Origin of the sequence: Sphingomonas sp. TDK1, from assembly GCF_001650735.1 — a bacterium.
Lineage (GTDB): Bacteria > Pseudomonadota > Alphaproteobacteria > Sphingomonadales > Sphingomonadaceae > Sphingomonas.
In genome coordinates this window covers 1-57,671 of sequence record NZ_LXVY01000018.1, presented here as the reverse complement: position 1 = coordinate 57,671, position 57,671 = coordinate 1, and the positions used below count along the sequence as shown (strand labels likewise).

Genomic DNA, 57,671 nt, shown 5'->3' with positions numbered 1-57,671 from the left:
GGACAAGCACAGCGCCTTTCGGAACAACCGCGCGACTGCCGACAGCGACGGCATGTCGCACCTGGGCCGCGCGCTCGACAAGCTCGGCGTGGAGATCATCTGCGCCAACTCGCCCCAGGCCAAGGGGCGAGTCGAGCGGGCGAACAGCACGCTCCAGAACCGCCTCGTCAAAGCGATGCGGCTCGAAGGCGTCTCCTCCATCGAAGAGGCCAACACCTTCCTCCCCTCTTACCTCTTGCGCCACAATGCTCAGTTCGCCTGCCCACCTGCGGATCCTCGTGACGCCCATCGGCCGCTTGCCCCGCACGAGAATGTGGGGGCCGAGATGGTCTGGCGCGTTGAGCGCTCCGTCACCGGCGCTCTGGCGCTCCACTACAACAAGGCGATGTTCATCCTGGAGCCGACGCCGCTGACGCGGACGCTCGCCCGCAAGCGCGTCCACGTTTGCGAATTTCCCGATGGGCGCATCGAGGTGCGGCACGGCGAGGTCGTCCTGCCCTTCCGGGTCTACGACAAGATGCAGCGGGTCAACCAGGCCGAGATCGTCGAGAACAAGCGGCTTGGCGCGGCCCTTGCTATGGCGCAGGCCTTGCAGAGCGCCAACCCGCACCACCGGCAGCGGAACAACAATGCGCCAGCTCGCAGCTCACAGTCGGTGGGCGTTTTCGCTACGCCGCGCGTGGCTCTGGATGACGGTCGATTGGGGAACGAGCCCCCAAAGCGACGGGGAAGACCGCCCCTCCCCCGCGTTAAGCGTCAGCTGGACACCGCCGCCGGGGAAAAGCAGACTGTCCGCTGATGATGGAAAAACTGCCGGTCCGCTTCCGCCCAATCCAATTCGTTCAGCGTCGCATTTGCTGAACTCGACACCTGCCGTTTGTTCACCTTCGACGGCGAAACCTGGAATGACGATGCATGGGACGAAGTGGTCGTCCCGAAACGGCTTACTAAACGACGATCTCTGGCGGGCAGCCTTGTTCTCACACCCGAAACCCGTCGCGGAATTCCTCTGCCAGATGATCAACGAAGCTCCTGACCTTCAGCGTGACATATCGACTGGTGGGGTAGACGGCATGGATCGCCAGATCTGCGGTCTCGCTGCCCGGCAGTAGCGATACCAACCTGCCGAAGGCGAGATCTTCGTCGAAGACGAAGCTAGGCCCGTAGGTGATGCCGAGGCCGGCGCGTGCGGCGGCGAGCAGCATCTTCATGTTGTTCGCCCGCATTCGAACGGGTCCGTCGATCCGGTGTCGCCCCCCATCGGAGGAAGCGATGGTCCAGTCGTCCCGGGACACCGCGTCGCTGAACACCAGCCGGGGCGCACGCCGCACCGCCTCGATGGTTGGTAGAAGCGCGTGCCGCTCGATACAGTCTGGTGACGCGCAGAAGACCATCTTACACGGTGCGAGACGACGCGCGACCAGATCGGAGTCGCGGAGCTGACCGATCCGGATCGCGACATCGATGCCTTCCGCCAGCAGATCGGCATACCGATCGTCTAGCATCACCTCGATCGACAGCTCGGGGTGCAGGGCCATATAGCGTCCGACGGCCCCGCTCAGGTGCATCTCGCCGAAGGTGACCGGCGCAGCGACACGGAGCACGCCGCGGACCGTCTCCCTCGCGTCCGAGGCTTCGCGTCGCGCATCTTCGTACGCTTCCAGTATCCGCTTGCTCCGATCGTAATAGGCGCGCCCGGCCTCGGTCAGCGCCAAGCTTCGGGTGGTTCGCTGCAGGAGGCGCACGCCAAGGTCGGCCTCGAGGGCCGCAATGTGCTTGCCTGCCATCGAGGCGGACAGTCCAAGGCGCCGCGCTGCAGCGATCAGGCTGCCCTCCTCCGCAGCGGCGACGAATACGCCCATGCTGGCAAGCCGATCCATCAGGCAACGATCCTATCCAATTGTTATTAGCTGATGATAGAAATTGATGGATTATAGAAGATTCAGATAGGCCATACATCGCTGAGGGCGGCAAGGCGCCGCAGCAACAAGATGAAGGCACATCCATGAAGGTCGCATCCAACGGCATCCACATCAACGTCGAGGTTCAGGGCGACGGCGAGCCGGCGCTGGTCTTTCTTCATTATTGGGGCGGCTCGGCTCGGACGTGGCGCCACGTCGCGGCAAAGCTCGCCCCCGCCTACCGCATCGTGGCGACAGACCATCGCGGATGGGGAGACTCCGATGCACCGCAAAGCCGATATGCGCTGGCAGATCTCGCCGCGGACGCGCTGGGCGTGATCCACGCCCTTGGCCTCAAGCGCTATGTCCTCATCGGACACTCGATGGGCGGCAAGGTGGCCCAGTGGATCGCGGCGCAGCGCCCGGACGCGCTGATCGGCCTCGTCCTCGTCGCACCCGCGCCGCCGACGCCGATCGTCTTGCCCGATCTCGCCCGAGAGATGATGGCGAGCGCCTATGATTCCCGCAGCAGCGTGGAGGCAACGATCGATCAGGTCCTCGCCGGAACCCCGCTTTCTCCGGTAGATCGCGCCCAGGTGATTGCCGACAGCCTGCGCGGTGCGCCGCAGGCGAAGAAGGCTTGGCCTGGCGCGACGAGCCTGGAAGACATCACGGCGTTGGTACACCGGATCGACGTGCCGACCCTAGTTATCAGCGGTGCGCTTGATCGCATCGACACACCCGCGACGCTGGAGGCCGAATTGCTGCCGCGCATCCCACATGCGACGCTTCATATCTTGCCGAATGCGGGGCATCTGTCCCCGCTGGAAGCACCCGCGGCTCTCGCGACGCTGATTGCGGGCTTCGTCGATCACTTGCGTTGAGGCCCAGAGATTTGCCTCTGCGCTAACGGTAAGCGCCCGGTGGCGGCCGTCGGTCAAAAAATTGAGCGTCGGTTTCCGCCCAATCCACGTCGTTCAGCGTCGCATTTGTGGAAACCGAAACCTGCCGTTTGTTCATCTCCGGCGACGAAGCTTGGAATGGCGAGGCCTGGGACTTACCTGCCGTTCCCAAGTGATATGCGGAACGGCAGCTTCGTTCAGGAGCCGTCGTTCCAACGTCCGCCCGATCCGTATCGTAAACGACGCCGTAAGCCCAATCCATTAGAGTCGCTTTGATGCAAACAAGGTGGGAGGCAAATCGACTTTACGTACCGGACTGTTGCTTTGAGGTAGCCCATCGCGAGGGGAGCTCAGCCCTGACGCGGCGATTTGCATACTGCCCCCGACAGCAAGTGCTTCGCCCACCAGAATGAGAGTCGGCTGATCGTTGGAAAAGGCCGATATTGCGATATGGAGCAGATCAAGGCGAGTGTGCAGGAGCCGCTCGCTGGCAAGGCTCACATCGCATGCAACCAGCACCGGCGTGGCACCCGAAAGCCCCGCGGCCGTGAGATTGCGGCTGATCTCTGCAGCAGCACTACGCCCCATGTAGAACACGGTCGTGCAATGCGGGTCCGCCAGCGCTACCCAGTCCAGATCGAGGGGCGCATCGCCGAGCTTGTGCGCGGTGGCGAACTGCACGCGCCGTGCCAGTCCCCGCAGCGAGAGCGAGACGCCCGCCGAGGCCGCCGCCGCGCTGGCGGCGGTGATGCCGGGGCAAATTCGCACCGGCACGCCGGCCTGAACGAGGGTCGAACACTCCTCCATCGAACGGCCAAAGATTGAGGGATCGCCGCCCTTCAGCCGGACCACCCGTTCGCCCGCCTGGGCCGCGGCGACGAGAAGCTCGTTGATCGTCCCCTGCGCCTTGGAATGCCGGCCGGCGCGCTTGCCCACCGGCACCCGCCGCACCGATGCCGGGATCAGCGCCAGAACATCCTCGCCCACCAGCGCGTCGTAGAACACGATTGTCGCGGTGCGCAGCAGCCGCTCGGCCTTGCGGGTCAGCAGGTCGGGATCGCCGGGGCCCGCGCCGACCAGCCAGACGCTGCCTGCGGGAAATTCGTCAGCCATGCACGGCCTCCATTGGCGTGGCGGTAAGAATGCGGGCGAGCGCCGGGCGGCACGATCCGCAATTGGTGCCGGCCCCCAGCGCAGCGCCGATCGCAGCGACGTCCTGCAGCCGCTGATCGCGGATGGCCGCAGTGATGGTGTGCAGGCCGACGTCGAAACAGGCGCACACGACGGGCCCGCGATCACTCCGCCGCCCCGGCGCGCGGCCGGCGAGGACCTGCGGCCCTTGGGGCTGGTCGAGCTGCGCGATCAGCCAGTCGCGGCTCGGCAGTTCGCCAAAGCGGGTGGCGAATAGCACCGCAGCCAGTTTGCCCTCCCGCAATACCGCCACGCGCAGGGTACCGCGCGCAGGATCGCGCGCCTCGATCCGCTCACCCGGGGGCAGAGCTCGCTCGAGCGCGTCCGCGTCGCCGGTTCCGGCGAGTTCGTAGAGCGCGCCGCCCGGCACCGTCACGCGTGTCGCCCAGAGACAGTCCGGCGCCTGCATCTCGCCGCGCACGATCAGAAAGCCGCGCCAGTCGACCGCCACCGGCAGGATCCGCGCGGGCGAGAGCTTGAACCCCGGTTGGCCCGAATGCGGATCGGCGAGATCGCGGGCGAGCAGTCCGGTGCGGCCGCCACGCGCCTGCTGGTCCGTCCAGTGGATCGGCGTAAACAGCTCGCCCCGGCGCTGGCCCGGCTGATGGGCGACACGGAACAGGCTCTCGCCCTGCGGCGTCGCCACCCGTGCGAGCGCGCCATCGGCGAGCCCCAGGGCGGCGGCGTCTTCCGGGTGGATTTCGACCAGCGGCTCCTCCCGATGCCGGGCGAGCTTGGGCGACAGGCCTGTCCGTGTCATCGTATGCCACTGGTCGCGGTAGCGGCCGGTGTTCAACGTCATCGGCCAGTCGCGCAGCGGCGGCTCGAGCGGGCGCTGCGCCACCGGGACGAGCCGGGCGCGGGCGCTCGGCGTGGGATAATGCCCCTCGGCGAACGGCGCGGCATTCCACTGGAACGGCGCCATCGCATCATAGGCATGATTGCCGATTGCGGCCTGCGCCTTCAGGTCGAGCATCCGTGCGCCATCGTTGCGATAGGCGGTCAGCCGGGCGTGCTCGCGCCAGATCTCGGCAGGACGATCATAGGCGAAGGCGGTGCGGAACCCCATCCGCCGGGCGACGTGGGTGACGATCCACCAGTCGGGCTTTGCCTCGCCGGGCAGCGGCAGGAAGCCGCGCTGGCGGCTGATCGTGCGTTCGGAGTTGGTGACGGTGCCATCCTTCTCCCCCCAGGCGGCGGCGGGCAGGCGGACATGGGCGTGGATGCTGGTATCGGTTTCGGCGATCACATCGGACACGACGACGAAGGGACAGCCGGCCAGTGCCTCGCGCACGCGACCGGCATCGGGCATCGACACCGCCGGGTTGGTCGCCATGATCCACAAGGCCTTGATCCGGCCTTCGCCCACAGCGCGGAACAGGTCGACGGCTTTCAGGCCGGGCTTGGTCGCCATGCGCGGAGCAGCCCAGAAACGGCCGACATCGGCAATGTCCTCCGCCCCGAAGCCGCGATGCGCCGCCAGCGTCGAGGCCAGCCCGCCCACCTCGCGCCCGCCCATCGCATTGGGCTGACCGGTGATCGAAAAGGGCGCCGCGCCGGGCGTGCCGATCCGACCGGTGGCAAGGTGCAGGTTGAGGATCGCATTCACCTGATCGGTGCCGCGGATCGACTGGTTGATGCCCTGGCTGAACAGCGTGACGGTGCGCGGGTGCGCCGCGAAAAGCTGGTAGAAACGCTGGAGATCTGCAGGCGCCAGATCGCAGGTCTGGGCGGTGGACCAGAGATCGTGCCCCTCGCCCAGCGCCTCCCAAAACCCCTCCGGCACGTCGAGGTTCGCGGCGTCAGCCAAGCCCTCGGCGCGGCAATGCGCGAGCAGGCCGTTGAACAGCGCCACGTCGCTGCCGGGGCGCAGCGCCAGATGCAGGTCCGCTTCCTCGACCGTTTCGGTGCGGCGCGGGTCGATGACGACCAGCCTGGTTCCGCGCTCGGCCCGCGCCGCCATGATACGCTGATAGACCACCGGATGGCACCAGGCGGTGTTCGATCCCACCAGCACGATCAGATCGGCGGCTTCGAGATCGGCATAGCTGCCGGCAACCACATCCTCGCCGAAGGCGCGCATATGCCCCGCCACCGCGCTCGACATGCAGAGCCGCGAGTTGGTGTCGATGTTGGCCGAGCCGATGAAGCCCTTCATCAGCTTGTTGGCGACATAATAATCCTCGGTCAGCAGCTGGCCCGAGACGTAGAAGGCGACGCTGTCCGGGCCGTGTTCGGCAATCGCCTCGCGGAAGCGGCGAGCAACGAGGTCGAGCGCCTTGTCCCAGCTGGCGCGGCGATCGCCGATCATCGGGTGGAGCAGGCGCCCCTCCAGCCCTACGGTTTCCCCGAGATGCGTGCCCTTGGAGCAGAGCCTGCCGCGATTGGCCGGGTGGTCGGGATCGCCCTCGATGTGGACCGTCCGCTCGGCGGTGACGGTCGCGCGGATGCCGCAGCCGACGCCGCAATAGGCGCAGGTGGTGCGGGTGGCCGCGCTCACGCCGCCGCCCGCACCGGGCTGGCGAGAAGGATCCGCTCGCCCTCCATTCGTACCGGCACCACCGGCGTGCAGCCGGCATCCTGTTCCAAAGCGGTGCCGGTCGCGAGGGAGATTCGCAGATTGTGCAGCGGGCAGGCCACCGCATGGCCATGGACGATGCCTGCGCTCAGCGGTCCGCCCTTGTGGGGGCAGCGGTCGATCAGCGCGAAGACCTGGTCGTCATGGGTGCGGAACACCGCCACCGGTTCCCCGGCAAGGGTAAGCGTGCGGCTGCCCCGCAGCGGCAGGTCGGCGAGCGTGCCGATATCGGTCCAGACGGTCATCCGGCTTACTCCGCGGCGGCGAGAAGGGGCTGGTGCAGGCCGGCATCGGCGCCCGCCACGCGCTCGGCCCAGGGGTCGTCCTGGCTGAAGGACTGGGAATGCCAGAAGCGCTGGGCTAGCGCGTCGCGGCCGGCTTCGTCCTCGACGACGCGCGCCTTCAGATAGGCGAGCCCAACCCGCTCGATCCACGGCGCGGTGCGCTCGAGATAGCGCGCCTCCTCGCGGTAGAGCTGCACGAAGGCGGCGGCATAAAGCATCGCCTCGTCCTCGGTCGTTACCTTCGCCAGCAGGTCGGTGGCGCGGACATGGATGCCGCCATTGCCGCCGACGTGCAGCTCGTAGCCGGAGTCCACGCAGATCACACCGAAGTCCTTGATCGTCGCTTCGGCGCAGTTCCGCGGGCAGCCGGAGACCGCCATCTTGAACTTGTGCGGCATCCAGCTGCCCCAGAAACCGCGCTCCAGCTTGATGCCTAGCCCGGTCGAGTCCTGCGTGCCGAAGCGGCACCATTCGGAGCCGACACAGGTCTTCACCGTGCGCAGCGCCTTGGCATAGGCATGGCCGGAGACCATCCCCGCCGCGTTCAGATCTGCCCACACCGCCGGCAGATCCTCCTTGCGGATGCCGAAGATATCCAGCCGCTGGCCGCCGGTGACCTTCACCATCGGCGCGTTGAATTTCTCCACCACATCGGCAATCGCCCGCAGCTCCTGCGGCGTGGTCACCCCACCCCACATGCGCGGCACTACCGAATAGGTGCCGTCCTTCTGAATGTTGGCATGCAGCCGTTCGTTGACGAAGCGGCTCTGCTGGTCGTCGATATATTCGCCCGGGAGCGCGCAGAGCAGGTAATAGTTGAGCGCCGGCCTGCAGGAAGAACAGCCGTCGGGCGTCGTCCAGTGCAACCGCTGCATCACCTCGGGGATGGCGCGCATGCCCTCCTCGACGATCGCGCGGCGCACTTCGTCATGGCCATAGCTGGTACATTTGCACATCGTCTTCGGCCCGGCCTGCACGCCCTCCTCGCCCAGCGTCAGCGCGAGCAGATGCCCGACGATGCCGGTGCACGATCCGCAGCTGGCCGAGGCCTTGCAGGTCGCGCGGACGGCATCGAGGCTGCACGCGCCGCCCGCGATGCTCGCGACCACCTGCCCCTTGGAAACGCCGTTGCAGCCGCAGATCTCGGCATCGTCCGAGAGCGCCGCAACGGCCGCCTTAGGGTCCGCCAGCCCCCCTCCCGAGGCGAACGCCTGGCCATAGATCAGCACGTCGCGGATGGGCGCGACGCCCTCGCCCTTCTTGAGCAGGTCGAAATACCAGCCGCCATCGCCGGTATCGCCGAACAACACCGCGCCAATGATGCGATCATCCTTGAGCACCACCCGCTTGTAGATGCCGCGCGCCGCGTCGCGCAGCACGATGTCCTCGCAACCTTCGCCGCCGGAGAAATCGCCCGCCGAGAATACGTCGAGCCCGGCGACCTTCAGCTTGGTTGAGGTCACCGATCCGCGATAGGGATTGGCGCGCGCGACCAGCCCGTCGGCAAGGCTGCGGCACATGTCCCACAGGGGTGCCACCAGGCCGTAGCACTGCCCGTCATGTTCGACGCATTCGCCTACCGCGAGCACGTTCGCGTCGCTGGTCACCATGTGATCGTCGACCTGGATGCCGCGGCCCGCCGCCAGCCCCGCCTCGCGGGCCAGCTTCACCGAGGGGCGGATGCCGACCGCCATCACCACCAGCTTGGCCGGGAGCACGCGCCCATCCTTCAGCTGCACGCCCTCGACCTTACCATCGCCGAGGATCGCAGCGGTATCGGCGCCGGTGAGGATGGTCTGACCCCGCGCCTCGAGCGCGGACTTGAGCAGCCACCCGGCCGCCTCGTCGAGCTGGCGTTCCATCAGCGTCGGCATCAGGTGAAGCACGGTGACCTTCATTCCGCGCAGCGTGAGGCCGTGCGCCGCCTCCAGCCCGAGCAGGCCGCCGCCGATCACCACCGCTTCGCCGCCGCCGCACGCTGCCGCCAGCATCGCGTCGACATCGGCCATGTCGCGGAAGCTGATGACGCCGGGCAGGTCGTGCCCCGGCACCGGAATGATGAACGGATCCGAGCCGGTGGCAATCAGCAGCTTGTCATAGCCAGTGACGCGGCCAGACTTCGCCGTGACGGTCCGCGCGGCCCTGTCGATCGCCACCACCGGATCGCCGACAACCAGCTCGATGCCGTGCTGCGCATACCAGGCATGATCGTTGATCACGATCTCCTGGAACGTCTTCTCGCCGGCGAGCACCGGCGACAGCATGATGCGGTTGTAGTTCACATGCGGCTCGGCACCGAAGATGGTCACGCGGAAGCGCGTGCCGTCGCGCGCTAGTAATTCCTCCACCGCGCGGCAGCCCGCCATGCCATTGCCAATGACGACCAGATGCTCGCGCGCCTCCGGCGGCGGGACGGTCCCGACGGGACCGTCGTCGGCGAGGATTGCCGTGCGTTCGAGAAACTCCATCCGCTTCGCTCCAAAACGAAAAAAGCCGCCATCCGGCGCCCGGTCTATTGAACCGAGTGCTGGATGGCGGCTTTGCCATCAACAGGACCACGTTGCGCCCATCCTCGGGCTGGCGTGGCTATGTGCGAAGGACAGCCTTGTCCTTCGCGTTGCAACATAAACCGATTCGCGGAATCGCTCAAGCGATTCCGCTCAATAGCTCCAATCCAGCTGCAGCCAGAACTTGCTGGTATCGGTAGCCAGGTGATCGGCGTCATACCGAGCATAGCGCGCCGACAGCAGCGTCTTCTTTATCTTCACCGTGGCGAGCAGGTCGATCTCGTCGCCATAATGCCGTTCCAGCCGGTCGCTTTCGAACCGATGCCATGTCGCCTGCAACGTCAGTGCATCGACCCTGCCCAGCTTCTTCCAGCCATAGCCGCCCCCGGCATAGAGGTCCCGCACGCCGTCCGGCGGCGTGGTCAGGAACTTGTCGGCCCAGCCCTGGAACTTGAAGTTGGTGCCGAGCGGCGTCTGGAAACTGGTTAGCGCTGCGCCTTTGTCCGCGCCTAGGACTTCATAGCCGCCGTTGAGCTTCCAGCCACGCACGTCCAGCGTCGCGTCCGCCAGCCAATAGTCGGCGGTGTAGCGATTGGGGTTGCGGTGATAGTCCGACTGCGTCGCCCAGCTGAGCTGGTAGCTCAGCTTCACCTTCGGCCCCAAGGTGCGGCTGCCCGCCAGCCGACCGCCATAGGTCTGGCTGGCGAGACGATAGCCCTGCACTTCGGGCTCATCCTGGTCGACCAGATAGGCGAAACCGGTCAGCGTGCCGATCGGGGTTGCTGCCGCGAGATTGGCGAACACATTGTCGCCGCCCACGCCCCGCTGCCGCGCCCCGCGCCCGTCGGTGCCCCAGATGGTTCGCACGCCCCAGGCATAGGCGAGGTCGAGCTTCACGCCCTTCAGCGGCACCAGCTCCGCGCGCACTGCATCGAAGGTCTGGGCATTGTTGCGGAAGCCGACATTGCCGACGAAGCGCTCGTCATCCAGCGTGATCCGCTGGCGTCCGGCGGTCACGGTAAGCGGCGCGGTGCGGTATTGCAGTTGCGCGCGGTAGATCGCGACGTCCTGCGGATCGGCGACCAGCGGCCGGGTCGCGGCCCCATGCAGCCCGTCATAATAGTCGTTCACCGCCGCGAGATTGCCCTGCGCCTCGCCCAGTGCGGCCCAGGGGCCGCTGCGTAGCTCGGCACCGGCGCGTACGCGCAACGTCCACGCATCCGCCGCCTGGTCGAGCCCGTCCTGATCAACATGCTCGTATCGGCTGCGCGCCTCGATCAGCGGCTTTATCGCGATCTCCTGGGCACAAGCCGGCCCTGCGACGGCCAGCGCGGCCGCCGTGATGACGATCGTTCGCATGAAAGTCCCCCAAAAATGGGGCGGCGCAATTCGTGTCGCGCCGCCCTCCTCTCCGATCAGATGCGCGCGCCGCTCGTCCAGCGGGCGCGCCACGAAGCCTTGACCAGCATCAGCCCCAGCAGCGCGATGAGCGCCAAGCCGGCGAAGATCAGAAAGCCCGGCGCGAAGCTGCCCGCCAGCTGCTTGGCGAGGCCGAGCGAGGAAGCGAGGTAGAAGCCGCCAACGCCGCCGGCCATGCCGACCAGCCCGGTCATCACGCCGATCTCGGCCTGGAAGCGCTGCGGCACCAGCTGGAACACCGATCCGTTTCCGGTGCCCAGCGCGAGCATTGCGACGACGAAGCAGCCGAGCGCCACCGGAAGCGTGGGCGCGACGCTCACGCCCGCCAGCGCGGCGGCGGCAACCACGAACACACCCGTCAGCGCCTTCACGCCGCCGATCTTGTCCGCCAGTGCGCCGCCTAGCGGCCGTACCAGCGAACCAGCGAAGACGCAGGCTGCCGTGCAATATCCGGCAACGATCGTGGTGAGCTTGAACTGGTCGGTGAAATAGATCGGCAGCGATGCTGCGAGCCCGACGAACCCGCCGAAGGTGACCGCGTAAAAGCCCATCAGCCACCAGGCGTCCGCCGACTTCAGTGGGTGGAGATACTCGACCAGCGTCTTCGGCGCAGGCGCGTTCGGCGCATCCTTGGCCATCGCCAGGTAGAGCAGGAAGACGATGCCGAGCGGGATGCAGGCCAGCCCCAGCACGGCGTTCCAGCCGAACAGCTTGGCGAGCGTTGGCGCGAACAGCGCGGCGAGCACGGTGCCCGAATTGCCCATGCCGGCCAGCCCCATCGCCTTGCCCTGATGCTCGGCGGGATACCAGCGGCTGGCGAGCGGCAGGGCGATCGCGAAGCTCGCCCCCGCAAAGCCCAGGATAACGCCTAGCGCCAGTGTGCCGCCGAAGCTGTTCACGCCCAGCAGGTACGCGCACAGCAGGCCTGCAATGACGATGATCTGGCTGATCGCGCCCGAGCGCTTGGGTCCGATGCGATCGACCAGCAGCCCGTTGAGAACGCGCAGAAAAGCGCCGGCGAGCGTCGGCGTGGCTACCATCAGACCCTTTTGCGCGGCGGTGAGGTGCAGCGTCTTGGCGATGTCCGGTGCCAGTGGCCCGAGCAGCACCCATACCATGAAGGCGAGGTCGAAATAGAGAAATGCTGCGACCAGCGTCGGCCAGTGCCCGCTTAGCCAGAAGCTGTCACTGTTCGCCTTGGCGGCTCTTTTTCCCACGCTTCGATCCAGAAATGCCGTTGCCATGAGGTTTTCCCCAATACCGATCTGAAATGGACAAGAAAAAAGCCGCTCGCCAGACGTTCGCACAGGGCGAAGTCCGGTCAGCGGCTTTGCTGCGTTCAGAGGGGGAGGATGGCCCCGGCTTTGGGGTGCCCTCCCGATGGGCGCGCTTCCTTGCGCGACTCAAAAACTATTACGCGAAACCACATTTGCTGCAAGCGCGAAGTTTCGTGCTGCTCAGGAGCCCTCAGGTGACCCAGCTTCCCGTGCATTTAGCAGACCAAGACGCACTGCTGCGCCGGGCGATGCAGAACATGCCATAGCCGAACCCGCCCGCCTCTTCGCGGAACGAAACCTCGGTGACCGCGATGCTGCCGTCACTGGAAAAGATTGGGCTGGTGAACGACGAATGTTGCACATGCCCTTCCGCATCCTTCAGCACCGTGGGCACGGATGCGGGGACACAAAGCGGCCGATAGGCCTCCACGGCAAACAAGCCTTGCCTGCTGACAAGCTCGTCAAACTCTGCGGGATGCAGGGGTAGAGCTGCCTTATACTCTGCGTGGAAGTCTTTGAGATCAATAGTGCGGCGAGATTGCACGATGTTGCGCGGATAGGCCGGCACGCTGCTTTCGATTGCCGCAGTATAGGCCGCTTCAAGAACGCGACAGGTCTGCCTGACCATTGCATCCTCATCGGAAAGCGACGCTGCAGCCAGCAGTATGATCGGCATGACGGTCATGACGACCCAATCCCCGTTGCATTCGACTTAAGGATACAGCTATTCGCCCATCGCGCTATCTGCAACACGCCGCAAATGTTGCGACTGCCTGCAGATACACCTAATCTCTTTGCTGAAGAAACCCGGCGAGGTACGCCTCTAGCCGATCGGGATCGAACACGCGTCCGTCGAAGAACCGATCCGGCCCGAGCGTCAGCGCGCCGCGATGTGCGCCCACGCCGATCGGCGCCGTCACCGCGCCTTCAAGCTTCATGCTCGCCCCCGGCATCGCTTCGCCGCTGGCGCCCAGCGCGCGACGATAAATGTCGGGCCGGAAGACCGCGCCGGCCGCGGCCTCTGCCTCGGCGCTCGGCTCGGCCTGCTCCCAGCGGACGAGCTGCGAATAGATCCACAGCGCCTGGCTGCGCCACGGAAAGGCGGTCGCCTCGCGGTGGAACAGGAGGAAATCGGGTTGCTCCACCGCAGGCACATGGGCGCGCGGAAGCACTTGTCCCGCAAGCCCCGCCTCGATCAGCTCGGCCGGTTCGCCAACATAGGTGGGCCGCGCCAGCAATGCCGCCAATTCCTCTCGGTTCGCAGGGTCGTCGCACCAACGCGCCGCTGCCGCCAGCGCCAGCAGCAGTCGGTCGACCGTCTCGGCATTAGCGTCCATCCAGTCTGTGCGCAGCGCCAGCACCTTCTCCACGCCGCGCTGCCAGATCCGCGCGCCGATCGCCACCGCCTCGGCCAAGCCTTGCGCGATCGCCGCCGCCGGCCACGGATCGCCGGCGATGAACCCGTCGATCTCGCCCAGCCGCATCGCCTCCACAGTCAGCGAGGGCGGCAACACGCGCAGCACTACGTCGCGATCGGGGTCGATGCCCACGCTGCCCAGCCAGTAGCGGAGCATCAAAGCGTGGCCGGAGAAGCGGTGAACGATGCCGATGATCGGCTTGCGCTTGAACAGCCCGATCGCCGCGGCGAAATCATGCCCCGTGCCCAGCGGATCGGCGAGCCGCGCCGGCAGGTCCTGCTCCAGCGCCGCCGCGAATTCGCCCGACATCACCAGCATGTTGCCGTTGCTGTTGAGCTTGAACGGCGCCGATAGCACCGCCGGCTGCTGGCTTAGCCCCAGCGTCACCGCCACGGCGAGCGGGGCCAGCATCTGCGCTGCCTGCACCTGGCCATAGACCAGCCGGTCGCGCAGGGTCGCCCAGCTGGTCGTCCGTACCAGTTCCAGATCGATGCCCTGCGCCTCGGCGAACCCCTTTTCGCGCGCGGCGACCAACACCGCGCTGTCGGTAAGCGGCAGGAAGGCGGCGCGGATCGGCGTCATGCATTGCCTCCACCGAGCAGGCTGCTGGCGGTGATCAGCGCCTCGGCCACATCGACGAGTCGGCGGCCCTGGTTCATCGCCGTCGAGCGCAGCAGCGCATAGGCGTCGGCTTCGTTCAATCCGCGCTGTGCCATCAGAATCGCCTTCGCCTTGTCGATCGTCTTGCGGTTGGCGAGCGCCGTGCGTGCCTCGTCCAGTTCGCTCTGCATGCGGGAAAAGGCCGTGAACCGCCGCACTGCCAGTTCCAGAATCGGCTTCACCCGATCCTTGCGCAATCCGTCCACGACATAGGCGGACACGCCCGCATCGATCGCCGCGCCAATCATCGTGTCGTCAGACTGGTCCACGAACATCGCGATCGGCTTGGCGAGCGCACGGCTCACGAGCAGCATTTCTTCCAGTGTGTCGCGGCTCGGGCTGCCCAGATCCATCAGAACGACGTCGGGCGCCATGCGCTCGATCCGAGCGACAAACGCCCCACGCGGCGGGACGAAATGGATATCGTCATACCCCGCCTCGCGCAGGCCCTCTTCCAGGACCGATGCGCGGGCTCCGCTGTCATCGACAATGACGATCCGCACCCCAGCGCCTTTCGCAGTTGCAAAATGAACTGGCAGCAAAGCGCAGGCGCGTCAAATGGGCGCCGACCGAGCAAGAAACATAATGAGTGCAGGCGGCGTCAACCTCGATACCGATTTAGGTCGCTAAAATCGGAAACTTGATACCCACGCCTCCGCGCAAATGCTGGCGGCGGCGCACGGCTAGGCAAGCCCCTAGAGTGCCAAATGTGGCGTTGAAGATGCGGCCTGCTTCTACCAACAAAATGCGGGCTTTCAGAACTTTTTGGGAAGACTTGAATGAGTGACGACAGGCGCTTTGCCAAGGTCAACGTCGGACTGAGAGGGGCCGCTTTTGGCAAGGCCTGACGTTCACTAAGCAAGTCCGAACGACCGGCTCTGGTCGACTGCGGCCGAAGGTCCGATCGGCGCTTCGTGGGACGAAGCCGTCGTTCAATTTCGACTACCTGAAGGTCGGTCGGCTTCGGCCAAAAGCGGCTGTCCAGAGTATCATTTTGAGCCGATGCATCAAGATGTGGGAGTGCGCGGGACAAGTTCGGGGGAAATCGCGTAACGTCCCGCCAACTTTAACGGCCTAAGAAGTCGTTCTCGAAAAAATTGAGTGATACGCGCCTATGATAGTCAGTTCGGTTTCACGCCCTACAATCCACCCAAAGTGCGCCGGCATTCCGCCGCATCGGGCTGTCTGATCCGCATTTGTTGGACGGCAATACTTTCCGCGCCCTGCGGTAGGTAGCGAATGGTGCGCTTCGTGCCCCGATCCTCGACCAGCAAGGCATAGGGAACGAGTGCATTGTCCGGCTCGCCCTCGGTACGCTCGAGGATCTTCATGCCGTTGCGAAGGCCAGCCGCATAGGCGGGGTGGCGCGGATCGATGCCGGTCACGACATTGCCCGCCGCAGCGGTCGCTTCCGCATCGAATCCCCGTGAGAAGACAGGGCGCTGCTCGGTTACGATCGTCGCACAGGGGCCGAAGGTGTCCTCGGAGATCCGTAGCGGCTCGCCGCGAACCAGATGCCGCGCCTCGTCGGCGTCGATGCGCACGCCGCTGCGCGCCGCCAGCCGGCGGAATAGGTCCGTCGCGTTCTCGCTGGACGACCGTGCCGCCAGCAACTCCGCATGCAGCACCGTATCGAGATTCGCCCGTCCCCCACTCGCCGCCAGCAGCCGGCGGTTCCAGATCGCCGCCAGGAGCGCGCCGCGCTGATACGCAAGCTTCTGCGTCGCCTCGTTTTCCCAGAATGCCGTCGCTGCCTGCGCGCCCGGCAGCGATCGTACCGGCGACCCGGCATAGGCGGCCAGCATCTCGTTCCACTGCGCGGCGAACTCGGCCGGGGAAATCAGTCCAGCGCGAACCATCAGCGCCCGCGCGTAATAGTCGGTGAAACCTTCGCTGAACCAGTAGTGCGCAGGTCGCGTGTCCCGATCCTCCGGCATCGCGCCGAGCCGCACAGGGTTCCAGCTGTGAAAATACTCGTGGGCAAGCAGCCATTTCATACGGTCGAGAGGGGTGCGCTGATCGATCCAGAGGGCAAAGGCATCGCCCCGTCCGGTGCCGCCAAAGCTGATCACCGTCGGGTCGCCGACGATGGGAGTAGCCGTGACCAGGAAAGGTGCCCCGCGATCCATCCCCCAGAAATCGCGCTCGACAGCGATGACCCGCCGGGCGAGGTCGTTCAACTGCTCCGGCGTGAAGGCATACCTGCCGATCGTCGCCACGCGCACGCCTGAGCCGTCTCCTGCCGGGTAGGTGCGGAGATCGTGCCCGCCGATGACGATGCTTTCCAGTGCATCGGCAACCGTTCCTGCGCGAAGGGCGAGGCGGCTGCGGCCGGCGAGATGCTCGAGATCGGACGCGAATCCGATTCCCGGCGCACCGCGCCAGTCGAAGGTCGCGGGTGCGCTTTCCTGATCGCCGGGGAAGCCGAACAGCGCGTTGCCTGCCGCATAGAACCAGCGCGGGCGAACCACCGGCCGTGCCTGGTCGCTATCCTGAACCGTAGGATCGTGGTCGTAGGCGGATACCACGCGATAGGTCACAGTCAGGGTTGCACCGGGAGCGGCCTGGATCCGCCAATGTCCGTCGGCGCCTTGCTCTACGGTGCGTGCGCCCGCAACGTTGAGGTCGCGCGTCCATTGCCACAGGCGGTGCTCGCCGTTCCAGCCGTCGTCCCATCGAAAGTCGGTGGTGCCCGACGCGCCTGCGCGGAAGCGGACTTCCACCCGCAGTGCGGTGAGTTCGCCGCCGGAAACCTCGGGCGCCAAGGTGTAATGAACGGTCTGCGACACGGCCGGAGGTGCGCCAGACAGCAGCGACAGGGTGGCGATACTTAGAAGAAGCCGCATGTCATTATCCTGCTCTCACAAATGCGCCTGAGGTTCGATTACTGCAGCGTGCAGAGAGTGTCGGAGCCCTTGGCCGCGACGCGGATTGCTGAAATCGGGTCCGCTACTGAACCCAGTTCGGGTGCTTCCACGCGCAGGTGTTCCACGCCGCTTCCCCATTGCCGATGCCACCATTTGCTCCCCAAGCGGACATCGATTGCCGGTAGCATCTTGCGCGCATGGCGAAGGCGTTCATCGGGCGAGATTAGACCGCGGCCATCGGCGACAGCATGGGAAAGGTCCTTCGCTACGTCGACATTGGGCATGCCCGGCATCGCCGCCGCGCGATGCGCGAGGTCTGATAGCAGGTTCTGCTTGGCCAGGGCCCATTCCTTCTCGGTAAAGCCGTCGCTGCTGAGCGTGCACATCGCCCCCTTTAGGCCTGCGACTGCCGACGGCCATTGATCGCCCGCATACCTGTCCCAGACCATGATCTGACGATGACCTTGATCCCCGTTTTCGATGAACATCCCTGTTTTTTCAGCTGCGCTGTGGGGCTGAAGCGCCTGAAGCCGGCTGTTCACGGCGCGCGCGACGAGGAGGTCCATCAGGTCCGCCCGTAACTGGCTGTCCCGTGACGATGGCGCCGCCGGGGTCGGCATGACGACCGTCATCAACACGGCCCGGCGCGCTTGCGGGAGTGCAGAGAAGCTGATCGGGCGAATGTGGTCGCGTCGGACCGTTGGAACGGCTGTGGGGCGGGAAGCGGGTACCGCCTGCTTCCAGTCGCCGAACCGCTTCTCGATCAACGTCCTGACCGTGCCTGCATCGATATTGCCAACGACAACGATCATCATGTTCTGGGGCTGATACAAACGATGATAGAGCGCACGAATGGTGTCGATGCTTGCAATTGGCACATCAGCCGAGTTTTGGGCATCGATCACGTCGTTTGGTGATCCGGGGGCGACTGCCGCGATGTAGCGCGCGTAGATGTCGTTACCGGTTTTCTTTTCGGCCATCTCTCGCACCACTTCGCCGCGCGAAGCGTCGACGGCGTCCGTACGAAGCGTCATGTTCGTGGCGGCGTCCCGGAACAGGCCCAGCAGGACGTCAAGATCCTTCGGCGCGGCGCTTCTCGTCGAGAGATAGTAGTTCGTCTCTCGCCAAGAGGTTGAGCCGGCCGTTGGCGCCGGTAGCGTCAGCGGCATGCCGAGGCGCTCCAGATGGTCGAAGTCGTCGGGCGCATCGGCCACCGGACTGTGGAACACGATATGTTCGATCAGGTGCGCAAGTCCGCGCTCGCCCGGACGATGCTCGGCGATGAAACCGCCTTCGTTGCGCATCAGCAGCGCGACCCCCGGTTCGCTGCCCCGTCGCGACAGGATCGCGAAGCGGACGCCGTTGCGCAGGCGGCCGAGCAAGGGCGCCTTCCAATCCGAGGGCCGTTTCGCGGATGCCGAAGCGGGATCGTCGGAAGCGGCTGCCCGATCCGCAGTGCCCCCGGCAAGCAGCAGCGCGGAGGCTGGAGCGGCGATCGACCCTATCCACAAGCGGCTGCGCCAGCACATTTGAACGGTCCGATCCGCTAGCGCTGCGCTGTCCATCAACGCAGCAAAACCATTTGCTGCGATAGCTTTGCGGCAACAAGTTGACACGTTGTGCTGGGTGGCATGTGTCACCGATTGGCCGGCCAAGAACGCCGGCGCGCAAGATGGCTATGGTTATTAGCAGACCATGCGGCGTCCCCTTCCATCGGCGGCAATCACGTCACCGATCGCTCCTGCTTCTTCGACTATGCTTGAGCAACACCGAAGGTCTGGCACTCGTGCACGGCGAGCGAGGCGCCCGCTGTCGCAAAAGGCTAACGCCGAGAACGCGGCAGGTGCTGGCAGAAGCTGCCGTTGAGGGTCGACGGCGAACGGCGTATTCTGGTCGGATGCCGTCACAGACACTGTGCCGCAGGGGGACGCCAGATCGGTAACCGATGGGAAAATGGCTTGCGGCAGCTGCCTCCAATAATGAGAATGGGGTCTAGTGGGAGGAAAGATTGATGTTGGGCGGGGGTGATCCTCTATATGGATCAGTCGATTTTGATCATTGGCATCCGTGCAAGCCATCCGCGGTTTGCGAAGCATCCCCGCCACCCGCGCGGATAAGACTCATGGAGGAGGAGTTCATTGGTACGCCAAAGCTGCTTCTCCGGCTCGCCTCCAGGGCGGCAGCGACGCTTCACTACAAAATCGACGGACTAGACGAATCTTCCTGCTTCATAAGCTTTGCAACAGGATCGGGGCTACGGAGGTTCATTGCTGCGCCAGGTGCGCTTCAGTTCAATGAGGTCGGCGCCTATCGGTTCCGAGTGGCACAGCCAACCGATGCGCCCGGCACTAGGCGCAGCTTCCGTGCTACCCGGAAAATTCTAAGACAGATGCGACGCCTCGCCCGATAGACGAGCAGTGTTACCGGGGAAGTTGGCCAAACGGTAGCTACTGGGTCGCGCCTCCGAGTTCATGAAGGCGAGAGCTGGCGCGCAGTCGCCAGGCTACCGTATGATTCCCCCCCATTGGGCGCTCACCACTTCCAGCTGCAGGCGGCACCAATCGGGCGCGTTCCTGCCAAGCGGTCGCGCGCTGAGCCATCGGCAGGTTTTGGCAGGCGTGGCCGTTCGACGCGGGATCGGCGAACGGCGCATTTTGGTCGACTTCTGCCGGAAGCCTGATCGACTTTTTTTGGGACAAAGGCACCGTGCGGGTACCCGGCATTCGATGCCGGGTTCGGATACACTAGCTATTCCGAGCGCCGTGGAGACAGCCCAGCGACCGCTAAGGCCTTATCCGCCACAATGTCCAAACATATCATTTAGATAAGCCGCAAGATGCAGCCCGGATTTCGTCATCTGCGCGTGGAGCAGCGGCCGGGCATTGTAGAGATAGTCGCCATCGATGATCTTCGACTTGGGGTAGACCCGCGGATGCAACGCCCTTGCCTCTTCGACCCATGCCTCGGGATCGGGGCTAGACCAAGCGATCGCCTGCTTGCTCGTGACCCGGGCGAGCAGATAGTCGGCCCACTCCGCGTAAGACATCTGCTCGCCGTCGATCAGCGTCGAATCCCATATCGTGTGCAAATTGGTCTGTTGGCCGCGCAACGTTACAATCTCATCATTGCCGCCCCGGTCGTGCGCGTTACCCGAATGCAGCGGCTGGCCAAGATCGCCGACAATGTGGACGATCATCCGCAGCGCATCGCTCCGCGCCGCGACTGGCGCCGTTCGGTCGAGAACTAAAGCGCGGAACTTGGCCAACGCCGAGATGGCGTCCCCCTCGGGTGGCACGCCCGCCTGTCGATACGTCTTTCCGTCAGGTATGGTGACGAAATGCCAGTTGAAGGTCGTCTTGCTCCAATACGAATCGGACTGCATCCGCATATAGTCTGCCCAGTTGGCGGCATCGGCGAGCGTTTCGACACCAAGTAGATCGCGGATCTCCAGCCGGGTCGTGCCGCAGATGAAGCGGTCTGCGATCGCGCCGCTGACGCGGTGGCCGGTCGGTCCCCACGCCATTGCCGTTGTCGATGTCAGCGCAAGTGCCAGTGCGCCGGCGAGAAATGCCATGACGAATCGCATGCTGTAATCCTCGTTTGAGACGGGGAGGCATCGCCACCTCCCCGTCCATTATTCAGAAGTCGAAGCGGAGGCCGACCCGCATCTGCCAAAGCGAGGCGCTCTGATAGGTCGTGGCGGTCTGTCCGCTCGCGTTGGAGTAAAGATAGCGAGCACACGGGTTGCCCGGAGCTGCGACGCACGAAACGTTGGCTATGCTGACCGAGTCTGAGAAAACCTTGTAGGTGTTCCAGTTGCGATTGAGCAGGTTCAGCACGTTCTCAACGTCAGTGAAGATTTTAGCCTTACCGAATACAAAAGGAATTTCCTGCGAAACGTGGAGGTCCACTTTCGAGAATCCCGGAGAATTGCCTAGATTGCGCGGTGCGATCGCACCGTAATATTTGCGCAATTTGCTGCCGTCGACGGTGGCACGCACAGCGTTGAGCGTCGCCTGATCGGCGAATTCCACCATACCAATCTGGGGACGACCCGCCGCATTGACGATTGCCGATTGGTTGAAATCAGGAACGTAGAGCAAATGCCGGCCGTTGCCTCCGACGGTGCCGAACACCTGTGACCGCCCATTACTTGCGTCGGTAAAGGTGTAGCTGTACGGCCGCCCGCTGCGGAACTCGCCGAACAGGTCGATCCGGAACTCGTTCTTGCCGAACAGGTCTGCGCGATAGCCGATCTGCACCTTGCCATTGTGCCGCGTCTCGAAGCTCGACCGGCCGAGCGTGCCGCGGTTCGGATCGGCAGTGGTAACGCCGAGCAGTTCGGTGGGCGTGTAGCCGGTGAAAGAACCCACATCCTTTACGTCGGAATAAATGTAGTTCGCGCCGAGCGAGAGCCCGCCTATTCGCTTGCCGAGCCCCAGCCCGATGACGCGTGAACTGCCCAGGCTGGTGTTGCGCAACAGGATATCCCAGTTGGCACCGACTGCGGCATTGTAACGTGGGCGGCCATCCGGAAGCACGCCGATCTGCGCGGTGCGGACGTCGGTCGCGACAAAACCGTTGTTCACTTCGCTGGCGAGCGCACTGAGGTTGAACTCCCAATTTTCGGCGACCCATCTGGGGCCGAACGGCAGACTGCCCGACCAGTTGAGCGCGATGTTGGCCTTCCAGGTCGAAGCGAGCTTCAAATTGGGGTCGAGCGCTCCGACTGATGCCGCCGCCGGCGCTCCGACACCTGCCAAATACTGATCGATAATACCCGGAATGCCCTTGCCGGTGACCCCGTTGAGCGCCACTGAGCCGAGAGAGGCAGCGATGTTCGCCGCGGAGCCGTTCTGCGTGGCATCGACAAAGCTGGTGCCGTTACGCTGAAACAGCAGAGAATTCTGCCGCACGCCGTCGTTCGAGAACGAGTTGGAAAGCCAGACGTCCGGGGTGCCGCCGCCGAAGAGGCCGGCACCGGCCGACAGGTGCAGATTGGGCCTTGCATCCCAAGTGACCCCCAAACGCGGCTGCAGCACGCCGCCGGTCGGCATCACGGCATTGCTAAAGCCGTACGCAGCGAGGAACCTCGCGTTGCGTTGCGGTCGATCGGCATTGACCCAATCATAGCGCACGCCGCCGGTCACTGTGACATCCGGCAATACCGACCAGCTGTCCTGTAAACCGAAGGTATACGACATGTAGTTGAAGCGCGCTGCCGCGCCCGCCGGGTTACCGGATAGTGCATTGGCATAGGTCAGCTGATTTGCGTTCCCCGCTTCGAGATCGGCGATCGAATCAAAGTAGTATTTTCCCTTGGAAGCAGCGACAAACAGATTGTTGATCTTGACCTGCTTCCCTTCGGCAAGGAGCTTGATGACATGTCCGCCGCCGGAATATTGCCCCGACCATGACACACCGGTGTTCTGGATGCTGAGATAGTTGGACTGGCGAAACTGATCGGGACCGAGCAAGACACGCCCATTGGGGGTGGAGCCCGTCGGCGCGAGGCAATTCAGCCCGCTGCCGCGAGATGCGGCGTCGAGGCACACCTCGAACTCAGGAAAGTCGTTGCCGCCATAGGGATTCTGCGTCCGCTCGTAATCGCGACGCGTTAGGCGCAGTTCGGTCGAGAAATTATCGCTCCAGTTGGAATTCAGTTGAGCGGCGTAGGCATTGGTGGTCTCGCCGAGCAGATAGAAGTTCGATTGCAGCCCAACCGAAGGGTTCGACCCGCTCTCGCTGAAGCCAACATCGCGCGGCACCTCGTTCTTATGATAGATGTACGTAAGCGCGAGCCGCTGCCTGTCGCTGATATTCCAGTCGAGCTTTGCCGATGCCTTTCTGTCTTTTTCTGGCAGCGTCTTGGCGATGTTGAGCGGGTTGAAGCCGTAGCGGCTGCTGAGGATGCTGCGGACCCGGTCGACGTTGGCACGGGTGACGAACGGGATCTCAGTGCTTGCACCCTCGCCCGTCAGGCCGCGCGCGCTAACCTGGCTCTCTTCTAGCTGCTCATAGGATACGGCGAAGAACAGTTTATCCTTGACGATCGGGCCGGACAAATTGCCGCCGAAGTCGCGGAAGCTCGGCACCGGGGTGAGCCGGCCGGAAGTGGCCGAGACGACCGATCCGTCCGAACGCACATTGTCGTAGGGCTTTGTGCCCTGAAGCGAGTCGTCACCATATATGCCGAAGGCGCTGCCATGGAACCGGTTGCTACCCGATTTCAGGATGATGTTGACCGATCCTCCCTGAAGATCGCCCTCGGAAACATCGGTCGGAACTGCCTTTACGTTAAGCTGATCTATCGCATCGAGCGAGACGATACCGCGTGCCGAAGGGAGCCCGCCCGCGTTCAGGCCGAAATCATCGCCGATCGCGACGCCGTCGATCGTGAAGCGATTGCCGCGTGGGCTGGCGCCGCCGATCGAGATTGCCCGCCCGCGAGGATTCGGATCGAGGCTGGTGAGCGGGTCGCGGCGGAGCAAATCGCGCAGGTCACGATTGACCGAAGCAATGCCCTGGATCGCATCGGCATTCAGCCTTGTCTGCCCGGCGGTGGCGAGACTTTGCCGCCTGGTATTGGCGGTAACGACGATGTTGTTGCCGGTCTGCGGATCCAGCATGACGTTCAACGTAAACGTGCTGCCAGCGGCGGTCTGCACACCTTCGATGGCTTTGGCGTCGAACGACGGTGCCTCAACGGTCACACGGAACGGTCCACCGGCACGCAGACCAGAGGCATTGAAGTTACCCGTCATGTCGGTCGATTGGTTGACCTGCGTGCCCGACGGCATGTGTACGATCGTGACCGACGCGTTCGCGATAGGCTGTCCACTCGCATCGGTGATGCGACCGCGAACGGCGGAGGTTGTTTCCTGTGCCAATGCGGGCTGAACGCAAGCGATGGTAAGCGCCAGGAAACTGGCGCCTAAGGCGTTTAATCTCATGAATTCTCCTATAAGTGCTTGCCGCTTAGGCTCAGCAAAGCTCTTATTATTGGAGCTTATGTCATCATTGTTACAAACTGAAGATTTATATATTGTCGTTTACAATAATAGAATTTTGTCACAACACACACCTTATGGCACGGGCACTTGAGCGCGCCATAATTGCAATATAATATCGACGGAATCGCCACAGCGCTTTCGCGTACGGCGCAGGCTATATTAGCTGTATTCGGATTAGCTGACGATCGCGACATACCCATACCGGTCGCAACTCTGCAGTTTGGTCATGAGGGTGCCGTCAATTTACTCATCACGCTCGCAATTGCCTCGGTCGCGCATCGTTCGTCATTGGCCGATCCGCCGGAACCGGCGACGCCGATACCTCCGATCACGTCGCCATCAATGACAATCGGTACGCCACCGCCCAACAAAAGCAGTTCGGGAATTGTGAGGAGGTTACGGGACATCGGATCGGTCGCGGCGCGCGCCGCCAGCACTGTCGTGTTCGCCTTGGTCGACAGGGCGGTGAACGCCTTGCGCTGAGCGGCGAGCGTGTTGTGCGGACCGATGTCGTCGCCGCGCTGGAGCGAGACTAGATTCCCGCCGCGATCGACCACAGCCACCACGGCCTCCCGGCCTATCATGCGGCAAGACGCGAGCGCGGCCTGCGTGAGGCTGTTGGCGAGCGCCAGCGAAACGGTCTTTCGCTCCAGCGGCACCGCAAGCGATGGTTCAGCGAACGCCGCTGGCAGGAGAAGAACGAGGCTCAGCACAGCGGTGAGACCTTTCGCGGATAATCGTTGCGCGGGGATTTCCGGCACTTGCCGCAATCAGCGCTGCTCAGCCGGCGAGGCATGCAAGGCATGTTCAGTTTCCCCGGTAGGTCGAATAGCCATAGGGACTGACGACGACAGGCACATGATAGTGCCCTGCCTTGTCGCTTACGCGGAACGTCAGCGTAATCTCCGGAAAGAATGGGCTTGCTGACGCATCGGGGTAGCCCGACATGTCGAACTGGAGCCGGTAGATTCCGGCGTCGAACAACTGGGAACCCCCAAAGCTGCGAACACGACCATCGGCATCGGTAATTGCGGCGCCGACCTTCTCCCAGCGGCCGTCATCGCCGCGCTTCGAGAGAGTTACGGGCACAGCCTTGCCACCAACACCGCGGGCGAGATCGAGGACATGGGTAGAGATATCCGCAGCGGCGGAGGGGGTAGCGATGGCGCCGAGCAACAGCGCGAGAGCGATGGCTTTCATGGACGATATCCTTGCTGCGTTTGATAGTGGGGAAAGAGGGCTTCCAGTCGGCTTGGGGTCGACGGCACGATCGCGCCACGCTGGACAAGGCGACGCGCACGCGGCGGTGCGGCGACTGCAGCCGCTGCGTTTGCCGCATCGACGATGACGAAGGTCGCTTCATCGCCGATGGCCATGCCGTAGCGATCGAGACCCACAACCGATGCGGCGTGCGTCGTGGCCATGTCCAACGCCGTGCCAAGGTCTTCGTCGCTGAAGAAGCCCGAACGGTATCCGATCATCATCGCACGGCCTAACATGTCGGCATCGCCATACGGCCACCACGCGTCGCGGACATTGTCGTTGCCGGCAAATACCCGCACGCCTGCAGCACGCAACAGTTTGATCGGCGGGAATGCGCGGTTGCCGGGCGCATTTGTCATGATCGCAATGCCGGCTGCCGCCAGGATATCGGCGGTGCGGGCGGCTTGGTCGGGTGCGACATCTCCGAGCGCGTAGGCGTGGCTCACGACGACCTTGCCCTGCATCCCAATTGCGGTCGTCCATGCAGCGATACGGTGCAGTTGCACTATCCCCTGCGGGCCGGGTTCGTGGAGGTGGATGTCGATCTTCACGCCGTGGCGTTCCGCCAGGCCGAACACCACGACCAGATGCGCGTCAGCATCTCCATCGAATGCCGACGGATCCAAACCGCCAACGACGTCCGCGCCTTCGCGAAGGGCAGCATCGAGGAGATCCGCAGTCCCGGGCGAAGCGAGGATTCCGGCTTGGGGGAAGGCGACGATCTCGACGTGGATCCGGTCCTTCCAGAGTTCGCATGCCGCCATAACGGCGTGAAGGTTATCGAGACCGAGCGAGGCATCGATGTCGACATGACTGCGCATCGCGATCGTGCCGAAGTCATGTGCCTGCGCCAGCAGCGCCTCCGCACGATCGGTGATCGGCAATGCCTCTGCCAGCATCTGCTTCTCGATGTTCAGGCGCTCGCCCAGGCTGGCGGCTGGGCGATGCGGGCGCCAGTCACCACCGACGAAGCTTTTGTCCAGATGGATATGGCCATCGACGAACGGCGGTAGAACCAGAAGCCCTGACAGCTCAATGACAGCCGCATCGGCCGCCAGGGAAGCCGGCTCGACGAAGCGACCATCCGATACCGCCAGATCGCCGATCCGGCCATCTTTGAACAGGGCATTTCGGAACAGGCGGGGTGCGACAGCGGTACGCAAATCAGCGGTCCTCGAATTGACGAGATTTCCTAATGGAGGGGTGGCTCGACATTTACGAATGAGATATTCGCATAACAAACATTCAGGAATAGAATGCCGCCATGTTGGACCCGAGATTGCTCCGCACTTTCGTCGCGATCGCCGACGCCGCGAGCTTCACCACCGCAGCCGATCGTCTCCATTCCACCCAGTCGACAGTCAGCCAGCAACTAGGCCGCCTGGAAGCGGCCGTCGGTCAATCGCTGATCGATCGGTCTGCGAGGCCCATTTCGCCGACTGCTTCCGGCGAGCGATTGCTGGGCTATGCACGGCGGTTGCTCGCCTTGCAGAACGAGGCGGAGACGTTGCTGGCCGATCCATCAGGTACGATCACGATCCGCATTGGGGTGCCCGACGACGTCGTGACAATGGCCATGAGCCGTCAGTTTGCTCGCTTTGCCGAACGGCATCGCGAAATCCGGCTCGATGTGACGACAGGCCTCAGCCGCGATCTGACGCGACGGTTCCGTGCCGGCGAATTCGACATCGCCATCGTCAAGGAAGCGGTCGCCGATGGAGACGCCCGCGCCAGCTTTTCCGAACCTCTTGCCTGGTTCGAGGCCCGCGACGTTTTCCGTGATTGGCCGGATCCCATCCCGCTCGTGACGTTTCCACCCGGCGGATTATACCGCGACCTCATGATCGACCGGATCGAGCGCGAGCGGCGGAATTGGTACATCGCATTTACCGGCAACAGCCTGGCCAGCGTCCTGTCTGCGATCGAGGCCGGACTGGGCGTATCGGTTTTGCCGATCAGCACGACGGGTGCACATGCCGTTCGCACCAGCGCCATTTTCTCCGCGGAAGCGCCACTTCTATTGTCCATCTACGCATGGGAAGCGGCTGGAGCGACCGGCGAACTCCTGGCCGCAATGATCGATGTGATATCTAGGCGCTAGCTAGCATCGAGCCTCGACCCGTGGCTGGGACCGACAAACCTTATGACACTGGCGTGGAGGTGGATTCTGGCGAGGAAGATGGCGACCGTTCGGTCGGCGTCGCCAGACCTTGCGGTGGCGAAACGTGCGCTCAATAGCGTCGAGGCTCCCTTGTAGTAAGGTGCGGCTGAACCGGCCCGCTCAAGGTCGGTTGGTCCCGACCGGAATATTGAGGGTCGCGTCCCTTCGCTTGATCAGGTCGCGATCAGGGTTCGTTCCTAGGCGCAGTCGCCTGGACGCTGTGGCGAGATAGCAGGCCATCCAGGAACGCCTCAACTTCTCGACCCATGCCGCGTCCAAACCGCAACCTGCGAGTTGCTTCTTCAAGAGAAAAGCGTCGGCCAAGTCAAACGAAGCGAGCGAACAGCCGCGGCGGGCGTTGCGAGGGAGCATGCCTGAGCGCCCCCCTTCGGACCGAGCTGATAAGGATCGGAGCATCGCTGTGCCGAGAAGTTCTTGTGGCGAGCATGGGAGGGGTCTGGCAGAACCCGTCGTTTAGCGGCGAACTAGCGAATGACGCAATTTGGTCGGATGCGGCTACGCATCCGACGGAAAACACATGATTTTCATGATGCCGGCGCGCAGCTCCTTGGGATTTTGCCACCCATGGGATTGCGCGGCTCCCCAATCGCCATAATGTCCGAAAAACACTGTCGGAAAGTAACGGTGTCCGACAATGTCTTCCTGGGGGATTTTCGTCATGCTGGTTGGCTACATGCGCGTATCATCCACCGATGATCGGCAATCCGTCGACCTTCAGCGGGACGCGCTCACCGCCGCCGGCGTCGATCGAAGGCACCTCTACTCGGCTACCCGCAGGGGCCGCTAAGAGGAAACCGCGGCTCCTCCGCCGACGAACGGGTTGGGCGGGATCTGCCTGTCTGCTTTTTTCGCCGAAGCGACCGGCGACGCGATAGCCGATAGCACGAGCTGCATCGTTGAGGCGGTGTGACCGGGCCCGCCGCGTTCGCAGCGGGTCCGGGGACAGGAGCCGGGAGTGTGGGGCATCAGCGGGGGCAGCGCTGCGCTATGAGGAGGGCTCCACGCAGCCCCCGCTGCCGGCGGCGTTGTGCCATTTCTATTTTGCTGCGGAGTGTGCCTTTTCTAACTGGCGGCAACAAAAATTTTTCAGAATGTAAGCGCAACGTACAAATGTCACTCAACCGCCAGATAGAGATGTCACAGTCTCTGGTGGGCGCTTTCCGAGTGGCATGCCGCCCGAGCAATTGGGGGCACGCTGATGACGGTGGTCGCGATGAGCCGGAGCGAGTTGTCACGGTACGAAACGCTGCAGCGCGTCCAGCGCGGCGAGATCACCGCAAGCGAGGCTGGCGAGCTGCTCAGGCTATGCCGGCGCCAAGTCTGTCGGCTGCTCGACAGGTTCCGCGCTGACGGCGCTGCTGGCCTGATATCCCGGAAGCGCGGTCGGCCGAGCAACCGCCGGTTGAGCGAAACCTACCGGGAGCAGATCCTCGGCGTCGTTCGCGAGCGCTACGCCGATTTCGGCCCGACGCTGGCGGCCGAGTACCTCGCGGGGCGCCACGGCATCTCGCTGTCGCATGAGACGCTGCGCCAGCTGATGATCGGCGCCGGCCTCTGGAAGGCCAAGGCGGCCAAGCAAGCCAGGCTGCACCAGTCCCGCAACCGGCGCGAGCGCCGCGGCGAGCTCATCCAGGTCGACGGCTCGGATCATGACTGGTTCGAGGGCCGCGGGCCGCGCTGCAGCCTGCTGGTCTATATCGACGATGCCACGAGCGAGCTGATGCACCTCGAGATGGCGGAGAGCGAGAGCGCCCTCTCCTACCTGCAGGCAACACGCACCTATCTCGAGCGGCACGGCAAGCCGATCGCCTTCTATTCGGACAAGCACAGCGCCTTTCGGAACAACCGCGCGACGGCCGGCGGCGACGGCATGTCACACCTGGGCCGCGCGCTCGACAAGCTCGGCGTCGAGATCATCTGCGCCAACTCGCCCCAGGCCAAGGGGCGGGTCGAGAGGGCCAACAGCACCCTCCAGAACCGCCTCGTCAAAGCGATGCGGCTCGAAGGCATCTCCTCCATCGAAGAGGCCAACACCTTCCTCCCCTCTTATCTCCTGCGCCACAATGCTCAGTTCGCCTGCCCGCCTGCGGATCCTCGGGACGCCCATCGGCCCCTAGCTCCGCACGAGAATGTGGAAGCCGAGATGGTCTGGCGCGTCGAGCGCTCCGTCACGGGCGCTCTAGCGCTCCACTACAACAAGGCGATGTTCATCCTGGAGCCGACGCCCCTGGCGCGGACGCTGGCCCGCAAGCGCGTCCACGTCTGCGAATTTCCCGACGGTCGCATCGAGGTGCGGCACGGCGACGTGGTCCTGCCCTACCGGGTCTACGACAAGATGCAGCGGGTCAACCAGGCCGAGATCGTCGAGAACAAGCGCCTTGGCGCTGCACTGGCTATGGCTCAAGCGATCCAAGCTGTGACGCCTCATCATCGGCAGAGGAACAACAATGCGCCGGCGCGCGACTCTCGCTCGGTCGGCATTTTTGCCCCTCCCTCTCCAACTGAACCGAAGATCGACCGACGGACGCTCTGCACTCCAAAGCTGAAGCGAGTCCGGCGCAATGAAGCCGGCGAGCCAATCGCCAACGCTGCACCGTAGGGGCTCCAGACAGCGCGACGGCAGCTCTGGCTGAAAAAGCTGCCGGTCCGCTCCCGCCCCACTTGCGGCGGTTTACCAGTCAAGTATCCTGCGTCGACGAAGAGGGATTATATGAGACGCTTTGTGCTCTTGGCTGCGACCACAGCATTGATCGCTCTATCCTCGCCACAGGTTGGCGCACATCCCGGCCAGAGTCGTTTTGATGTTTTCAGTATACTGGCGACGACTGGCGGTTATTACCTCCGTATGATCTCAGAGAAAGGCGATAGAATTATCGCTAGTTGCTCTTTGATCCGTAAAAGCGGGTGGGATTTCACTGTAGCAGTGTATCCCACAGAACATGTAGCCGTTCGCCCGCAGGCAACCCCGACGCTGAGATTATCGAACAAGTGGTCATACCCGCTACGGTCGCGGAGTGACGGCGGCTTCGCCTGGACGGCACCCAACTCCGCGGCGTTTGCACTTTTCCTCCGTCGGGCCAGTAGCATGGGGTGGGGAGACAGGTTCGCATCTCGTGAGCTTAACGTCGACCATCAGAGCCACGGGTCCGACGATGCAGGGACAATCTCCGCTTTCGAGCATCTTTGCCGCTTACCGGGGATTTTACCCAACGCGTACTGAGCCGCTCGACACTCTGCATGTCGGCTTTCCACCCAATCTCGGAGGCCCCCGACGAGGTTAGCACTAAAAGCGGCCGTTGGCCGGCGACCAGCGGCGAATGACGGCTTTTGGCTCGACCGCTGGGCCGAATGACCGAGAGTGGGTGGAGAGCGGACAGGCAGCTTTCAGGACGTAGGCGGCAATAGCTGCCATTCCCGAAAAGGATGATTGATCGAGAACGGAAAACGGTTCTCGAAACTTACCGCTGGTGAGAATGCCGACGATCAGGCGGTCACAGACGGGCGAGGTGGCTTGGTGCCGCGCCGTCCCGTATCGTGACGGCATGAACATTGGCCAACTTGACGTCGCGATCCGGGCGGGTGCTGTCGGCACGATCCTCCTGCTGGCATGGCTCCTGTTCGGCGCGCGTCGGCGGGTTGGCCTACCTGCGGCACTGTTTGCACCCTTGGCGCTCTGCCTCTCCGGCTTCGTCATCGGCAACACGCCGATTGCCGCGCTGGCCCCGACCGGTATTGTCGGTGCCATTGCTCACACCGTGAGTGGTTTCGCGGTGGTCTTCCTGTGGTGGTTCTGCTTATCGTGCTTCGATAGCCGGTTCAGATTGAAAGGGGGCGTGCTGGGCGTCGGTTTGGCCTGGGCCGCCATCGCCTCAGTGGACCGCGGGCTGCTCGGCGATGCACTGGCGGGCAAAGGACTGTCGTTGCTGCTGGTCCCTCTGGGTTTCGCGATCGTCGGCCATATGGTCTGGCGCCTGATGGCCGAACGTCAGGGCGATCTCATCCAGCACCGTCACGACGCCCGGATCATGGTCGCTGTCCTCCTTGGCGGGATGCTTTTCATCGACCTGGCGGCCGATGCGCTGTTCGGCTTCGCTTGGCGTCCGCTCGCGTTCGCCATGACGCAGAACGCGATGACGCTCGCCTTCGGCCTCCCCTCCCACGCTCCATCACGTTCGATCGTGGGACCGAGTTTGCGAGATATCCGAGGCTCGCCAGCGCCCTAAACATCGTCTCCTATTTCTGCCAGCCCTCGGCGCCGTGGCAGAAGGGCAGCGTCGAGTGAGTAGCCCCTAGATTTCTGGACGCCTTGGATCCTAATTTTGAGGACAGGAGGCGACGATGGGGAAGGCCAATTTCAGCGATGAATTCAAGCGTGACGCGGTGGCCCAGATCACCGAGCGCGGCTATCCGGTAGCGGAGGTTTCGCAGCGTCTCGGCGTCAGCCAGCACTCGCTGTATTCGTGGAAGCGGCAGCTGGCGAAGGCGGGGTCAGGCGATGCCGGCAAGGATGCGGAGATCCGCCAGCTGAAGCGCGAGCTGGCCCGGGTGACCGAGGAGCGCGACATCCTAAAAAAAGCCACCGCGTATTTCGCTCGGGATGCAAAGTGAGATACGCGTTCATTGCCGAGCATCGCAATCGTTTTGGCGTGCGGGCGATGTGCCGGTGCCTCGCCGTGCGGCCAAGTGGCTTTTATGCGTGGCAGAAGAGCCCGCTGAGCCAGCGGGCTCGGGAAGATGCTCGGCAGACGGAGCTGCTCCGGCGGGCGTGGAACGACAGCGGCAGGGTCTATGGCTACCGCAAGCTGCACGACGACCTGTTGGATCACGGCGAGACCTGCTGCCCGAACCGGGTTGCCAGGCTGACCCGGCTGGCGGGCATCAAGGCGCAGATCGGCTACAAGCGCAGGCCCGGCAGCCATGGCGGCAAGCCGTCCCTGGCGGTCGACAACACGCTGGACCGCCAGTTCGACGTGGCTGCGCCCGACCAGGCCTGGGTGACAGACATCACCTACATTCGCACCCTGGAAGGCTTCGCCTATCTGGCGGTCGTGATCGACCTGTACTCCCGCCGCGTGGTCGGTTGGTCGATGCAGAGCCGGCAGACCACCGATGTGGTGCTGCAGGCGCTGCACATGGCGGTATGGCGCCGTAAGCCCAAGAAAAGGGTACTGATCCACTCGGATCAGGGTTCGCAGTTCACCAGCATGGACTGGGCTGCCTTCATACGCGCTCACAATCTCGAGCACTCTATGAGCCGCCGCGGCAACTGCCATGACAACGCCGTCGCCGAAAGTTTTTTCTCCTCGCTCAAGCGGGAGCGCATCCGGCGTCGAACGTACAAAACCCGCGAGGAAGCCCGGCAGGACGTGTTCGATTACATCGAGATGTTCTACAACCCGGTGCGCAAGCAGGTCAGGAACGGGATGCTGTCGCCCGTCCAGTTCGAACGGCAGCAGGTTCTGAAGGCGGAACGCGTCTAGAAAACTAGGGGCTACTCACAACTTGGCGCTGCCGCGCACTCCATTCAGGCCACTTCCAGGTGATCAATGACGAAAAACCGGGGACAAGCGGCCTGTAGGTTCGCCACCCATCCGGCCATTCCCCGAAACTGCCGAGCCACGGCGCCGAATGTCTTGAGGTGGGTTGAGAGCCGTCCGTCGGCTTTGGTGCAATCGGATGCGGTTAGCTGACATCGCCGAGTACCGCTGGCTTTCGCCAAAAGGACGGTATTTTAGGAGTTTAGCGGTTGATCAATTGGCCTGTGCGCAATCAGCCAAAAGGGATTGCAACAAGACGATTAGCCCCAACATCCAGAATAAAGTCGAACTTAGTTAGAAAGCCTGTCCCCAAGAGTCCGTCTGCGCTCGTAGCAATTCGATCGCCAACAGCCACTCCAACGCCGTCAGCACTAATCCCGCCGACTTTTAACGTAGCATCTTTCACGGACCGACTCGGGCGCAGGACTCCATCAGCAGAGCTTGTCATGCCATCGACCGTTGAAACTTTGGATGAAATTACCCTTTCCCACACTTCTTTCTTTAGCTGTACGACGCCATTGAAACCCAAGTCGATCGCCAGATTTACCGACTTGCCGTTGACCTCCGCCGCTAATTGCGCGCCTTTTTGCAGCGGAATAATTGCAGCCTTCCCCTTGGGAATTATGTCACCAGTCTTGGCAAAAATAAGCGTATTGTTACTGGAGGCAACCAGAAATGAAAGCTTGTCAAGATAGTCCCCTCCGATAACAGCATCAATCGGGTGCCCTACGGTATTTGAAAAGGATTTCAGGTCTACTGACAGGCCCATCCCAGACAATATGAGCTGACCAGGCACATCAATCTTCATGCCTTCTATAAGCCGTTCGGGGGCGGATGCAGGCCCAAGATCAATAGTACCTACGATAGGCCCGATCTTTAGGCCCGCAACCTTGGCAAAATCGAGGTCGATCACGGTATGCCCGAAACCGTTGTCGAGCATGGCCCATCCGTCCCGACCGTTTATCTTTACCTTGATTAAGATAATGCCTTTAAAACTCTGAAATGGCGTTGGGGCTGATTGTTGAGCCGGCAATATGGTAACCGTATGCTCGATGCTGGAAATCGAGCGATTATCGGGTGAGGCGCCTTGCCGAGCTGGAACCTGCGCTTGGAGACTGGCCGTTGGCGCCAGTGCGACCAATGATGCGAGCATGACAATACGCAAAAAAGCCCCCAACATAATTAGTTATTTTGTATTGTTGCGCCCTCGCACTGATGAGGCAAGGGCTGCGTAGCATAGCCTCGACAAACAGTTGCTTGGAAGCGTGGAAAAGGGAAATTTCGCGCTGAACGACCGCTTTCGAGAGGCCGAAGCTATCATCTGATGACCGGGTTTGGGACGGGAGCTGCCTGTCCGCATTTTCTGGTCGAAGCGACCGCCGGCGCAATACCCGATAGCACGAGCAGTGCCGCAAAGTGGTGTGACCGGACCCGCTGCGTGCGCAGCGGGTCCGGGGACAGGAGCCGGGAGGTTGGGGCATCAGCGGGGGCAGCGCTGCGCTATGAGGAGGGCTCCACGCAGCCCCCGCTGCCGGTGGCGTTGTGCCATTTCTATCTTGCGGCGGAATGTGCCTTTTCTAACTGGCGGCGACGAAGGGAAATCTTCAATCGAGCCTAGCGTCGGAAATAGCTATTGAGCACTTTACCGTGCCTCTGAACTGCTCTGCGCGTTTCCGGCACCCTTCAAGAACGTCAGCATTATCCTTCGAAATCCGCGCCGCCTCGGCCAGCGCACGCGCCTGCTGCGGGTTCGCAACCTGCATGAGCCTAACGCCCGCGTCCCAAGGTGTGCGCCTCAGAACTGCTGCAGCCTGTTCCTCTGGCCAATGCCAGCCCTCTGGCGCGAGCTGAGCAATTACCGATGGAACGACAGTGCCAAAGGCGAAGCCCGCCACGAGCGCCATAGCGGCAGCTGCGGCGATCCAGAATTGCTGCGTCTGAGCAGAGTGGGCCGACACGACCATCCCCTTCAGCTCTTGCACCGTGCTGCCCAAGGCATGGCTAGCACCACTCCAGGTACGATGATCGTCAGCGCGGCCCTGCACGCCAGCCGCCTCAATCTGCTTCGCGACATCCTGCGGCGTCAACGTCATCGCCGGACGCTTGGCCAGGATGTTGATCGCACCGCAAACCTTGTCGTAGCCGTCGCGGATCTTCTCCAGGTCCGGCCCGTAATCACGCGCATGCAATTCCTGCTGACGCGCCGCGAAGCCGTCCACCGCAGCGGTGAGCCCCGCCAGCTTGCGCGACATGTCGTTGAACGCCTGGACGGTCTGGTCCGCTTCGACGGGAGGTTCGTGGATACCCATGGCTACATTCCAATCCCAAGGCCCCGATCGCGATCGATCGAGAAGGTGAGCTGCCGGATGACCGAGCGGGTGCGGGCGTCATCGCCGAGCGTGCGGGCGACACCGCCATCGCGGCTGCCCGGCGTCCATTCCGGCGACCACTGCCGCCCGAACAGCTGACTCCCTCTGCGGCTGAGCGCGGCACCTAGCGCCGGGTCCTTCTCCAGCCCCTTCGCCATAGATCGCATCGCATTCTCGACACCCGCGCGCTTCTCTTCATTCTCCCACCCGCTCAGCTTGCCCCGACGCGCCTGAAGCTGCTGCCAGGCCTGGACGAACCGGTCTGCGCGCAGCTCGGGATTGGCGCGTACTTCGGCTTCGAGCTGCATCTGGCGAATAGCATTGGCTGTTCGGCCATTGGCGGCTTCGCTGACCAGGCCCGGCGTCCGCTCGAACGCCATGTCGAGATCGTGGGCGCCGTGGGGATGCAGCGTGTTGACCGCCTCGGCGGTGCGCGCAAGCGCCGCCTTCTGAACTTCGAGCGGAGTTCGGCCTTGCCCGGTCATACGGCCAGCTTCCTGGACGGCACGCGCATATCCTTCGACCGCCCGCTGCAGCTTCTGGGTTTCGGATGCCTCGGGCGCAGCCGCCGGCACTGAGAGTTTGAGCCCATCGAAGCGCAGCTTGGTTGGCGCTCGTTCGGGGTCGGGGATAGATAGCCGCAACCCGTCGAACATGCCTCGGCGCGGTGCTGGAGCAGGCACGCTGCGCTCGGGTTCGGCAAGCGACTCCCTGGCAAGCGTGTCGAGGATGCGCGACCGTTCGACACCGCGCCGTGCGGCGAAGCGCTCGGCAGCAGCATCATAATCGAGGGCGTTGTCCTTCGGCCGGTCGCGCGACAGCGCGCGCGCCAGCTTTCCTTGGTCGGCGAAGTCGTCGCGGCCATAGTGAAGGTGCACGACAGCGCGGTGCCGCGACAGCGCGACATAGGCAGCATGCCGGTCCAGCCCCGGCGTTGCCAGCACATGCACCCGGTCGACGGTGACACCCTGCGCCTTGTGGACCGTGGCGGCATATCCATGGGTGACGTCACCATAGTTCTTGTGGTCAAAGGCGACCCGGCGGCCATCGTCGAGCCGCACCGCGATGCGGGCGTGATCGACCTGTTCGATGGTGCCGAGACTGCCATTCTTCACACCGAGGCTGCGTTCGTTGCGCAGGAACATGACCCTGTCGCCGGCCCCGAACAAGCGTTCTCCGCGCGTGGTTTCGACAGCGATATCAGTACCTAATGCCCCACTGCGTTTCATCGCATCCCGGGCCAGCGCATTCAGTTCATCGCATTCTTGATTGGTGTGCGTCAGAATGATGCGCGACGCGCCCGGATCAGCGATCCGCTCGCGATCCCAGCGCGCAATCAACGCCGTTCTCGCCTCAACTCTGGTCTCCGAGTCGACGACCATGCCGGCTTGCGCATAGGCCTCCAGCGCCTCGGCCGTGCGGCCGGTAGCGAGCTGGCGCGTCGCCAACCGCTGCCAGTCTTCGCGCTGCCGGCGGATGTCGGTGATCTCGATGGCGCCGTGCCGCTCGGCGACCGACCGGAACGCCGCCCCCGCTTCGATCGCCTGCAACTGCTCTGGGTCGCCGACCAGCACGACCTTGGCTTGGCGTTTCTCGGCTTCGGCGATCACCCGCTCCATCTGACGGGTGCCGATCATGCCGGCTTCGTCGATCACGAGGATCGACTGGTCGGTCAGCAGCTCGCGGCCCTGCGCCCATTGATGCTCGATGCTGGCGATCGTGCGCGAAGCGATGCCCGAGCCGCTCTCAAGATTTTCCGCGGCGATGCCGGACAGCGCCAAGCCTTGCACCTGATAACCGGCGCTCTCCCATGCTTCGCGCGCAACGCCGAGCATCGCCGATTTGCCGGTACCGGCATAGCCGACGACCACACCGAGATCCCTGCCGCTGGTGACATGGTCAAAAGCGCTGCGCTGTTCGCTCGACAGCACCAGCCCGCGCATCTCGGCGCGCGCCAGCGCGAGCTTGCGATGCTGCTCATCCACGCCGTGACGGCGGCCAGCATCGAGCTCCACGGTGGCACGCTCCAGCCGCGCTTCTGTGTCGATCATGTCACGGCTGGTGAAGCGGTGTTCGCCGCGCCCGTCCTTGCCCAGCTTCACCAACTCGGTCGCCGCACGCACCGCCGCCATCACCTGGTCGAACTGCTCCTTCCCTTCGCTATGGCGATGCACGAACATCGCCAGATCGCGGGTGGTGAAGGTCGCCTGGGTGCGGGTGATCGCATCCAACGCCAGCGCCGGGTTGGCGAGCAGCTTCTCGCCATTGGCGCGCGCGATCTCGTGGTGCTCTTCCAGCCGCTCCGACGCGAGCCCCTGTCCGGCCATTCGCGCTGCTGCGGGACCGATCTTGTGCTGCGGGTCGAGATCGATGCCCTGCGCTTCCAAGGAGCGATGATCGATCTGCGCATCGATATCCAATTCCGCCAACCGCGCATTGACGTGCCCCGCCCAGCGCTCGCGCAATTTCTCGAGAAGGTCGGTACGATTCCAGTCGCGGTTCTTCTTGCCGAAGCCGTCCGCATCCACCTCGCGCAATGCCAACATGACATGGGCATGCGGCTTCGGCTCGCCATCAACACCGATATCCCGATGCACATTGAGATCGGCGACCATGCCGCGGTCCACGAACTCGGCCTGAACGAACTCCCGTGCCAGCCGAATTCCCTCGGCCTGGTCCAGTTCACGCGGGATTGCGAATTCGATTTCGCGGGCAAGCTGCGCGTCCTTGCGCAGTTCCACCGCTTCGACGGCATTCCACAGCTTCTCGCGATCGGCGAGATGCTCGGGCGCGCCGTCCGGCAGCAGCACTTCGGAATGCACGACGCCGGCCTTGTTCGAGAAGTCGTGGTGCCGATCCAACCGCTGGTCGTGCAGCCGCGAGGCGGAGCGATAGGCGGCAGCGGCCAGCGCCGACGATCCGCTGGCGCGGCTGATGATCTTCGCCGAGAAGTGGTAGATCGCCATAGCGGCAATCCATTTACACCAAACAAGCGACGTCGGCACGACGTATAAGCGCGCCCTCAAAAGATTTCATCTTTTTCGCGACGCGATCATCCCAAGATGTTTCACGATATTTGCACTTATCGATGCGGTTCCTAAATCACCGAGTACCACCTATCAACTATGGAGGTTTCGATGCGCAAACCGAGGGACTTCGATTCGGAGCTGAAGGCGCTCGACGACAAGGCACGACAGCTCAAACAGGCTAAGCTCCAGCAGCTCGGCGAACTGGTGGTCGCGACCGGCGCCGATGCACTACCGGTCGAGCAACTGGCAGGAGCGCTGCTCGCCGCTGTCGCCGCTTCCGACATGATCGCACGGGAGGATTGGCGCCTGCGTGGCGCGGCTTTCTTTCAACGGCAGGACAAAGCTCGCGGCGGCGCTCGTTCGCGTGCGGCATCGGCTGCGGCAGGTAACGGCGGCTCGGCACCGGCTGGAAGCGCAGCGGGCGCGGAATGACACGCGGGACTGGGTGGTGAAGCGCCGCGAACGAACGCGCCAGCTAATCGAGCTGGGCGGCCTGGTGGTGAAGGCCGGACTGGTCGAACTCACCGACGATGATCGCGCCGTATTGTTCGGCGTGATGATCGATGCCGCTGCCAAGCTCAAAGGCGAACAACGGGACCAGGCGCTGACATTATGGCGAAGACGCGGACGTCGCGCGTTCGAGCAGCTGCAGAATGCGTAATGCCGCCGCATCTTCCAACATATTTTAGCAGACGGAGTACGCACGCTTCTATAATCCTGTTGTCGGCACTATGCCGAAAAACAAGGAACAGGGACGCAGAATGTCTGAGCAGAGCAATACCGACCCCGTTGAACTCGCGAGCGACCTCACCATTGCCTGGTTATCGAACCCGAACAATCGCGCGTCGATGGAAGATGTCTCCACGTTCCTGCGGAAAATGCATGCAGATGTGATTGAGCTTTCAGGTGGTATCGCGAGCGCGGAAGTTGCGAGCGAAGAACCTGCGTCGGAAGAATTTACGCCGGCCGTCTCGGTCCGCAAATCGCTGGCCTCGAAGGACCACATCATCTCGCTGATCGACGGCAAGCCGTACCGGACGCTGCGCCGGCATCTGAGCACGCACGGTCTAACGCCGGAGGAATATCGCGCGCGCTACAATCTGAAGGCCGATTATCCGATGGTGGCGCCGACCTATTCGGAGCAGCGCCGCGCGATGGCGCACAAGATTGGCCTGGGCGCCAAGGGCCGTGCAGCACGCAACGCGCCTGCCGAAACGCCTGCTCCGAAGCCGGCGCGCAAGCCGCGCGCGAAGGCTGCTCCCACTGCCTGAACTAAATCTCGCGCCGGGGCTCCAAGCCTCGGCGCGCCACGATCATGCGGCAGCCGCTTGCTCCAGCGCCGCGATACGTTCTTCGCAGATCACCTGCACCGCCTGCCCCAGCACTTCGACGCGCTCGCCAAGCCACACCAGTTCCTCGGCGCTGATCCGGTAGTGCTTGGAATAGCGCGCCTTCACATAGGCTTCCTTCAGCTTTTCGAAGCGCGAGCGGTCGACGCGCTGGTCACGCGGCCAAGCGTCGATCAGCCGCGGATCGATGCGCTCGGCCTGCGTGCGAAGAAAACCGAGATTATGGGTGTGCGGCGTGTAAAAGGTGCAAACCAGCAGCACGCAGTGGTAGAAGCTCTCGGCAGTCTGATGGAGCTCGAATGCGGTCTCGCGAGAGTGTCCCTTCTCTAGGCCGAAGCGGACAAAGTCATGCCTGCGCATGGCTGCCGAGAACCACTCCTCGAAATACTCCCGCGCCATCGCCAACGCCTGCGGCGGCGTCTTCGGCTTAGGCTGGTGCAGTTCGGTGGGTTCGCTCTCGTACAGCGCGATGCCATCGCGGGCGACATCCATGAAGAAATAGCGCCCATGTGCGAGCCCGTCGTTCACCTCCTGCATGGTGTGGACGATGAAGTTGACGGGCGTGCGCAGCGTCTTGGTAATCGCCAGTTCGCGGTTGAGCCGATCCTCGGCGGTCGCCCAGAACTCCACCCGATCGGTGAGCTTGTCGTTGTTGACGATCACCAACAGGTCGAAGTCCGACTGATAGCCCTTGGCGGTATGTGGTTCGTCAACCCAGCCGCCGCGCGCATAGCTGCCGTACAGGATGACCTTGAGGATGCGCGCCTGCTTCTTCCAGTCCGACGTGGCAATGGCGATCGCGTCGCCAAACTCCTCGAACAGGATCTGGACGACACGCTCCAGCTCGCGCTGCTTGGCTGGGGGCAGATGGTCGAGGCTGGTCCTCATGGATCGATCCTAACGCGATGATGCTGCGGCGTACACCTCGCCCGGTTCCCCGGGCGAGGTGTGGCCTCGGTCATGGTGACTTGCCCCGGAGAACGCGGTCGAGCGCAATGATTACGCGGGTGATGGTCTCTTCCACCTCCGCTACGGTGCAGCCATGCCGCCTGGCCGTTTCGACGTAGTCCAAATCGTCGAACCGCACCGATCCGAAGATTGCCCGGTCGCGCTCGGGGAGGGCACGAAATGCGCGGCGCATCCGCCGCAGGCGAAGCCAGCGCATCATTGCCCCGCCCCCTCGTCCGAGACGAAGCCGAGCAGATAATCGGCCGCCTTGCTGGCAGCGCTCGCCGCCCGGAAGATCGCCTTTTCATCCTCGCGCAGCACCGCCAGCCAGCTGCCAACATAATCGGCGTGCCGAACTGTCGGCCGGATCGCCAACGATGCGCAGGTGAACGCGCTCGTCATTTCCGCGACCAGCTCTTCCCGGCTATAGGCGGCGCTGCCGAATGCACCTGACTGGTCGCGATCAAGCCGCGAACGATGTCCGGTCCAATGCCCCAGTTCATGCAGCACGGTGCGATACCAGTTGATGCGGTCGTAGAAAGCGAGCTGCGGCGGCACCGCGACATAGTCGCCGCAAGGACTGTAATAGGCCTCGCCACCCCCGATCCGGATATCTGCCCCGCATGCTTCCATCAGCGCATGCGCAGCCGGAACGCGCTCCGCCTCCGCCACCGGCTCGCCCTGCGCCACCACCGTCAGCCGCTCGGGTAGCCCCTCGCACTGGTCGACATTGAACACGGTGAACCGCTTGAGAAAGGCCAGCTGCCGCGCTTCCCGATCCTCGTCTCGCGCCCGCTCCACCTCGTCCTTTGGCGTGAAGCGATCCGCATAGCAGATCGTCGTCCCCCGCTCGCCGCGCCGCACGCTGCCCCCGGCAGCCTGCGCCTGTCGAAAGGTCAGCCACCGCTGCGAGGCATAGCGCCCCTCGATCACCGCTGCCCAGAGGATCAGCACATTGATCCCAGAATAGCGCCGCCCGGTCACGGCATTGGCCGGCATCGCGCACCCGCACGCCGCGGCATCCCAAGGCTGCACCCAGGGCAGCCGTCCCTGTTCCAGCTCGGCTATCAACCGTCCCGTCACCTCGGCATAGAGGCTCGCCCGGTTCTCGTGTCCGACACCCATGATCCTGCTCCTTTTCAAAACACCGCAACCGGCGCCGGAAGGGCGGGGGAAGCGGCAGGAGCGAACCGGCAGTCCTGCCGTCAGAGGCAGGCTGCACCCGAAGGGCCGAAACGAAGTGGAGGAGCCGGGGATCGCCCGGCTTGCGGCGTGCCGCGGCAGGACTAGAGGCGAGCGACGCTCCCCCCGCCCGTCCGCGTGCCGGCTGCACAACGCCGCCGCGCATCCGCGCGGCGACCATCCTGTCAGCGCAACCGCGCTGCCGAGCGCCACAGGCGCCCGGACCAAGAACCGCACCCTTGCAACCGGGCGGGCCCGCGCGGGCGGCGTGCGCGCGCCAGCACGTGCGCCAGCCGCCGCCCGTGCTGCACTGCGCGATCTTCGACATCGTCCAATGCGGCGAGGCGCTGGCTAAGGTAGGTGTGCGGGCGCCGGTTGGGCTGCTCAACGCACTGGTCGAAGAGTGGTGGGCCTGCGTCCGGCGCACCGGCATCCTCGGCGACGCACCGCGCTGACGGGATGCCGGCTAGCGAACGTAGCTGGCGCCGCTGACCGACATGCGCAGACTGGGATCCTGCAGGCTCAGCGGCTCGTAATAGCCGAGGCGCGATACCGTCTCCTGGTTCGCATAATGGCGGGTGCGCGCGTTGAGCATCCATATCGCCTTGTCAGGGACTTCGACATAGTCGAGCCCCGGCGTGCCGTGCCGCAGCAGCAGCGCGCGGTTGGGGGTCAGCGGGACCGTGATCTCGAGCTCCTCGTCGATGAAGCTCGGTCCCCAGAAGCGCGTCTCCTGCGTCTGCTCCTTCTCGGCGTTCATCCAGACCACGGGACTGTCCGAGGTGATAAAGCCGGTGTCGCTCTCGATGCACAGGATGCGGGCATGCATCTGCATCATCAGCGGCGTCTCCGCGTCGATCGCGGCGGGAACCGTCGTCGGCATCGGATTCTCGACCAGCTCGCGAATGTCGTCGACGTGAATATAGCTCGGCGCGTCCGGGTCGGTGGTGCCGGCGCGCCACTCGATACGCCCATCCTCGGGCGCGCCGCGCTCGGCGATGTCGAGCAGCCGCTTCCACTGCGCGCTATGATGATCGCGCATCTTGAGCGTGCGCGCATGCAGCGCCGCAACGAACAGCATCAGCTTCAAGCGGGGTATCGTCGGCAGCGGGCGCCGCGGCACGATGAATTCGCGCACGACCCGCATGAAATTGTCCTCGAGCTGGCTCAGGCCATGCTCGAGTGTGAGGTCGCGGACCCCGCCGGCCATCTTGATCGTGTAGAGATCGGTCTCGCGAAAGATCTTCGCCGGCGCCTTGCGGCGATAGCCCGAGCCGTCCTTCGTCAGAAGGTGAACATAAGGCTCCTGGCCCGACGGCGTACCGGGATCGGTCCAGAAAGCGAGATAGGACTTGGGGACGAAATGCTGCCGCTTGTGCGTCGCCTGCGCGCGCTTGCCCGATCTCACCAGCGCGACTCCGCCGCAGGTCCGTTGAGGCCGACACCCGCTTCGGGCCGGTCCATGTCTGTCTCGGGAACGGGCAGGACGGCCTCGCTGCCGACGGCATCTCGCTTTACGAATCTCGCCGTCTTGGCGACCAGGCTGCCCGCGTCGCTGGATGGAACCTTCTCATCGGCGATGAACCGGCCATCATTGTCGAACAGGAAGGACAGCTTGTTCTGGCGGAGCAGCTCACGGCTTTCCTCGCGCGTTCGGCCCTCGACATTGCCGGTCGCGTGCTGGAGCAGGAAATGCTTCACGAACCCCACCAGGTCGTGATCCTTGTCGGCGAAGACAGGTCCCCCGGCGGGGACGCGCGCGACGATCCGCAGGTCCGCGCCGTCCTCGTCCGACATCAGCGTGTGGAAGGTCGGGCGGTTGCCGAGATGCATGTTCGCCGCGGCCAACTCGGCGGCGAGCTCGCGGGCCTGCAACGGGTTCAGCATGTCCGTGATGCAGTCCAGCACCGGCTCGATCGCGCCAACACAGGCTTGGGCATCGTTGAACACCGCATAGAGCGCAAGGTCGCCGGCGCGCAGGTAGAGGGTGAATCCATCGGTGACCGAGGCGAGATCGAACGGCTCGTCGCCCGTGTCGGGATCGACCTGGATCATCAGCACCGATCCCAGCACATAATCGCCGATCGCGGCGCCGCTATAGTGGGCGCGGATCAGGCAATGGATGTGGTGGAAGGTCCTCCAATCGTACGTCTCCGAAATCCGTGCATTACCATCCCGGCGATCGAGATGCTTGTAGAGCCGCCGGTCCTTGAGGTGCATCTTGAGGAAGATCAGCGCCATCCAGTGGAACAATCGCTCGGGCCCTTCGCGCTCGACCAGCGCCTGGACGCCCGCGAACCCGTACGCGAACGCCTCGCTTATCGGCGTCTCGAAATGCTGGCTCAGCCGCGTGTTGCAGTCGACGCAGCAGGGGATCCGATAGGTGCCGTAGCCGTGCAGCACGCGATTGGGCAGCGTCACCGATTTCCCGTGCAGGCCGAACTGGTGGAGCAGCCAGTTTGGCAGCACATGCTCGCGGTTGAATGCGATCTCGCGCTCGGTGCGGTCGCAGATGAAGCAATGGTCGCCCTCGCCGACATGCGCGACGAAGCGATCGGTGCTGCAGTAAAGCAGGCGCCCTTCCTGGTTGTGAACGGAACCGTCGGCGGCAATCGGCATAGCATTTATATAGGTGCGCCGCCATCGTTTGGCAGCCGGTGGCAATCGCTAGCGCCAAATCGGATCGATCGTCTCGCCGGATTGGCGGCGTTGCTTGATGCTGCCGGCAAAGCCGCCGATACATGCGACCATGGCAGAGCAGGAAACCAGTGCCGGGCGCAGCGACCTCACGGATCTTGTCGATTATCCGCGCGAGACGCTCGACATCGAACTGAAGACGTGGATCGACCTCGGTGACAAGATCGCGCAGGCTAAGCTCGCTCGCCATATTGCCGCGCTCGCCAATCATGGCGGTGGCTATCTCGTCTTCGGTTTCCGCGATGACCAGAGCGTCGCGGAGGAGCGGCCGGCCGAGCTTTCCGCCTATAGCCGCGATACGTTCGGCAAGATCGTCACCCGCTACCTGACCCCCGCCTTCCAATGTGACGTCAAGCTGGTTCGTTCGAGTGCTGGGCTCGTTTTTCCGGTGGTGCGAGTGCCTTCGCATGGACCGGTGCCTGTCGGCGCGAAGGCTGACGGCCCGCACGACGCCAGGGGTCAGCCGCAAGGCATCCGCGCCGGGACCTATTATGTCCGCAAGCCCGGGCCGAAGAGCGAAGCGGTGCTCGGCATAGAAGACTGGCAGCCGCTGATCCGGCGCTGCATCCTTTCAGATCGCGATAGCCTACTCGCTGATATCGGCCGCGCGGTCCAGCCGCGCGCCGAAGGACCATCTGTGGCGGAGACCGATCGCCTCACGGCCTGGCATGATGCCAGCGCGGAACGCTGGCGTAGAATCGTCGCGGGTGCTGCGGCTTTCCGCTGGCCAGTTCCCATCGTGGCCAACCATTGCCAGCTTAGCTACATGCTGCTGTCGGAAGCGGGCGTCGCTATTCCGCCAGGCGAGCTGCGGCCGCTGCTCGAGCAGGCCAATCGGGAAGTGCGCCAGACGGTGTTTACCGGCTGGAGCATGTTCTACCCGTTCACGCGGCCCGAAATCGCCGCCGCCCTCCATCCCGAGCACGACGACGGCACTGGGATCGATGTGCTCGAAAGCAACCTCATCGGCGATGGCAATTTCGACACAAGCCTGCCCGACTATTGGCGATACGCCGCCGATGGACGGGCGACGATTCTACGTCCCTATCGCGAGGACCGCCCGCGCAGCGTCCAGGAGCAGGGCCGTTCGGCGGGTAGCTGGCTGAGTCCGGAAACCGTCATCCGCGAGACTGCCGAGCTGGTTGCGCACGCGCGTACGATGGCGGAGCACTGCGGCGGCGACCGTGTCGCCTTTCGGTGCAGCTGGCGCGGTCTTACCGGGCGGGAGATCGACGATTTCGGCGGTATTTATTGGTCGCCCGGGCGCAGCGCGCGGGCCGACCAGCGAACAACGGGGGGCACCTGGGAGGTCCCGGTCCTCGTCGCCGACTGGCATTCGGTTGTCGCCGAGCTTTCCTGCCCCGTATTGAGCCTGTTCGGCTTCCGCGATTGCAGTGCCGAGCTGGTTGCCGGCCTCGCGCCGCGCTTCGTCAAGCTTTGATCCCTGCCGGCGGAACAGTGCCATGATGAGCCTATGCACATCCCCATATCGTCCGGTCCGCGATGCCGCTGTATAAGTATCTCGCCGAGGAGGCCTATGCCCGCGCGCTTATCGACAAGGGCGAGATTTTCATGCGCCCGCTCAGTTATTTTCGTGTTTTCGAGGACGAACTGGTCCGCGGCGACCCCGATGACGGCAAACTTTGCCATGCCCCTGAAGATGGATTGGTTATAACCAAGTCGACCGGCGAGGTTGTCGAGATGAAGGGTTGGCGTTTCAGGGCGTCGGTCAAGGCCGACGACATCTTCGTCTATTGCCTCAGCACCGAGCTTTCGGCCGAGATCGCCGCAAAATTTGAATGCCCGTTTTGCGTGGAAATTTCGGAGCCCGTCCGCCTGCTCGGCAGAATTTCGAGCCATGTCCGGCTGCGCTCGAGGCTCGATCGCCAAGTCTATAGCCACGCGATTGATTATCGGGACCTCGCTGCGGCGCCCGGCATCGATTGGGCGCTTCCCGAACGCGTGGCCTTCATCAAGCCGGATGGCTGGGCGTGGCAGAAGGAGCATCGCATCGTGGTTGGGCGCAAGGGTGCGTTCGCCGTCGAGCATGTCGACCTCGCGCTCGAAACCGGGGGTGGGGTGCCGACGCCCGCGGCGGGTGTGGCCGACCCGCTTGTGCTGCATGTCGGCGATCTGTCTAAAGTGACGACCCTCCATCGCCTTTAGCCGATGTCGGGCACGCGCGCGGCAACGTTGATTGCGTGCCCCCGGACCACCGAGTAGACAGCTCGCGATGGCACGGATCAATCTCAAGAAATTCATCGCCGAGCATTATAAGGGCGGTGTCACTGCCCGCGACGTCATCCGCGAAGGGGTGACCAATTCGATCCATGCCGGTGCCAACGCCATCACCGTCGACCTGTGGTTCGATCGGCAGCCTGGCCTGTTCGGCGACGAGGTGCGCAACGTCCTCGAGAAGATCACCATAACCGACGACGGCGAAGGCTTCACTCAGGACAATCTCAATTACTTCGATGAGATCTGTACCGGCCACAAGGACGATATCGGCGGCAAGGGCGTCGGCCGGCTGGCTTTCCTGAAATATGCCAATCGAGTCGAAGTGCGCAGCCAGCTGGCGAGCGAGCTGGTCGAATTTCGCTACACGCCGGATTTCACCTTGGACGACGTGCAGCGGACCGCTTCGGCGGGCCGCCGGGAAACGACGATCACGATGTCGGAGCTCAAGGAGAAAATCAACACCCAGGTCACGAAGCTGGTCAACGCGATGTGCGACGACCTGCGGCTGCTCCTGTTTCTCAAGAAGCAGGCCGGGCGGACAATCGCGATCCGGTTCACCCACAACAGTAAACAGCCGTTTCCCGACGACTTCACGTTCTCGGGCGAGGCGATCGAGGCGCAGAAGACCCGCTCGTTCGAGCTGCAGGGCGAAACCTTCGACTGCTATCTGTTCCGCGACGAGGCGCCGCGCCGCGGCATCGTCGCGATGCTGTGCGCTGACGAGCTGTGCGTCGAGGAATATCAGATCAGCAAGCGGTTCGACATCTGCCGCTATCTCATTTCGATCACCTCGACCTATCTGAACCGGAGCTCCAACATCGAGCGCCAGAAGCTCGAAATCCCCAAGTCCGACGCCGAGGCCGACATGGCCTCCCCGATCAGCCGGGAAGCGCTTATGCCCCGCATCCATGCCGAGTGCCTGGCGATGATCAACGAGGCCGCGGAAGGCGACATCGATGCGTTCAAGCTCGCGAACGTCGACAAGCTGCGCAAATATTATCCGTTCATCCAGGTGGACTCGCTCGGCGGCGAAGCCGCGATGCTCGATGCAGACGAGATCGTACGGACCTACCGCGCGCAACAGGCGCGGCGCGAAGACCAGCTGGTCGAAGCGCTCGAGGAAGGCCGCACGGTCGCCTTCGACGACATCTCGCACCTCGCCAGCGACGACCTGGCGCGCTTCATCGTCCACCGCGCGCTGGTCATCGACTCGCTCGCCAAGATGCCGCGCGATTCGGCCGAGGACGTCCTGCACAACGCCATCCTGCGCAAGCACAGCGACGGCAGCGACATCCGCGAGAACAATGTCTGGCTCGTGGACGACAAGTTCCTGTCCTACAGCAACATCTACAGCGACGAGACACTGGCGCGGATCGTTCGCGAGGTCGGGGTCGAGACCGAGTCGAAGCAGCAGCGCAAGCCCGACGTAGCCGCGTTCTTCTCCAAGGATAATGAGGGCCGCCCGAACAAGCTCGTCATCATCGAGTTCAAGAAGCCCGGCGCCGACATTTTCGAGAACAACAAGGCCTTGGTGCAATGCCGGCTCTACGCGAGCGAGCTGGTCGATCGCATCGCCACCGTGCGGGAGGTGTTCGCGTTCTCCGTCGTCGAGATCGACGACGAATTCTACAAGGACATGAAGCGCACCGGCTTCAAGGACGTGTTCTCGCTCAGCGAACGGGTGGTCTATGACGATTTTGTCATCGGCGCCTCCGACGATATCCCGCTACACCTCTATGTGATGCCGGCCGCCTCGCTCATAACTGACGCCAAGGCGCGCAACCGTGTCTTCGAGGAAGTGCTGCGGTTCAACATGGACAAGGAGATGCCGGCTGCGAACGGGTCCCAGCCGCATCCCTGACGCTGAGCCTCTGGCGGCCATAGAGAACCCGGTAGCGCCGGACATTTGGCCGGCGCATGTTGAACCAGCGAGGCTCTGACGCCGATCGCGGCTTCCGCAGAGTCTCAGGCAGGTCCGCCGCCTTTTACATTTCTGCCTAACGGCTTCGCGCCGGGCAAATGGCTGGTTTTGGCCAGAACAGCCGCTCAAAACACGATAGGCGAACGACTTAAGCTGGTCGACAGCCGCCGGCTGATCGTGGGACAAAGCCGTCGTTCGCAGACACTGTGACGAATGGCGGGTTTTAGACAAGCCAGCCATTCGCTTAGTGGCAGAGATCGACGGATAGGCGACTGGAGCGCCTATTCAGCACTCCTGCAGATTGCTTCTCGTGCTTTTACGGAAAATAAGCCCCCCGGATCGCCCCGGTGAGGCTTGTAGTTGAAAGGCAGCCTCCGACGGGGGTGTCAGATCTGGGTCATGCCGCCATCGGCAACCAGATCGATGCCAGTTACAAAGCTGGAGTCGCTCGACGCAAGGAAGAGTGCGGCTTTGGCCATCTCTTCGGGACGACCGATGCGGGCCAACGGCACACTAGCGATGATCTGCCCCATGAAGGAAGAGACCTCCTCCTCCGTAAGGCCGGACGTGCCCATGATCGGCGTGTCGATCGGGCCTGGGCTCAACGTGTTGACCCGAATGCCGCGATCCGCGAGTTCGGCCGCCCAGGTTCGCGCAAAGGAGCGGACCGCCGCCTTGGATGCCGAGTAAGGCGCAAAGCCGGGGATGCCTTTGTAATGCGCGTTGGAGGCGGTCAGGACGATCGATGCGCCGTCGCTCAAGAGCGGGATCGCCTTCTGCACGGTGAAGAACACGCCGCGCGCGTTGACGTTGAAGACCCTGTCGTAATGATCCGGTGACGCTGCAGCGCCTTCCGGAGCCAGGCCGCCCACGGCGGCATTGGCGAAGATGATGTCGACACGGCCCTTTTCGCGGCGAACGATGTCGTAGAGCCTGTCGAGGTCGTCCATGCTGGCGACGTCGCCCTGAATCGGGGTGACGTTTCGTCCGATTGCCTTGGCGGCCTTGTCCAGTTCCTCCACCCGTCGGCCAGTGATGAAGACATAAGCGCCTTCGGCGACAAATGCCTTGGCCGTCGCCAGACCGATGCCGCTGGAACCACCGGTGATGACGGCGACCTTGTCCTGAAGCTTGTTACCCATGGTTGAGACCTTCTTTGGAGGGATGCAGTTCTGGGGCGAGGCGCAATTCCGCAACTTCGCTCGGCGGAAAATGCTCAGCGTCGCGGTGCTGAGTGAGATTGGAAGCACTGGTTAGCAGGGCGGAGCAGGCAGACGGCCGGGCAATCGGCCCGCCGACCCCAAGTCACCAGGGTTGTCGTCCGTGACTCGCGAAGAAGCCCCCGGTGGGACCGGAGGAGTCCAAAAGGGCCATCCGGATCGCAGTGGCCGCACCTTCATCCGGCGTCAGGACCCCGGTGTTGTCGTTCAGGTCGGTTCGGACGTTCCCTGGATCGACGATGTTCACTTTGATCCCGAAGGGCTCGAGCTCCTTGGCGAACGAGACGGTCACAGCGTTGAGGGCGACCTTCGATGCGGAGTAATCGAGCAGGTTGACGCTCGAGTAGATCGAGGCGGGATCTGTCACGAGGGCAAGGGATCCAAGGCCGCTCCCGATCATCACCACGCGGGCGTCTCCCGCCTCCCTCAACAGCGGCGTGAGGCTCTGGGTCACTCGGATGGGACCGAACAGGTTCACCTCGAAAGTCTCGCGGATGTCCTTCATGGCAAGCCCGCTCGGTGGCGTTGTGGCGTCGACCAGTACGCCCGCGTTGTTCACCAGCACGTGCAGCGCCGCGATCTGGTCCGACAGCCATGCAGTCGCACCCGTGACACTCGTGTCGCTGGCGACGTCCAGTTCGATCAGGCGTACGTCGTGCCCGTCGTCCTGAAGGCTCTTGACCGCGGCCTCGCCACGCTGTGGATCCCGTGCCGCCATCCAGACCGTCATGCCGGCCTCGGCTAGCCCCTTCGCGATGGCGAGGCCGATGCCCTTGTTCGCGCCGGTGACCAGCGCCTGCCGCTTCTCGGTCATGCGCTCGCCTTCGCCGGCTCGGCGTTCGATCCCATCACATGATGCTGCAGATCACCCAACGAATGAGCCGTGACGGCACGGCGAACGAAGCGCCATTCTCCGTCCACACGCGCGAAACGATCGAGATACTTGCCGGTCACGATCGGCTGAAGGGGAAAGCCGTCGAGTTGTTGAAACACGGTGTAATAACTCGACGACGAGGCCTGCTCACCCGAGCCATCGACGTCGATGAGCGTGTTGGTGACCGTATGCCAGGTACGCGGCGTACCGTCTGCATGACGCTGTATCCCGGCGTCGAGGAACGCTTCGATCGCGTCACGCCCGGCGACGACATTGCCGACGACATCGAACTCGGCATGCTGGAGGAGGTCCGCGACCTCGCCGAACTTACCCTCGTCGAGGTGGTGCGCGTACCGAGCGATCAGTTGTCGAACAGCCCCTTCAGCATCGAGCCGGTTGATCGTTTTCGTCTGGGCGTCGGTCATCATTCCATCCTGATCATTCGCGAAGGCCAAAGGGCCACGGCCTTTATAGCGATTGCTATATATCGATCGCTATAAACGACAATCAGGGCTACGCAAGGACTTTTATAGCGGTCACTATATGAGTGACGGGTGTCGCGTTTTCGTATAGAAGGCAGGAATGAGCATCGGAGATCAGCAAACAGTGGCGCCGGCGCGCAAACGCCGCGCAGCGTTCGATCGCGAGAAAGGCGTGGCGATCGCGCGGGCGCTTTTTCACGAACGTGGCTACGATGCGGTCAGCATCGCCGATCTCACCGCCGCGCTGGGAATCGCACCGCCGAGCCTCTACGCCGCCTATGGAAGCAAGGCGGAGCTGTTTGAGCGTGCGATGCGGCTTTACGCGACGGATGAGTCGCTGCCGCTCGATGAGATACTTTCGTCAGATGGCCCTCCTGCCGAGGTGCTTACCAAGCTGCTGATCGAGGCCGCGCGGCACTATGCGCAGCACGTGACGCAGCGCGGCTGCATGATCACCGAGGGAATGCGTGCAGACGATCCGGTTGCACGCGACATGGCCACGATGTTGGCCGAGCCGGGCGCCGAGATGATCCGCACCTATGTCGCCCGACACGCGCCCTATCGCGCGGACGCGATAACCGACTACATCCTTTTGACGCTGCGCGGCCTGTCGTCCTTCGCCTGTCTTGGACGGGAGCAGGAGAAACTGGTCGGATGCGCCCAAATGGCTGGCAAGTCGCTGGAGCATGAGTTTGACTGAACCCAGCGCCCCGGCACTTGATCATCCGCTCTGGCAGACCGCCTCGAGATTGTTGCCATCGGGATCGAGAACGAACGCGGCATAATAGCGGGGGTGGTAGCGCGTGCGAATGCCCGGCGGACCATTGTCACGGCCGCCACTGGTAAGCGCCGCAGTGTGAAACGCGTCGACCCGATCATGCGTCTCCGCGGTGAAGGCGATGTGCATGGAGCGACTGGCGCCCGTCTCGCCATGGATCCAGAAGCTGGGATAGCCGTCACGGCCAAAGCCGAACCGCGCCGTACCGAGTGCGGTGTGGGCTGGATCAACGCTGATGACCAGCGAGAGCCCTAATGGTGCCAGCGCCGCTTCGTAGAAGCGCCGTGCGGCATCGACGTCGGTGACTCCGATCTCGATGTGATTGATGACGTCCACGTTGTTCTCCTTCATGCCGGGTCGCGTCGATCTTTGCGCCGACGTGGCGTGCTCATTCTCCCCGCGGCGCAGGCGGCAAGTCGATGATGCGCGTGTCCGCGATCGTTTCAGCAAAGCCGTCGCCGAACAGTCCTGCCGGTGTCTGGAATCCGGCGCGGACCTCGCCTGCCAACACGCGCCGCGCGGCTTCGGCCGCGGCCATCGGCGTGAAGCTGTAGCCGTTCACCGTGTCGAGCACTGAGCGCGCGATGGTGCCGTCTGCTGCGGTGACAGCAACAGCGGCCTGGTAGCGATTGGCCTCGCGCTCGGCCGCATCGGGACCGTCCGGAAGGGCCGTCAGGTCACCCTCGGGAAAGGCGCTGCCGGACACATGCACATAGGTTTCCACGTCGGGGATGCCGGTCGACCGGCCGATCGTGATGATGTCGGGCAAAGTGACAGCGAAACAGGTCACCTCACCATTGCCGAAGTCAAACAGCGCGGTCTGACCGGCCGGGCGCGCCGTGACCTCGCCCTCATGCAGCATCAATGTTTCGGCTACGAGGTTGCGGCTCGCGCTGATCGCCGAACCGCGTGACATGGAGCCGGTGACATGCAGGGCGACCGCCACCTTGCGGGGGTTCCACACGCGTGCGGCGGCATGGCCGGCGAGGCAGCCCAGCATCGCAACGCTGCCGCCGCTCCCGGGCAGGAGCATCACGCCTGCCGCCTTCGCGTCTTCTTCCAGCTCTTCCGCCAGGCGGTAGCTGTCCAGCTCGGCGGCAATATCGAGATAGTGCACGCCCGATCGGATCGCCGCGCCCATCAGTGGCTTGGCCGTGTCCATATACGGACCGGCGCAATTCAGCACGGCCGACACATCGGCCAGCGCTTCGTCAATCGCGTCGGGATCCGAAAGATCGAACACGCGGCAGTCGGTGCCCAAGCTTTCGCCGAGCTGGATGAGAGAGGCCTGGGAACGCCCGCCGAGAACCAGCGGCAGTCCGGCGGCGTGCGCCCGCTCGGCGGCCATGCGGCCAGTATAGCCGCTGGCGCCATAGATCATTAGCTTCTGCATGATCGTCTACTCCAGGTCGGCGTCGATGCGGGTGATGCGGCGATCGGCGTCGACCGTGAGGTCGAGCAGACCAATCTCGTGGCCGAAGTCGCCGGTGAAATCGACGCGTACCCTGGCGCGGCCATCGTGCAAGATGTCGATCGAGAGGAACCGGGTGACGGTGTGATAGCCGACGAAGTACCGCTCGACATAGCTGCGGATGCCCGCATGGCCATCGAAGCGATGGCCGGTGGACGGATCATCGATCACTGCGTCCGGCGTGAACAGCGCGACGACGGCATCGGCATCGCCGGCATTGGTGGCGGCGATCAATGCATCGGCCACGTCGCGCAAGGGGTGGTCGGTCATGGCTGCTGCCCTTCGTGCTGCCAGCTTTTGTGGACGAATTCGAGGGAATAGCCGTCAGGGTCGCGGACCTGTGCGGCGTAGTAGCGGGGGTCATAATGAAGCTGCGGCCCAGGCGGGTGAATCTCGCTTGCCCCGGCCGCGAGCGCCGCGTCGTGCGCCGTATCCACCATCGCAGTCGAGGTCGCGACCAGGCCGACATGCACCGCGCCGGGCGAGGCAACGCCCTGTCGCAGCCACAAGAACATGCGTCCGTTCGCGCCGAAGCCCTTGAGGTCCGGATGCCCCGGCGGGCCGTCTTTACCGTCGTAGTCGAGCCGGGCCGTGATCCCGAGAACCGGAAGCACCTGTTCGTAGAAGGCGATAGACCGATCGAAGTCGTTCACGGTCAAGAAGATGTGGTCGAGCATATTGCGTCCCTCAGATCATGTATCCGCCGCCGACCTCGATATTCTGGGCGTTGACCCAGCGATGATCGTCCGACAGCAGTCCGGCGATCAGGCAGCCGACATCATCCGGCTCGCCAACACGGCCGAGCGCGGTCTGGCCGGCCAGCAACGTTTCGAACTCCTGGCTCATCCCGCCACCGAGATCGGTCTTGATGGGGCCCGGTGCGATCGAGTTGGCGCGGATGCGGCGATCGCCGAGCTCCTTCGCCATATAGCGGGTCAGCACTTCCAGCCCGCCCTTGAACGCGGCATAGGGCGCGACGCCTGCCGTGGCGACGCGCGTGGTCGCGCTGGCGACGTTCAGGACATGGCCGCCGTCCGCCATCAGTGGAAGCAGTATTTGGGTCAGGAAGAAAGGCCCTTTCAGGTGAACGCGGTAGAGGCCGTCGAACGCGTCCTCGTCGACCTCGACCATGGGGCGGAAGAGGCCATAGCCGGCATTGTTGACGAGGGCGTCGAACCGATCGGTTTGCCAGCTTGCCGCCAGCGTCTCGCGAACGGTCTCACGGAACGCGGGAAAGCTCGCGCTCTCGCTGACGTCCAGCCGCAGCGCGACCGCCTTTCCGCCTTCGGCTTCAATTGCGTTCACGACATTGGCGGCCGCATCGGGATTGCTGTTATAGGTCAGGATGACGCCCATGCCGCGCTTTGCGCATTGTACGGCGGCGCTGGCGCCGAGGCCGCGGCTGCCGCCGGTGATGATGACGATGCTCATGGATAAACTCCCTCGATCTCGCTGAGAGAGGTAGCCGCCCTGTGTCGCAGCCGCCCACCCAATCCTGCCTGCATGTTGCCTATTTCTGCTTTCCTGTTGTCTGAGAGCGCGATCCGTGGAAGCGAATGGATATGGAGACACAACTCGCCGAACTACGGGCGCTGGCGGCACGCGCCGAGAACCGCCGTACCGAAACCGGCATCCCCCGCGTCGCGATGGTGCAAGGGACGATCCCCGAGCATCAACTCGCAGCCGTCTACGAGCCTATGGTCAATCTCATCCTGACGGGGTCCAAGACGATGACCGTGGGTGACCGCACGCTGCGTTACGATCCCGCGACCTACTTCGTCATGTCCGTGGACCTGCCTGCGGCAGGCGCCGTCCATCCGTCGGACAGCGGCGCGCCCTATCTTGCGGTCAGCCTCACGATCCGGCCCTCGGTTGTCGCCACATTACTGACGGACATGCCCAAAGCTGCTGGCGGCGAGCTGTACAGCCCGGGCTTTTCGGTCGCTCCGGTCACGGCGGACCTGCTCGACGCTTGGGTGCGGATGCTGCGCCTCATCGACCGTCCCGGCGAGATCGCTGCGCTTGCGCCGGCTTATGAGCGCGAAATCCTGTTTCGCGTCCTGCAGGGACCGATGGGTTGGATGCTGCGGGACATCGCCATGCCTGATACCGCGCTGTCCAGGATCGGGGTGGTGATCCAATGGATCAGGGAGAATTTCGCGCGTCCGATCCGTATCGAGGCGCTGGCGGAGATGGCGGCGCTCAGCGTTTCGGCCTTTCATCGTCACTTCAAGGCAGTGACGGCGCTCAGTCCGTTGCAGTACCAGAAGCACGTCCGCCTTATCCAAGCCCGGTCCATGCTGATCGCGGGTGATGGAAATGCAACGGCCGTGGCGTTCCGCGTCGGCTATGAAAGCCCTACGCAATTCAGCCGGGAGTATGCGCGGCAGTTTGGCCTGCCGCCGTCACGGGATGCCGCGAGATTACGGCAAGGGTGATCCTTCCACGCAAGTTTACGAAACGGCTGGAAGCGCTGTAGCAATCATCAGGGCTGGTAGGCGCTGCCTGGCTGAAGACCTCAGGCTCGCCATGGTTGAGCGGTTACTTGGACATCAGCGTCTCAACAAGCGATCGACGACTTTCGGCAAAACTGGACGTTCATTGGATTAGGCACGAACGACTGGGTCTGGTCGCGAGCGGCCCCCCTGGGCATTATTGGCTGCGGCAGCCTTTCATTGATCCGGAGCTTGTCAGCAAGCGGATGTCAGCACCGTATGAGCCGATTCGAGACCGTTAAGGTGGGGCGCGTCGCTAATCTGCTTCAAGAAGCCGAACAGGTGATCGGCCCAATCCTGCAGCATGCGCCTGCGCGGCGAGAGGTACAGCGCGCTATTATAGGCGCTGCGGACATCATCACGATCGACATGGGCAAGCGCCATCTCGATCCAATCAGATCGATAGCGCTCGGCTTCGTTAGCCCAGGTCGATGCGAGCGCGCGGAAGCCGTGGACGGTCTGCCTCCCCCGATAGCCCATGCGATAACAGCCATAGATCATGGTGTTCTGCGAAATGGGCTGGCCGAGCTTGTCACCACCAAAGACATAGACGCCAGCCGAGTAGGTTCGAACGTCTTCGAGCAGCAAGACGACCTGACGCGAAAGCGGCACGATGTGCTCGCGCTCCATCTTCATCCGCTCGGCTGGCACGCGCCAAAGCGGCTCCGACCCGTCGAGCCCCTCGAACTCGTTCCAGCGGGCGAGCCGCGTCTCGTTGGTACGAGCCCAGGTCAGCAGCGTGAACAGCAACGCTGCACGAGTGACGGCACGCCGCCGGGGGCTCTCCTCGCCATCGTAGCTATCGATCGCCTGCACCAGCGCCGGCAGTTCCTGCAGCCCCACTCGTGCCATGTGCCGCACGCGCGGCTTAGGCTTCAACAGGTCGGAGAGATAAGCTGCGGGATCCTGATCGGCCCAGCCCTGCGGAATGGCGAAGCGGTAGATCTGGCTCACATGCTGCTTGACTCGCCGGCTGACGTCGAGGGCGCCGCGCGCTTCGACGGTCCGAACCATTGCCAGCACGTCGGCGCTGGTGATTGACCGCAGCGGCCGATTGCCAATCACCGGAAAGGCATCCCGCTCGAGCCGCGTCATCAACCGCTTGGCATGGCTTTCGTCGAGATTGCCCTCGCGGTTCTCATGCCAGGCGCGGGCCGCCTGTTCGAAGGTCTTACCGACTGGCGACTTGTTGCTGGCGCCGGGGTCCCTGCCCTGCCCCAGCGCCACCCTGGCCTCTGCGCGGCGAAGCCGCGCCTCTGCCAAGCTGAGATCGGGATAGCGGCCGAAGGAGAGCAGCTTCTCCTTGCCGTCGAAGCGGTACTTCATGCGCCAGAGCTTCGAGCCATTGGGCCGGATGAGCAGGTACAGGCCCTCGCCGTCGGCGAGCTTGTAATCCCTCTGCCGCTTGGTCGCGTAGCGGACTTCGAGTTCCTTGAGCGCCATCTGGGGGTACTCCGCTGGGGGTCGCGGCGATTACCCCAGAAAATACCCCCAAAAGCAAATCGACGTCCTGGCGTTCAGTGGGGTCCAGAGAGGCTTTCTGAGATCGCACGACTCGGAGATAAGTCACGGAAAACAGGCATAAAAAAACCGCCTCAGGATGTCCTGAAGCGGTTTGG

Annotated in this window: 51 protein-coding genes and 1 pseudogene (1 of these 52 running past the window's edge); 16 read left to right on the top strand and 36 right to left on the bottom strand. The window is 63.6% G+C overall.

Annotated elements, in window-relative coordinates; genetic code table 11:
- On the top strand, positions 1–799 hold the 3' portion of the coding sequence (locus A7X12_RS11525; RefSeq protein WP_064311776.1) for an ISNCY family transposase. It extends 620 nt beyond the left edge of the window; 799 of the gene's 1,419 nt are visible here — the last part of the coding sequence; its start codon lies off the left edge, out of view; its stop codon occupies positions 797–799.
- A 181-nt stretch (positions 800–980) separates the two neighbouring features.
- Here A7X12_RS11525 and A7X12_RS11520 read toward each other — a convergent pair whose 3' ends face one another.
- A complete protein-coding gene (locus A7X12_RS11520) occupies positions 981–1,880 on the bottom strand; it encodes a LysR family transcriptional regulator (RefSeq protein ID WP_064311775.1) in 900 nt (299 codons plus the stop codon).
- Between the two features lie 125 nt (positions 1,881–2,005).
- Between A7X12_RS11520 and A7X12_RS11515 the strand changes: the two genes are divergently transcribed.
- Complete coding sequence (locus A7X12_RS11515) at positions 2,006–2,785, top strand: alpha/beta fold hydrolase (RefSeq protein WP_064311774.1); 780 nt, start codon at positions 2,006–2,008, stop codon at positions 2,783–2,785.
- 279 nt (positions 2,786–3,064) lie between these two features.
- Here the strand turns inward: A7X12_RS11515 and cobA are convergent, their stop codons facing one another.
- The 16 genes from cobA to A7X12_RS11435 form a co-directional block, all read right to left on the bottom strand.
- Positions 3,065–3,916: a uroporphyrinogen-III C-methyltransferase gene (cobA, locus tag A7X12_RS11510; protein ID WP_084445377.1), complete on the bottom strand. Its 852-nt coding sequence runs from the start codon at positions 3,914–3,916 to the stop codon at positions 3,065–3,067.
- Entirely contained in the window at positions 3,909–6,494 is a 2,586-nt protein-coding gene (locus A7X12_RS11505) for a nitrate reductase (protein WP_064311773.1), read from the bottom strand. Before A7X12_RS11505 ends, cobA begins: the two co-directional genes overlap by 8 nt.
- Positions 6,491–6,817, bottom strand: coding sequence for a nitrite reductase small subunit NirD (gene nirD / locus A7X12_RS11500; protein WP_064311772.1), 327 nt, complete (start codon positions 6,815–6,817; stop codon positions 6,491–6,493). Before nirD ends, A7X12_RS11505 begins: the two co-directional genes overlap by 4 nt.
- Before the next feature lie 5 nt (positions 6,818–6,822).
- On the bottom strand, positions 6,823–9,324 hold the full coding sequence (nirB, locus tag A7X12_RS11495; protein ID WP_064311771.1) for a nitrite reductase large subunit NirB: 2,502 nt from the start codon (positions 9,322–9,324) through the stop codon (positions 6,823–6,825).
- 192 nt (positions 9,325–9,516) lie between these two features.
- Complete coding sequence (locus tag A7X12_RS11490) at positions 9,517–10,722, bottom strand: alginate export family protein (RefSeq protein WP_064311784.1); 1,206 nt, start codon at positions 10,720–10,722, stop codon at positions 9,517–9,519.
- Between the two features lie 56 nt (positions 10,723–10,778).
- Complete coding sequence (locus A7X12_RS11485) at positions 10,779–12,026, bottom strand: nitrate/nitrite transporter (RefSeq protein WP_064311770.1); 1,248 nt, start codon at positions 12,024–12,026, stop codon at positions 10,779–10,781.
- Between the two features lie 223 nt (positions 12,027–12,249).
- On the bottom strand, positions 12,250–12,744 hold the full coding sequence (locus A7X12_RS11480; protein WP_064311769.1) for a hypothetical protein: 495 nt from the start codon (positions 12,742–12,744) through the stop codon (positions 12,250–12,252).
- Positions 12,745–12,844: 100 nt separating this feature from the next.
- Positions 12,845–14,059 carry a CmpA/NrtA family ABC transporter substrate-binding protein gene (locus A7X12_RS11475; protein WP_064311768.1) on the bottom strand — a complete coding sequence of 405 codons (1,215 nt, stop codon included), beginning with the start codon at positions 14,057–14,059 and terminating at the stop codon, positions 12,845–12,847.
- On the bottom strand, positions 14,056–14,640 hold the full coding sequence (locus tag A7X12_RS11470; protein WP_064311767.1) for an ANTAR domain-containing response regulator: 585 nt from the start codon (positions 14,638–14,640) through the stop codon (positions 14,056–14,058). The genes A7X12_RS11475 and A7X12_RS11470 overlap by 4 nt, the downstream gene beginning before the upstream one ends.
- Before the next feature lie 636 nt (positions 14,641–15,276).
- On the bottom strand, positions 15,277–16,983 hold the full coding sequence (locus A7X12_RS11465; protein ID WP_064311766.1) for a M61 family metallopeptidase: 1,707 nt from the start codon (positions 16,981–16,983) through the stop codon (positions 15,277–15,279).
- A 38-nt stretch (positions 16,984–17,021) separates the two neighbouring features.
- Positions 17,022–18,386: a M16 family metallopeptidase gene (locus A7X12_RS11460; protein ID WP_198162010.1), complete on the bottom strand. Its 1,365-nt coding sequence runs from the start codon at positions 18,384–18,386 to the stop codon at positions 17,022–17,024.
- 1,409 nt (positions 18,387–19,795) lie between these two features.
- On the bottom strand, positions 19,796–20,578 hold the full coding sequence (locus A7X12_RS11455; protein ID WP_198162009.1) for a S1/P1 nuclease: 783 nt from the start codon (positions 20,576–20,578) through the stop codon (positions 19,796–19,798).
- 64 nt (positions 20,579–20,642) lie between these two features.
- Positions 20,643–23,957: a TonB-dependent receptor gene (locus A7X12_RS11450; protein ID WP_064311763.1), complete on the bottom strand. Its 3,315-nt coding sequence runs from the start codon at positions 23,955–23,957 to the stop codon at positions 20,643–20,645.
- Positions 23,958–24,241: 284 nt separating this feature from the next.
- Complete coding sequence (locus A7X12_RS11445) at positions 24,242–24,778, bottom strand: GlcG/HbpS family heme-binding protein (RefSeq protein WP_232318477.1); 537 nt, start codon at positions 24,776–24,778, stop codon at positions 24,242–24,244.
- 46 nt (positions 24,779–24,824) lie between these two features.
- Positions 24,825–25,217, bottom strand: coding sequence for a hydroxyisourate hydrolase (gene uraH, locus A7X12_RS11440; RefSeq protein ID WP_064311762.1), 393 nt, complete (start codon positions 25,215–25,217; stop codon positions 24,825–24,827).
- Positions 25,214–26,443: an amidohydrolase family protein gene (locus tag A7X12_RS11435; protein ID WP_064311761.1), complete on the bottom strand. Its 1,230-nt coding sequence runs from the start codon at positions 26,441–26,443 to the stop codon at positions 25,214–25,216. Before A7X12_RS11435 ends, uraH begins: the two co-directional genes overlap by 4 nt.
- A 116-nt stretch (positions 26,444–26,559) precedes the next feature.
- Between A7X12_RS11435 and A7X12_RS11430 the strand changes: the two genes are divergently transcribed.
- Entirely contained in the window at positions 26,560–27,381 is an 822-nt protein-coding gene (locus A7X12_RS11430) for a LysR family transcriptional regulator (protein ID WP_232318475.1), read from the top strand.
- A 576-nt stretch (positions 27,382–27,957) separates the two neighbouring features.
- Here A7X12_RS11430 and A7X12_RS26255 read toward each other — a convergent pair.
- Complete coding sequence (locus A7X12_RS26255) at positions 27,958–28,122, bottom strand: hypothetical protein (RefSeq protein ID WP_232318478.1); 165 nt, start codon at positions 28,120–28,122, stop codon at positions 27,958–27,960.
- Between A7X12_RS26255 and A7X12_RS25100 the strand changes: the two genes are divergently transcribed.
- Both A7X12_RS25100 and A7X12_RS11425 read left to right on the top strand, forming a co-directional pair.
- Positions 28,097–28,249: a recombinase family protein gene (locus A7X12_RS25100; protein WP_443029304.1), complete on the top strand. Its 153-nt coding sequence runs from the start codon at positions 28,097–28,099 to the stop codon at positions 28,247–28,249. The two genes, A7X12_RS26255 and A7X12_RS25100, sit on opposite strands and share 26 nt — an antisense overlap.
- Before the next feature lie 411 nt (positions 28,250–28,660).
- Positions 28,661–30,061, top strand: a complete 1,401-nt coding sequence (locus tag A7X12_RS11425; protein WP_064311759.1) for an ISNCY family transposase — start codon at positions 28,661–28,663, stop codon at positions 30,059–30,061.
- A gap of 1,270 nt (positions 30,062–31,331) precedes the next feature.
- On the opposite strand, the gene A7X12_RS26250 is transcribed toward A7X12_RS11425, so the two are convergent.
- Positions 31,332–31,475 carry a hypothetical protein gene (locus A7X12_RS26250; RefSeq protein WP_232318474.1) on the bottom strand — a complete coding sequence of 48 codons (144 nt, stop codon included), beginning with the start codon at positions 31,473–31,475 and terminating at the stop codon, positions 31,332–31,334.
- A gap of 137 nt (positions 31,476–31,612) precedes the next feature.
- Here A7X12_RS26250 and A7X12_RS26245 point away from each other — a divergent pair.
- Together A7X12_RS26245 and A7X12_RS11410 are read left to right on the top strand one after the other, a co-directional pair.
- Positions 31,613–31,741: pseudogene (locus A7X12_RS26245) on the top strand (IS30 family transposase); the annotation flags it as partial.
- A gap of 59 nt (positions 31,742–31,800) precedes the next feature.
- Positions 31,801–32,942 (top strand): IS3 family transposase gene (locus A7X12_RS11410; protein WP_157105578.1). Its coding sequence is split into 2 segments (ribosomal slippage): positions 31,801–32,041 and positions 32,041–32,942, totalling 1,143 coding nucleotides; the frame shifts between segments, so codons are not numbered across the junction.
- A 289-nt stretch (positions 32,943–33,231) separates the two neighbouring features.
- Here A7X12_RS11410 and A7X12_RS11405 read toward each other — a convergent pair.
- From A7X12_RS11405 to traA, 3 genes are all read right to left on the bottom strand, one after another.
- Positions 33,232–34,164 (bottom strand): aspartyl protease family protein, encoded by a 933-nt coding sequence (locus tag A7X12_RS11405; protein WP_232318472.1) that lies wholly within the window; start codon positions 34,162–34,164, stop codon positions 33,232–33,234.
- 439 nt (positions 34,165–34,603) lie between these two features.
- Positions 34,604–35,308 carry a DUF6118 family protein gene (locus tag A7X12_RS11400; RefSeq protein WP_064311755.1) on the bottom strand — a complete coding sequence of 235 codons (705 nt, stop codon included), beginning with the start codon at positions 35,306–35,308 and terminating at the stop codon, positions 34,604–34,606.
- 2 nt (positions 35,309–35,310) lie between these two features.
- Positions 35,311–38,334: a Ti-type conjugative transfer relaxase TraA gene (gene traA, locus A7X12_RS11395; protein WP_064311754.1), complete on the bottom strand. Its 3,024-nt coding sequence runs from the start codon at positions 38,332–38,334 to the stop codon at positions 35,311–35,313.
- Between the two features lie 171 nt (positions 38,335–38,505).
- Here traA and traD point away from each other — a divergent pair, with 171 nt between their 5' ends.
- The 3 genes from traD to A7X12_RS11380 all read left to right on the top strand — a co-directional run bounded on the left by traD (position 38,506) and on the right by A7X12_RS11380 (position 39,668).
- Entirely contained in the window at positions 38,506–38,829 is a 324-nt protein-coding gene (traD, locus tag A7X12_RS11390; protein ID WP_198162006.1) for a conjugal transfer protein TraD, read from the top strand.
- A 16-nt stretch (positions 38,830–38,845) separates the two neighbouring features.
- The gene (locus A7X12_RS11385) at positions 38,846–39,058 is read left to right on the top strand and encodes a conjugal transfer protein TraD (protein WP_064311782.1); all 213 of its coding nucleotides are present in this window, start codon (positions 38,846–38,848) and stop codon (positions 39,056–39,058) included.
- 100 nt (positions 39,059–39,158) lie between these two features.
- Positions 39,159–39,668, top strand: a complete 510-nt coding sequence (locus tag A7X12_RS11380) for a MucR family transcriptional regulator (RefSeq protein ID WP_064311752.1) — start codon at positions 39,159–39,161, stop codon at positions 39,666–39,668.
- A gap of 42 nt (positions 39,669–39,710) precedes the next feature.
- Here A7X12_RS11380 and A7X12_RS11375 read toward each other — a convergent pair whose 3' ends face one another.
- The 3 genes from A7X12_RS11375 to A7X12_RS11365 all read right to left on the bottom strand — a co-directional run bounded on the left by A7X12_RS11375 (position 39,711) and on the right by A7X12_RS11365 (position 41,819).
- Positions 39,711–40,634, bottom strand: coding sequence for a HEPN domain-containing protein (locus A7X12_RS11375; RefSeq protein ID WP_064311751.1), 924 nt, complete (start codon positions 40,632–40,634; stop codon positions 39,711–39,713).
- A 70-nt stretch (positions 40,635–40,704) separates the two neighbouring features.
- Positions 40,705–40,914 (bottom strand): sigma factor-like helix-turn-helix DNA-binding protein, encoded by a 210-nt coding sequence (locus A7X12_RS11370; protein WP_064311750.1) that lies wholly within the window; start codon positions 40,912–40,914, stop codon positions 40,705–40,707.
- Positions 40,911–41,819, bottom strand: a complete 909-nt coding sequence (locus A7X12_RS11365) for an ArdC family protein (protein ID WP_064311749.1) — start codon at positions 41,817–41,819, stop codon at positions 40,911–40,913. The genes A7X12_RS11370 and A7X12_RS11365 overlap by 4 nt, the downstream gene beginning before the upstream one ends.
- Before the next feature lie 341 nt (positions 41,820–42,160).
- Between A7X12_RS11365 and A7X12_RS26240 the strand changes: the two genes are divergently transcribed.
- Complete coding sequence (locus tag A7X12_RS26240; RefSeq protein WP_232318471.1) at positions 42,161–42,331, top strand: hypothetical protein; 171 nt, start codon at positions 42,161–42,163, stop codon at positions 42,329–42,331.
- An 11-nt stretch (positions 42,332–42,342) separates the two neighbouring features.
- Here A7X12_RS26240 and A7X12_RS11355 read toward each other — a convergent pair whose 3' ends face one another.
- On the bottom strand, positions 42,343–43,284 hold the full coding sequence (locus A7X12_RS11355; protein ID WP_064311747.1) for a DUF4238 domain-containing protein: 942 nt from the start codon (positions 43,282–43,284) through the stop codon (positions 42,343–42,345).
- The gene (locus A7X12_RS25930; RefSeq protein WP_064311746.1) at positions 43,281–44,495 is read right to left on the bottom strand and encodes a hypothetical protein; all 1,215 of its coding nucleotides are present in this window, start codon (positions 44,493–44,495) and stop codon (positions 43,281–43,283) included. Before A7X12_RS25930 ends, A7X12_RS11355 begins: the two co-directional genes overlap by 4 nt.
- 130 nt (positions 44,496–44,625) lie before the next feature.
- On the opposite strand from A7X12_RS25930, the gene A7X12_RS11345 reads away from it, so the two are divergent.
- The 3 genes from A7X12_RS11345 (at position 44,626) to A7X12_RS11335 (ending at position 48,672) form a co-directional block, all read left to right on the top strand.
- Entirely contained in the window at positions 44,626–46,014 is a 1,389-nt protein-coding gene (locus tag A7X12_RS11345; RefSeq protein WP_064311745.1) for an AlbA family DNA-binding domain-containing protein, read from the top strand.
- 62 nt (positions 46,015–46,076) lie between these two features.
- The gene (locus A7X12_RS11340; RefSeq protein ID WP_064311744.1) at positions 46,077–46,739 is read left to right on the top strand and encodes a hypothetical protein; all 663 of its coding nucleotides are present in this window, start codon (positions 46,077–46,079) and stop codon (positions 46,737–46,739) included.
- 67 nt (positions 46,740–46,806) lie between these two features.
- Entirely contained in the window at positions 46,807–48,672 is a 1,866-nt protein-coding gene (locus tag A7X12_RS11335) for an ATP-binding protein (RefSeq protein ID WP_064311743.1), read from the top strand.
- Positions 48,673–49,118: 446 nt separating this feature from the next.
- On the opposite strand, the gene A7X12_RS11330 is transcribed toward A7X12_RS11335, so the two are convergent.
- From A7X12_RS11330 to A7X12_RS11320, 3 genes are all read right to left on the bottom strand, one after another.
- Positions 49,119–49,874 (bottom strand): SDR family oxidoreductase, encoded by a 756-nt coding sequence (locus A7X12_RS11330; protein ID WP_064311742.1) that lies wholly within the window; start codon positions 49,872–49,874, stop codon positions 49,119–49,121.
- A gap of 163 nt (positions 49,875–50,037) precedes the next feature.
- Positions 50,038–50,766: an SDR family NAD(P)-dependent oxidoreductase gene (locus A7X12_RS11325; RefSeq protein ID WP_064311741.1), complete on the bottom strand. Its 729-nt coding sequence runs from the start codon at positions 50,764–50,766 to the stop codon at positions 50,038–50,040.
- Positions 50,763–51,254, bottom strand: a complete 492-nt coding sequence (locus A7X12_RS11320) for a nuclear transport factor 2 family protein (RefSeq protein WP_064311781.1) — start codon at positions 51,252–51,254, stop codon at positions 50,763–50,765. The genes A7X12_RS11325 and A7X12_RS11320 overlap by 4 nt, the downstream gene beginning before the upstream one ends.
- A 178-nt stretch (positions 51,255–51,432) precedes the next feature.
- Here A7X12_RS11320 and A7X12_RS11315 point away from each other — a divergent pair, with 178 nt between their 5' ends.
- Positions 51,433–52,008 carry a TetR/AcrR family transcriptional regulator gene (locus A7X12_RS11315; RefSeq protein WP_232318470.1) on the top strand — a complete coding sequence of 192 codons (576 nt, stop codon included), beginning with the start codon at positions 51,433–51,435 and terminating at the stop codon, positions 52,006–52,008.
- A gap of 21 nt (positions 52,009–52,029) precedes the next feature.
- On the opposite strand, the gene A7X12_RS11310 is transcribed toward A7X12_RS11315, so the two are convergent.
- From A7X12_RS11310 to A7X12_RS11290, 5 genes are read right to left on the bottom strand one after another with little or no spacing between them, the layout of a single operon-like run.
- Positions 52,030–52,422, bottom strand: coding sequence for a VOC family protein (locus tag A7X12_RS11310; protein ID WP_064311780.1), 393 nt, complete (start codon positions 52,420–52,422; stop codon positions 52,030–52,032).
- Positions 52,423–52,474: 52 nt separating this feature from the next.
- Positions 52,475–53,479 carry a saccharopine dehydrogenase family protein gene (locus A7X12_RS11305; RefSeq protein ID WP_064311739.1) on the bottom strand — a complete coding sequence of 335 codons (1,005 nt, stop codon included), beginning with the start codon at positions 53,477–53,479 and terminating at the stop codon, positions 52,475–52,477.
- A 6-nt stretch (positions 53,480–53,485) separates the two neighbouring features.
- Positions 53,486–53,827, bottom strand: coding sequence for a YybH family protein (locus tag A7X12_RS11300; RefSeq protein WP_084445369.1), 342 nt, complete (start codon positions 53,825–53,827; stop codon positions 53,486–53,488).
- On the bottom strand, positions 53,824–54,234 hold the full coding sequence (locus tag A7X12_RS11295) for a VOC family protein (RefSeq protein WP_064311738.1): 411 nt from the start codon (positions 54,232–54,234) through the stop codon (positions 53,824–53,826). Before A7X12_RS11295 ends, A7X12_RS11300 begins: the two co-directional genes overlap by 4 nt.
- 10 nt (positions 54,235–54,244) lie before the next feature.
- The gene (locus tag A7X12_RS11290; protein WP_064311737.1) at positions 54,245–54,988 is read right to left on the bottom strand and encodes an SDR family NAD(P)-dependent oxidoreductase; all 744 of its coding nucleotides are present in this window, start codon (positions 54,986–54,988) and stop codon (positions 54,245–54,247) included.
- Positions 54,989–55,113: 125 nt separating this feature from the next.
- Between A7X12_RS11290 and A7X12_RS11285 the strand changes: the two genes are divergently transcribed.
- Positions 55,114–55,995 (top strand): AraC family transcriptional regulator, encoded by an 882-nt coding sequence (locus A7X12_RS11285; protein ID WP_332308539.1) that lies wholly within the window; start codon positions 55,114–55,116, stop codon positions 55,993–55,995.
- A 252-nt stretch (positions 55,996–56,247) separates the two neighbouring features.
- On the opposite strand, the gene A7X12_RS11280 is transcribed toward A7X12_RS11285, so the two are convergent.
- Positions 56,248–57,495 (bottom strand): tyrosine-type recombinase/integrase, encoded by a 1,248-nt coding sequence (locus tag A7X12_RS11280; protein ID WP_064311736.1) that lies wholly within the window; start codon positions 57,493–57,495, stop codon positions 56,248–56,250.
- Positions 57,496–57,671 lie beyond the last annotated feature (176 nt).

Excerpts from the sequence above, each read along its gene's own strand:
- A7X12_RS11280 (WP_064311736.1), bottom strand. The coding sequence starts at position 57,495 with ATGGCGCTCAAGGAACTCGAAGTCCGCTACGCGACCAAGCGGCAGAGG.
- A7X12_RS11400 (WP_064311755.1), bottom strand. The coding sequence starts at position 35,308 with ATGGGTATCCACGAACCTCCCGTCGAAGCGGACCAGACCGTCCAGGCG.
- A7X12_RS11380 (WP_064311752.1), top strand. The coding sequence starts at position 39,159 with ATGTCTGAGCAGAGCAATACCGACCCCGTTGAACTCGCGAGCGACCTC.
- nirB (WP_064311771.1), bottom strand. The coding sequence starts at position 9,324 with ATGGAGTTTCTCGAACGCACGGCAATCCTCGCCGACGACGGTCCCGTC.
- A7X12_RS11515 (WP_064311774.1), top strand. The coding sequence starts at position 2,006 with ATGAAGGTCGCATCCAACGGCATCCACATCAACGTCGAGGTTCAGGGC.
- A7X12_RS11365 (WP_064311749.1), bottom strand. The coding sequence starts at position 41,819 with ATGGGTGTCGGACACGAGAACCGGGCGAGCCTCTATGCCGAGGTGACG.
- traA (WP_064311754.1), bottom strand. The coding sequence starts at position 38,334 with ATGGCGATCTACCACTTCTCGGCGAAGATCATCAGCCGCGCCAGCGGA.
- A7X12_RS11475 (WP_064311768.1), bottom strand. The coding sequence starts at position 14,059 with ATGACGCCGATCCGCGCCGCCTTCCTGCCGCTTACCGACAGCGCGGTG.
- A7X12_RS11340 (WP_064311744.1), top strand. The coding sequence starts at position 46,077 with ATGCCGCTGTATAAGTATCTCGCCGAGGAGGCCTATGCCCGCGCGCTT.
- A7X12_RS26255 (WP_232318478.1), bottom strand. The coding sequence starts at position 28,122 with ATGACGAAAATCCCCCAGGAAGACATTGTCGGACACCGTTACTTTCCG.
- A7X12_RS11300 (WP_084445369.1), bottom strand. The coding sequence starts at position 53,827 with ATGACCGACCACCCCTTGCGCGACGTGGCCGATGCATTGATCGCCGCC.
- A7X12_RS11490 (WP_064311784.1), bottom strand. The coding sequence starts at position 10,722 with ATGCGAACGATCGTCATCACGGCGGCCGCGCTGGCCGTCGCAGGGCCG.
- uraH (WP_064311762.1), bottom strand. The coding sequence starts at position 25,217 with ATGAAAGCCATCGCTCTCGCGCTGTTGCTCGGCGCCATCGCTACCCCC.
- A7X12_RS25100 (WP_443029304.1), top strand. The coding sequence starts at position 28,097 with ATGTCTTCCTGGGGGATTTTCGTCATGCTGGTTGGCTACATGCGCGTA.
- A7X12_RS11335 (WP_064311743.1), top strand. The coding sequence starts at position 46,807 with ATGGCACGGATCAATCTCAAGAAATTCATCGCCGAGCATTATAAGGGC.
- A7X12_RS11305 (WP_064311739.1), bottom strand. The coding sequence starts at position 53,479 with ATGCAGAAGCTAATGATCTATGGCGCCAGCGGCTATACTGGCCGCATG.
- A7X12_RS11295 (WP_064311738.1), bottom strand. The coding sequence starts at position 54,234 with ATGCTCGACCACATCTTCTTGACCGTGAACGACTTCGATCGGTCTATC.
- A7X12_RS11465 (WP_064311766.1), bottom strand. The coding sequence starts at position 16,983 with ATGCGGCTTCTTCTAAGTATCGCCACCCTGTCGCTGCTGTCTGGCGCA.
- A7X12_RS11285 (WP_332308539.1), top strand. The coding sequence starts at position 55,114 with ATGGATATGGAGACACAACTCGCCGAACTACGGGCGCTGGCGGCACGC.
- A7X12_RS11485 (WP_064311770.1), bottom strand. The coding sequence starts at position 12,026 with ATGGCAACGGCATTTCTGGATCGAAGCGTGGGAAAAAGAGCCGCCAAG.
- A7X12_RS25930 (WP_064311746.1), bottom strand. The coding sequence starts at position 44,495 with ATGCCGATTGCCGCCGACGGTTCCGTTCACAACCAGGAAGGGCGCCTG.
- traD (WP_198162006.1), top strand. The coding sequence starts at position 38,506 with ATGCGCAAACCGAGGGACTTCGATTCGGAGCTGAAGGCGCTCGACGAC.
- A7X12_RS11370 (WP_064311750.1), bottom strand. The coding sequence starts at position 40,914 with ATGATGCGCTGGCTTCGCCTGCGGCGGATGCGCCGCGCATTTCGTGCC.
- A7X12_RS11455 (WP_198162009.1), bottom strand. The coding sequence starts at position 20,578 with ATGGCATTTCTCGCCGGCGCACTGGCACTTGCGCTGACATCGACAACG.
- A7X12_RS11325 (WP_064311741.1), bottom strand. The coding sequence starts at position 50,766 with ATGACCGAGAAGCGGCAGGCGCTGGTCACCGGCGCGAACAAGGGCATC.
- A7X12_RS11290 (WP_064311737.1), bottom strand. The coding sequence starts at position 54,988 with ATGAGCATCGTCATCATCACCGGCGGCAGCCGCGGCCTCGGCGCCAGC.
- A7X12_RS11450 (WP_064311763.1), bottom strand. The coding sequence starts at position 23,957 with ATGAGATTAAACGCCTTAGGCGCCAGTTTCCTGGCGCTTACCATCGCT.
- A7X12_RS11480 (WP_064311769.1), bottom strand. The coding sequence starts at position 12,744 with ATGACCGTCATGCCGATCATACTGCTGGCTGCAGCGTCGCTTTCCGAT.
- cobA (WP_084445377.1), bottom strand. The coding sequence starts at position 3,916 with ATGGCTGACGAATTTCCCGCAGGCAGCGTCTGGCTGGTCGGCGCGGGC.
- A7X12_RS11330 (WP_064311742.1), bottom strand. The coding sequence starts at position 49,874 with ATGGGTAACAAGCTTCAGGACAAGGTCGCCGTCATCACCGGTGGTTCC.
- A7X12_RS11375 (WP_064311751.1), bottom strand. The coding sequence starts at position 40,634 with ATGAGGACCAGCCTCGACCATCTGCCCCCAGCCAAGCAGCGCGAGCTG.
- A7X12_RS11520 (WP_064311775.1), bottom strand. The coding sequence starts at position 1,880 with ATGGATCGGCTTGCCAGCATGGGCGTATTCGTCGCCGCTGCGGAGGAG.
- A7X12_RS11345 (WP_064311745.1), top strand. The coding sequence starts at position 44,626 with ATGGCAGAGCAGGAAACCAGTGCCGGGCGCAGCGACCTCACGGATCTT.
- A7X12_RS11320 (WP_064311781.1), bottom strand. The coding sequence starts at position 51,254 with ATGATGACCGACGCCCAGACGAAAACGATCAACCGGCTCGATGCTGAA.
- nirD (WP_064311772.1), bottom strand. The coding sequence starts at position 6,817 with ATGACCGTCTGGACCGATATCGGCACGCTCGCCGACCTGCCGCTGCGG.
- A7X12_RS11425 (WP_064311759.1), top strand. The coding sequence starts at position 28,661 with ATGACGGTGGTCGCGATGAGCCGGAGCGAGTTGTCACGGTACGAAACG.